At 64.6% G+C, this 57204-nt stretch carries 51 protein-coding genes and 1 pseudogene (1 of these 52 only partly in view); 21 read left to right on the top strand and 31 right to left on the bottom strand.

The window, feature by feature from the left end; genetic code table 11:
• Positions 1-153: 153 nt before the first annotated feature.
• Together K2O50_RS04725 and K2O50_RS04720 are read right to left on the bottom strand one after the other, a co-directional pair.
• Entirely contained in the window at positions 154-714 is a 561-nt protein-coding gene (locus K2O50_RS04725; protein ID WP_028689629.1) for a response regulator transcription factor, read from the bottom strand.
• Positions 711-1970: an ATP-binding protein gene (locus tag K2O50_RS04720; protein WP_050704072.1), complete on the bottom strand. Its 1260-nt coding sequence runs from the start codon at positions 1968-1970 to the stop codon at positions 711-713. Before K2O50_RS04720 ends, K2O50_RS04725 begins: the two co-directional genes overlap by 4 nt.
• Before the next feature lie 201 nt (positions 1971-2171).
• Between K2O50_RS04720 and K2O50_RS04715 the strand changes: the two genes are divergently transcribed.
• The 13 genes from K2O50_RS04715 to K2O50_RS04655 all read left to right on the top strand — a co-directional run bounded on the left by K2O50_RS04715 (position 2172) and on the right by K2O50_RS04655 (position 17968).
• Positions 2172-2894, top strand: a complete 723-nt coding sequence (locus K2O50_RS04715) for an SIMPL domain-containing protein (RefSeq protein WP_050704071.1) — start codon at positions 2172-2174, stop codon at positions 2892-2894.
• Positions 2895-3205: 311 nt separating this feature from the next.
• The gene (locus K2O50_RS04710; protein WP_050704070.1) at positions 3206-4831 is read left to right on the top strand and encodes an ABC transporter substrate-binding protein; all 1626 of its coding nucleotides are present in this window, start codon (positions 3206-3208) and stop codon (positions 4829-4831) included.
• A 212-nt stretch (positions 4832-5043) separates the two neighbouring features.
• Complete coding sequence (locus K2O50_RS04705; protein WP_050704069.1) at positions 5044-6636, top strand: ABC transporter substrate-binding protein; 1593 nt, start codon at positions 5044-5046, stop codon at positions 6634-6636.
• Between the two features lie 157 nt (positions 6637-6793).
• Entirely contained in the window at positions 6794-8173 is a 1380-nt protein-coding gene (locus K2O50_RS04700) for an OprD family porin (RefSeq protein WP_050704068.1), read from the top strand.
• A gap of 72 nt (positions 8174-8245) precedes the next feature.
• Positions 8246-9841, top strand: a complete 1596-nt coding sequence (locus K2O50_RS04695; protein WP_050704067.1) for an ABC transporter substrate-binding protein — start codon at positions 8246-8248, stop codon at positions 9839-9841.
• A 77-nt stretch (positions 9842-9918) separates the two neighbouring features.
• On the top strand, positions 9919-10929 hold the full coding sequence (locus K2O50_RS04690; RefSeq protein WP_028689623.1) for an ABC transporter permease subunit: 1011 nt from the start codon (positions 9919-9921) through the stop codon (positions 10927-10929).
• 10 nt (positions 10930-10939) lie between these two features.
• The gene (locus K2O50_RS04685) at positions 10940-11866 is read left to right on the top strand and encodes an ABC transporter permease subunit (RefSeq protein WP_046854276.1); all 927 of its coding nucleotides are present in this window, start codon (positions 10940-10942) and stop codon (positions 11864-11866) included.
• 10 nt (positions 11867-11876) lie between these two features.
• Positions 11877-12845: an ABC transporter ATP-binding protein gene (locus K2O50_RS04680; RefSeq protein WP_028689621.1), complete on the top strand. Its 969-nt coding sequence runs from the start codon at positions 11877-11879 to the stop codon at positions 12843-12845.
• Positions 12845-13813, top strand: coding sequence for a peptide ABC transporter ATP-binding protein (locus tag K2O50_RS04675; RefSeq protein WP_050704066.1), 969 nt, complete (start codon positions 12845-12847; stop codon positions 13811-13813). Before K2O50_RS04680 ends, K2O50_RS04675 begins: the two co-directional genes overlap by 1 nt.
• 366 nt (positions 13814-14179) lie before the next feature.
• Positions 14180-14989, top strand: coding sequence for a nuclear transport factor 2 family protein (locus K2O50_RS04670; protein WP_050704065.1), 810 nt, complete (start codon positions 14180-14182; stop codon positions 14987-14989).
• Positions 14990-15054: 65 nt separating this feature from the next.
• Positions 15055-16461 carry an FAD-binding oxidoreductase gene (locus K2O50_RS04665; RefSeq protein WP_050704064.1) on the top strand — a complete coding sequence of 469 codons (1407 nt, stop codon included), beginning with the start codon at positions 15055-15057 and terminating at the stop codon, positions 16459-16461.
• A gap of 33 nt (positions 16462-16494) precedes the next feature.
• Positions 16495-16836 carry a cupin domain-containing protein gene (locus K2O50_RS04660; RefSeq protein ID WP_050704063.1) on the top strand — a complete coding sequence of 114 codons (342 nt, stop codon included), beginning with the start codon at positions 16495-16497 and terminating at the stop codon, positions 16834-16836.
• 52 nt (positions 16837-16888) lie between these two features.
• A complete protein-coding gene (locus K2O50_RS04655; RefSeq protein ID WP_050704062.1) occupies positions 16889-17968 on the top strand; it encodes a polyamine ABC transporter substrate-binding protein in 1080 nt (359 codons plus the stop codon).
• Positions 17969-18127: 159 nt separating this feature from the next.
• On the opposite strand, the gene K2O50_RS04650 is transcribed toward K2O50_RS04655, so the two are convergent.
• Positions 18128-19711 (bottom strand): peptide chain release factor 3, encoded by a 1584-nt coding sequence (locus tag K2O50_RS04650; protein WP_028689614.1) that lies wholly within the window; start codon positions 19709-19711, stop codon positions 18128-18130.
• A gap of 537 nt (positions 19712-20248) precedes the next feature.
• Here K2O50_RS04650 and K2O50_RS04645 point away from each other — a divergent pair.
• Genes K2O50_RS04645 through K2O50_RS04630 form a run of 4 tightly spaced genes read left to right on the top strand, consistent with a single transcriptional unit; the run spans position 20249 to position 23691 of the window.
• Positions 20249-20962 (top strand): ABC transporter permease, encoded by a 714-nt coding sequence (locus K2O50_RS04645; RefSeq protein ID WP_028689613.1) that lies wholly within the window; start codon positions 20249-20251, stop codon positions 20960-20962.
• A gap of 13 nt (positions 20963-20975) precedes the next feature.
• The gene (locus tag K2O50_RS04640; protein WP_050704061.1) at positions 20976-21887 is read left to right on the top strand and encodes a glycine betaine ABC transporter substrate-binding protein; all 912 of its coding nucleotides are present in this window, start codon (positions 20976-20978) and stop codon (positions 21885-21887) included.
• Complete coding sequence (locus K2O50_RS04635; protein ID WP_050704060.1) at positions 21884-22537, top strand: ABC transporter permease; 654 nt, start codon at positions 21884-21886, stop codon at positions 22535-22537. The genes K2O50_RS04640 and K2O50_RS04635 overlap by 4 nt, the downstream gene beginning before the upstream one ends.
• Positions 22534-23691 carry a betaine/proline/choline family ABC transporter ATP-binding protein gene (locus tag K2O50_RS04630; protein ID WP_050704059.1) on the top strand — a complete coding sequence of 386 codons (1158 nt, stop codon included), beginning with the start codon at positions 22534-22536 and terminating at the stop codon, positions 23689-23691. Before K2O50_RS04635 ends, K2O50_RS04630 begins: the two co-directional genes overlap by 4 nt.
• Positions 23692-23806: 115 nt before the next feature.
• On the opposite strand, the gene K2O50_RS04625 is transcribed toward K2O50_RS04630, so the two are convergent.
• The 3 genes and pseudogenes from K2O50_RS04625 to K2O50_RS04615 form a co-directional block, all read right to left on the bottom strand.
• Entirely contained in the window at positions 23807-26224 is a 2418-nt protein-coding gene (locus tag K2O50_RS04625; RefSeq protein WP_050704058.1) for a TonB-dependent siderophore receptor, read from the bottom strand.
• A gap of 108 nt (positions 26225-26332) precedes the next feature.
• Complete coding sequence (locus K2O50_RS04620) at positions 26333-27316, bottom strand: FecR family protein (protein WP_050704057.1); 984 nt, start codon at positions 27314-27316, stop codon at positions 26333-26335.
• Between the two features lie 10 nt (positions 27317-27326).
• A pseudogene (locus K2O50_RS04615) lies at positions 27327-27794 on the bottom strand (sigma-70 family RNA polymerase sigma factor); the annotation flags it as partial.
• Positions 27795-28450: 656 nt separating this feature from the next.
• On the opposite strand from K2O50_RS04615, the gene K2O50_RS04610 reads away from it, so the two are divergent.
• A complete protein-coding gene (locus K2O50_RS04610; RefSeq protein ID WP_050704056.1) occupies positions 28451-29614 on the top strand; it encodes a type III PLP-dependent enzyme in 1164 nt (387 codons plus the stop codon).
• A 163-nt stretch (positions 29615-29777) separates the two neighbouring features.
• Here the strand turns inward: K2O50_RS04610 and K2O50_RS04605 are convergent, their stop codons facing one another.
• Both K2O50_RS04605 and K2O50_RS04600 read right to left on the bottom strand, forming a co-directional pair.
• Positions 29778-30536 carry a tetratricopeptide repeat protein gene (locus tag K2O50_RS04605; protein ID WP_050704055.1) on the bottom strand — a complete coding sequence of 253 codons (759 nt, stop codon included), beginning with the start codon at positions 30534-30536 and terminating at the stop codon, positions 29778-29780.
• 3 nt (positions 30537-30539) lie between these two features.
• Complete coding sequence (locus tag K2O50_RS04600; protein WP_050704054.1) at positions 30540-31220, bottom strand: Fe2+-dependent dioxygenase; 681 nt, start codon at positions 31218-31220, stop codon at positions 30540-30542.
• A gap of 223 nt (positions 31221-31443) precedes the next feature.
• On the opposite strand from K2O50_RS04600, the gene K2O50_RS04595 reads away from it, so the two are divergent.
• Both K2O50_RS04595 and K2O50_RS04590 read left to right on the top strand, forming a co-directional pair.
• The gene (locus K2O50_RS04595; protein WP_050704053.1) at positions 31444-33723 is read left to right on the top strand and encodes a TonB-dependent siderophore receptor; all 2280 of its coding nucleotides are present in this window, start codon (positions 31444-31446) and stop codon (positions 33721-33723) included.
• 216 nt (positions 33724-33939) lie between these two features.
• Positions 33940-36495 carry a sulfite reductase flavoprotein subunit alpha gene (locus tag K2O50_RS04590; RefSeq protein ID WP_050704076.1) on the top strand — a complete coding sequence of 852 codons (2556 nt, stop codon included), beginning with the start codon at positions 33940-33942 and terminating at the stop codon, positions 36493-36495.
• Between the two features lie 71 nt (positions 36496-36566).
• Here the strand turns inward: K2O50_RS04590 and K2O50_RS04585 are convergent, their stop codons facing one another.
• From K2O50_RS04585 to trmJ, 21 genes are all read right to left on the bottom strand, one after another.
• A complete protein-coding gene (locus K2O50_RS04585; protein ID WP_050704052.1) occupies positions 36567-37358 on the bottom strand; it encodes an amidohydrolase in 792 nt (263 codons plus the stop codon).
• On the bottom strand, positions 37346-38494 hold the full coding sequence (locus tag K2O50_RS04580) for a pyridoxal phosphate-dependent aminotransferase (protein ID WP_050704051.1): 1149 nt from the start codon (positions 38492-38494) through the stop codon (positions 37346-37348). The genes K2O50_RS04585 and K2O50_RS04580 overlap by 13 nt, the downstream gene beginning before the upstream one ends.
• A 272-nt stretch (positions 38495-38766) precedes the next feature.
• Complete coding sequence (gene der, locus K2O50_RS04575; RefSeq protein WP_023630727.1) at positions 38767-40230, bottom strand: ribosome biogenesis GTPase Der; 1464 nt, start codon at positions 40228-40230, stop codon at positions 38767-38769.
• A gap of 117 nt (positions 40231-40347) precedes the next feature.
• Positions 40348-41517 carry an outer membrane protein assembly factor BamB gene (gene bamB, locus K2O50_RS04570; protein WP_088852385.1) on the bottom strand — a complete coding sequence of 390 codons (1170 nt, stop codon included), beginning with the start codon at positions 41515-41517 and terminating at the stop codon, positions 40348-40350.
• Positions 41492-42133, bottom strand: coding sequence for a tetratricopeptide repeat protein (locus tag K2O50_RS04565; RefSeq protein ID WP_050704050.1), 642 nt, complete (start codon positions 42131-42133; stop codon positions 41492-41494). Before K2O50_RS04565 ends, bamB begins: the two co-directional genes overlap by 26 nt.
• Positions 42134-42171: 38 nt before the next feature.
• On the bottom strand, positions 42172-43461 hold the full coding sequence (gene hisS / locus K2O50_RS04560) for a histidine--tRNA ligase (protein WP_050704049.1): 1290 nt from the start codon (positions 43459-43461) through the stop codon (positions 42172-42174).
• A 24-nt stretch (positions 43462-43485) separates the two neighbouring features.
• The gene (gene ispG, locus K2O50_RS04555) at positions 43486-44595 is read right to left on the bottom strand and encodes a flavodoxin-dependent (E)-4-hydroxy-3-methylbut-2-enyl-diphosphate synthase (RefSeq protein WP_011532347.1); all 1110 of its coding nucleotides are present in this window, start codon (positions 44593-44595) and stop codon (positions 43486-43488) included.
• 3 nt (positions 44596-44598) lie between these two features.
• A complete protein-coding gene (locus tag K2O50_RS04550; RefSeq protein ID WP_050704048.1) occupies positions 44599-45663 on the bottom strand; it encodes a RodZ domain-containing protein in 1065 nt (354 codons plus the stop codon).
• Positions 45660-46421: a type IV pilus biogenesis/stability protein PilW gene (pilW, locus tag K2O50_RS04545; RefSeq protein ID WP_220689975.1), complete on the bottom strand. Its 762-nt coding sequence runs from the start codon at positions 46419-46421 to the stop codon at positions 45660-45662. Before pilW ends, K2O50_RS04550 begins: the two co-directional genes overlap by 4 nt.
• Before the next feature lie 14 nt (positions 46422-46435).
• Entirely contained in the window at positions 46436-47578 is a 1143-nt protein-coding gene (gene rlmN / locus K2O50_RS04540; RefSeq protein ID WP_050704361.1) for a 23S rRNA (adenine(2503)-C(2))-methyltransferase RlmN, read from the bottom strand.
• A 30-nt stretch (positions 47579-47608) separates the two neighbouring features.
• Positions 47609-48034, bottom strand: coding sequence for a nucleoside-diphosphate kinase (ndk, locus tag K2O50_RS04535; RefSeq protein ID WP_023630072.1), 426 nt, complete (start codon positions 48032-48034; stop codon positions 47609-47611).
• Positions 48035-48123: 89 nt separating this feature from the next.
• The gene (gene iscX, locus K2O50_RS04530; RefSeq protein ID WP_028689593.1) at positions 48124-48324 is read right to left on the bottom strand and encodes a Fe-S cluster assembly protein IscX; all 201 of its coding nucleotides are present in this window, start codon (positions 48322-48324) and stop codon (positions 48124-48126) included.
• A gap of 10 nt (positions 48325-48334) precedes the next feature.
• The gene (gene fdx / locus K2O50_RS04525; protein ID WP_046854253.1) at positions 48335-48676 is read right to left on the bottom strand and encodes an ISC system 2Fe-2S type ferredoxin; all 342 of its coding nucleotides are present in this window, start codon (positions 48674-48676) and stop codon (positions 48335-48337) included.
• Positions 48677-48679: 3 nt separating this feature from the next.
• Positions 48680-50542 carry a Fe-S protein assembly chaperone HscA gene (hscA, locus tag K2O50_RS04520; RefSeq protein ID WP_050704360.1) on the bottom strand — a complete coding sequence of 621 codons (1863 nt, stop codon included), beginning with the start codon at positions 50540-50542 and terminating at the stop codon, positions 48680-48682.
• A 43-nt stretch (positions 50543-50585) separates the two neighbouring features.
• The gene (gene hscB, locus K2O50_RS04515; protein WP_050704359.1) at positions 50586-51107 is read right to left on the bottom strand and encodes a co-chaperone HscB; all 522 of its coding nucleotides are present in this window, start codon (positions 51105-51107) and stop codon (positions 50586-50588) included.
• 8 nt (positions 51108-51115) lie between these two features.
• Positions 51116-51439: an iron-sulfur cluster assembly protein IscA gene (iscA, locus tag K2O50_RS04510; protein ID WP_023630636.1), complete on the bottom strand. Its 324-nt coding sequence runs from the start codon at positions 51437-51439 to the stop codon at positions 51116-51118.
• A gap of 28 nt (positions 51440-51467) precedes the next feature.
• The gene (gene iscU, locus K2O50_RS04505) at positions 51468-51854 is read right to left on the bottom strand and encodes a Fe-S cluster assembly scaffold IscU (RefSeq protein ID WP_011532337.1); all 387 of its coding nucleotides are present in this window, start codon (positions 51852-51854) and stop codon (positions 51468-51470) included.
• 46 nt (positions 51855-51900) lie between these two features.
• Positions 51901-53115, bottom strand: coding sequence for an IscS subfamily cysteine desulfurase (locus tag K2O50_RS04500; protein WP_046854251.1), 1215 nt, complete (start codon positions 53113-53115; stop codon positions 51901-51903).
• A 44-nt stretch (positions 53116-53159) separates the two neighbouring features.
• Positions 53160-53651: a Fe-S cluster assembly transcriptional regulator IscR gene (gene iscR, locus K2O50_RS04495; protein ID WP_050704358.1), complete on the bottom strand. Its 492-nt coding sequence runs from the start codon at positions 53649-53651 to the stop codon at positions 53160-53162.
• Positions 53652-53819: 168 nt separating this feature from the next.
• Positions 53820-54608, bottom strand: a complete 789-nt coding sequence (gene cysE, locus K2O50_RS04490; RefSeq protein ID WP_220689974.1) for a serine O-acetyltransferase — start codon at positions 54606-54608, stop codon at positions 53820-53822.
• 3 nt (positions 54609-54611) lie between these two features.
• Positions 54612-55367: a tRNA (cytosine(32)/uridine(32)-2'-O)-methyltransferase TrmJ gene (gene trmJ / locus K2O50_RS04485; RefSeq protein ID WP_050704357.1), complete on the bottom strand. Its 756-nt coding sequence runs from the start codon at positions 55365-55367 to the stop codon at positions 54612-54614.
• 151 nt (positions 55368-55518) lie between these two features.
• Between trmJ and suhB the strand changes: the two genes are divergently transcribed.
• Complete coding sequence (suhB, locus tag K2O50_RS04480) at positions 55519-56337, top strand: inositol-phosphate phosphatase (RefSeq protein ID WP_050704356.1); 819 nt, start codon at positions 55519-55521, stop codon at positions 56335-56337.
• Positions 56338-56440: 103 nt separating this feature from the next.
• On the opposite strand, the gene K2O50_RS04475 is transcribed toward suhB, so the two are convergent.
• Together K2O50_RS04475 and secF are read right to left on the bottom strand one after the other, a co-directional pair.
• Positions 56441-56989 carry a glycine zipper 2TM domain-containing protein gene (locus K2O50_RS04475; protein WP_050704355.1) on the bottom strand — a complete coding sequence of 183 codons (549 nt, stop codon included), beginning with the start codon at positions 56987-56989 and terminating at the stop codon, positions 56441-56443.
• A gap of 119 nt (positions 56990-57108) precedes the next feature.
• Positions 57109-57204, bottom strand: partial view of a protein translocase subunit SecF gene (gene secF / locus K2O50_RS04470; RefSeq protein ID WP_110735797.1) — the 3' portion only. Its footprint extends 813 nt past the window's final position; 96 of the gene's 909 nt are visible here — the last part of the coding sequence; its start codon lies off the right edge, out of view; the stop codon is at positions 57109-57111.

Genomic DNA, 57204 nt, shown 5'->3' with positions numbered 1-57204 from the left:
GGGCCTCTCATCGGGCCATGCGCAATCCCTGTAGGAGCGGCCTTGCGCCGCGAAAGGGCCGCAAGGCGGCCCCGGCGGTTTCAGCGTTCCACCGAGATCGGGGCTGCTGCGCAGCCCTTTCGCGGCGCAAGGCCGCTCCTACAGGAATGTGCGTCAGCGCCGCACCGGGCGCTTCTGCAACTTGCGCTGCAGCGTGCGCCGGTGCATGCCCAGCGCCCGCGCCGTGGCGGAAATGTTGCCTTCGTGCTCGCTCAGTACCCGCTGGATATGCTCCCACTGCAGGCGATCCACCGACATCGGGTTTTCCGGCACCAGGGTGTCCAGGTCGGTGTGCTCCGAGAGCAGCGCCGCCAGCACATCGTCGGCGTCCGCCGGCTTGCACAGGTAGTTGCAGGCTCCGCGCTTGACCGCCTCGACCGCCGTGGCGATGCTCGAGTAGCCGGTCAGGATCACCACCCGCATCTCCGGGTCCAGCTCCAGCAGCTTGGGCAGCAGCACCAGGCCAGAGTCGCCTTCCATCTTCAGGTCCAGCGTGGCGTAGTCCGGCAGGTCCTGCTCGGCCAGCTTCAGGCCTTCCTCGGCGGAACCCGCAGTGCTCACGCGGAACCCGCGACGGGCCATGGCTCGGGCCATCACCCGGGTAAAGGTGGCGTCGTCATCCACCAGCAGCAGGTGCGGCAGTTCTTCGCCTTCGACCTGGTTTTCTTCGCTCATCTTGCATCTCCTCGCTTGCCATGGGGCAGGCGCAATTCGGTCAGGGTGCCACCCTGCTCATGACTATAGAGTTTCACCGAACCGCCCGCACGCGTCACGCTGGCCTTGCTCAAGAACAGGCCCAGGCCGAAGCCTTTGCCCTTGGTGGTAATGAAGGGTTTGCCGATCGCCTCGGCGATGGCCGGCGGCACGCCGGGGCCATGGTCGCGGATGCTGATGACGATGTCCTGGGCGTCCCAGTCCAGGCGCACCTCCAGGTCGTCCGGGCAGGCATCGGCGGCGTTGTTCAACAGGTTCAGCAGCGCCTGGGTCAGGTCCGGCGGCGGTGTCAGCCGCGGCACCACGCCATCGCGCAGGCGCTGGAAGCGATAGCTGGCCTCCGGACGCATCAGGTGCCAGCGGTTGAGCGCCTCGTCCAGCCAGGCGGTGACATCCTGCTCGACGATCGCCAGGCGCCGGTTGGCCTCGGCGGCGCGCACCAGTTGCTGCAAGGTTTCCTTGCACAGTTTGACCTGGTCCTGAAGGATCTGCAGGTCTTCCTGCAACAGGGGGTCGGCATGATCCTGACGCATCTCGTTGAGCAGCACGCTCATGGTCGCCAGCGGCGTGCCCAGCTCATGGGCGGCGCCAGCGGCCTGGGTGGCCACGGCCAGCAGTTGCTCGTCGCGCAGGCTCTCCTCGCGCCGCTCGGCACGCAGGTTCTCCTGCCGACGCAGCTCCTCGGCCATGCGCGCGGCGAAGAAGGTGATCACCCCGGCAGCCAGGGCAATGCTCAGCCACATGCCGTAGACCTGCATGGTGTCACGCGCCAGCGGCAGCGTTTCCAACGGGTAGTACTGCACCAGCAGCAAGCTGTAGGCCACCAGGGCGATGCCCGAGAGCACCAGCGAGTAGATCCATGGCAGCGTCACTGCGGCGATCGCCAGCGGCACCAGGTAATAAGAGACGAAGGGGTTGGTCGAACCGCCCGAGTAATAAAGCAGGGCGCTGTGGATCAGCAGATCGCAGGCCAGCTGCAGGGCGTATTCGAGCTCGGTGACCGGCAGCGACAAGCGCAGGCGCAGGGCGGTGAACGCGCACAGCAGCGACGACAGCGCCAGCGTCACCGCCAGCGAGAACCACGGCAACGGCAGCAGCTCGGTCCAGTAGGCCACGCCCACGGAGCCGGCCTGGGCCGCCAGCACGAGAATGCGGATGAAGGTCAGGCGCCAGAGGTTCTGGCGTGTAGCGGACAACGGTTGTGCGACGGCGAGCATGAGCTCTCCCAATGAGTGCTCCAGGAAAATCGGCTGGAGTATACCGAAGCCGGGCGCCTCGCTGCAGCGATGCGGCAAAGCGCCACAGTTTGTCACAGACTCATGATGGCATTTTTGAACCCACTACACTGTTGCCGGTCTGATCGGCCATGCGTGGAACGGATGTCCTCATCCACGCCTTACCTTGCCAAGGAGCTCCACATGCACATTTCCCGTCGCGGCGCCGCCGCCGTTGCCCTGTCCTGCGGCATGCTCGCCAGCCTGCCGGCCCTGGCGGCCGATGAGCCTCGCTACAACCAGGTGTCGCTGCGCGCCGAAGTCAGCAAGGAAGTGGCGCGCGACCTGATGGTCGTGACGCTGTACAGCGAAGCCCAGAACAGCGACCCGGGCAAGCTCGCCAAGGAGATCACCGAGACCATGAACAAGGCCGTGCAGCAGGCCCGCCAGGTCAAGGATGTGAAGATCAGCCAGGGCAGCCGCAACAGCTACCCGATCTACGACACCAAGGGCCAGAAGATCACCGGCTGGCGCGAGCGCGCCGAGCTGCGCCTGGAAGGCGCCGACTTCCCGGCCCTGTCCAAGCTCACCGGCGAGCTGCTGCAGGATCTGAAAATGGGCGGCATGGACTTCTCCATCGCCCCGGCCACGCGCAAGTCCAATGAGGACGAGCTGCTCAAGGACGCCGTCGCCGCCTTCAAGGCCCGCGCCCAGCTGGCCACCGAGGCCCTCGGCGGCAAAGGCTACAAGGTGGTCAGCCTGAACCTCAACAGCAGCGGCTACCCACGTCCGTACCTGCGTAGCGCACCGATGGCGATGATGGCCAAGGGCGCCGCCGACGAGGCCGCACCGGCACCGGATATCGAGGCGGGCACCAGCGAAGTCAGCATGAGTGCCGATGGCCTGATCGAAGTCCAGGTCCCCTGAACCCTCCAACTGGATGTCCGAGTCGCGTAAAGCGTCTCGGACAGCAGTTTCAGACCTTTCCTACGCACCAAACGGGTGCGTCTGCTTGTCACATAAAGGGCGAAATATCTTGTAATTTTCGCCCTTTTCTCCCGCGCAAACGATCAACATTCGCCAAAGTTATATGGATGCGACATCCATGTACGTCCGTACCACTATTTTGGCGCCAACCATCCCGCTGAGTGTTGCATTGGGAACACCCCCTGCATAAGTATCCGCAGGTCGGCTCACGAGGCCGCCTCAATTCGAAAAATGACAACAATGAGGCCACCATGCTCAAACACGCAGTCATTCCGTTCCTGGTTGGCGCAGGCTTGCTAGCCGGCGCACCGTTCGCCCACGCCGCGACCAATCTGGTGTTCTGCTCCGAAGGCAGCCCGGCCGGTTTCGACCCTGGCCAGTACACCACCGGGACCGACTTTGACGCCTCCGCCGAAACCATGTTCAACCGCCTGACCCAGTTCGAGCGCGGCGGTACCAAGGTCATTCCGGGCCTGGCTACCCAATGGGAGGTTTCCGATGACGGCAAGACCTACACCTTCCACCTGCGCGAAGGCGTGAAGTTCCATACCACCGAGTACTTCAAGCCAACCCGTGCGTTCAACGCCGATGACGTGCTGTTCACCTTCAACCGCATGCTCGACAAGGACCACCCCTTCCGCAAGGCCTACCCCACCGAATTCCCGTACTTCACCGACATGGGCATGGACAAGAACATCGCCAAGCTCGAGAAGGTCGACGAGCACACCGTGAAGTTCACCCTCAACGACGTCGACGCCGCGTTCATCCAGAACCTGGCCATGAGCTTCGCCTCGATCCAGTCCGCCGAGTACGCCGATCAGTTGCTCAAGCAGGGCAAGGCCGCCGATATCAACCAGAAGCCGATCGGCACCGGCCCGTTCGTGTTCAGCAAGTACCAGAAGGACGCGCAGATCCGCTACAAGGGCAACAAGGACTACTGGAAGCCCGAAGACGTCAAGATCGACAACCTGATCTTCGCCATCAGCACCGACGCCTCGGTGCGCATGCAGAAGCTCAAGAAGAACGAATGCCAGGTCACCCTGTTCCCGCGCCCGGCCGACATCAAGCCGCTGCAGGAAGACAAGAAGCTGCAGATGCCTGAACAGGCCGGCTTCAACCTCGGCTACATCGCCTACAACGTGATGGACAAGGTCAAGGGCAGCAACGACGCCAACCCGCTGTCGCAACTCAAGGTGCGCGAAGCGCTGGACATGGCCGTCAACAAGCAGCAGATCATCGAGTCGGTGTACCAGGGCGCCGGCCAGCTGGCGGTCAACGCCATGCCGCCGACCCAGTGGTCCTACGACACCACGATCAAGGACGCCAAGTACGATCCTGAGAAAGCCAAGCAGCTGCTCAAGGAGGCCGGCGTCAAGGAAGGCACCGAGATCACCCTGTGGGCCATGCCCGTGCAGCGCCCGTACAACCCCAACGCCAAGCTGATGGCCGAAATGCTCCAGTCCGACTGGGCCAAGGTCGGCATCAAGGCCAAGATCGTCAGCTACGAATGGGGCGAGTACATCAAGCGTTCCAAGGGCGGCGAGCAAGGTGCCATGCTGATCGGCTGGAGCGGCGACAACGGTGACCCGGACAACTGGCTCGGCACCCTGTACAGCTGCGACGCCATGAGCGGCAACAACTTCTCCAAGTGGTGCTTCAAGCCCTACGACGACCTGATCAAGCAGGCCAAGGCCACCCCCGACCAGGCCAAGCGCACCGAGCTGTACAAGCAGGCGCAACACATCCTCAAGGAGCAGGTGCCGATCACCCCGATCGCCCACTCCACCGTGTATCAGCCAATGAGCACGTCCGTGAAGGACTTCAAGATCAGCCCCTTCGGCCTGAACTCCTTCTACGGGGTCAGCGTGAGCAAGTAACGGCCGTGATCGTCCCGCCGGGCTTGCCGGCGGGACGATGACACGACCGGGCGATACGTAGGGCAATTCCCTCACGCTCGCCGGAACGCTCCCGCACCCAAATCAGTAGCGAACCCTGGCTCCCACATTCTGGCGCACCTATCGTCAGGACCGGGATGTTGCAGCCGCGTTTTGCCTGTCGCGGCCCGAAAAAGACGGACAAAGGATCTGCCATGCGCCTGACCACACTGTGTTCCACCCTGCTTGCCCTCGGCCTGCTGAGCCAGGCACCGACGAGCCTCGCCAACAACCTGGTGTTCTGCTCCGAGGGCAGCCCGGCGGGCTTCGACACCGCACAGTACACCGCGGCCACCGACAACGACGCCGCCGAGCCGATCTACAACCGCCTGGTCGAGTTCGAGCGTGGCGGCACCGCCGTGCAGCCGGGCCTGGCCACCGACTGGCAGGTGTCCGAGGACGGCCTGAAGTACACCTTCCACCTGCGCCCCGGGGTGAAGTTCCATGCCAACAAGGACTTCAAGCCCACCCGCGACTTCAACGCCGACGACGTGCTGTTCACCTTCAACCGCATGCTCGACAAGAACCATCCCTTCCGCCAGGCCTACCCCACCGAGTTCCCGTACTTCATCAGCATGGGCCTGGACAAGAACATCGCCAAGGTCGAGAAGACCGACCCGCTGACCGTGGTCTTCACCCTCAACAAGGTCGACGCCGCGTTCCTGCAGAACATCGCCATGGCCTTCGCCTCGATCCTCTCCGCCGAGTATGCCGAGCACCTGCTGGCCGGCGGCAAGGCCAGCGACATCAACCAGAAGCCCATCGGCACCGGCCCGTTCGTGTTCCAGCGCTACCAGAAGGATTCGCAGATCCGCTTCAAGGGCAACAAGGACTACTGGGCGCCGGACCGGGTGAAGATCGACAACCTGGTGTTCTCCATCAACGTCGACCCGTCGGTGCGCATCCAGAAGCTGCGCCGCAACGAGTGCCAGATCACCCTGCATCCACGCCCGGCCGACCTACCAGCGCTCAAGGGCGACGGCAAGCTGCAGGTGATGACCCAGCCCGGCTTCAACCTCGGCTACATCGCCTACAACACCCAGCACCCGCCGTTCGACCGGCTGGAAGTGCGTCAGGCCATGGACATGGCGGTGAACAAGAAAGCCATCATCGAGGCGGTCTACCAGGACGCCGGCCAAGCCGCGTCGAACGCCATGCCGCCGACCCAGTGGTCCTACGACAAGTCGATCAAGGACGCGCCCTTCGATCCTGAAAAAGCCAAGCAGCTGCTCAAGCAGGCCGGGGTCAAGGAAGGCACCGAGATCACCCTGTGGGCCATGCCGGTGCAGCGCCCCTACAACCCCAATGCCAAGCTGATGGCCGAAATGCTCCAGTCCGACTGGAGCAAGCTCGGCTTCAAGGTGCGCATCGTCAGCTACGAGTGGGGTGAATACCTCAAGCGCATGAAGAACGGCGAGCACGATATCGCCCTGATCGGCTGGACCGGCGACAACGGCGACCCGGACAACTGGCTGGGCACGCTGTTCAGTTGCGACGCCATCGGCAGCAACAACTACTCGCTGTGGTGCGACACGCAGTACGACGCCCTGGTCAAGAAAGCCAAGCAGGTCACCGATCGCGACCAGCGCACCAGCCTCTACGAACAAGCCCAGCAACGCCTCAAGCAACAGGTGCCGATCACCCCGGTCGCGCACTCCACGGTCAACCAGCCGCTGAGCATCAGCGTGAAAGACTTCAAGGTCAGCCCCTTCGGACGCAACGTTTTCTCCGGCGTCAGCATCGATTGACCCTGTATCGCCCGGCCGGGGGTGCGACCCACTCCCGCGTCCGCGTGCAGCCCGGATTTGCCTGGCAACCCCAAGGCAGACACTGCAGTACCGCGTCACCGTGACAAGCCCGGCCCACGAGGTCGGGTGATAACTAAAAAAATATCAGGGAGCTTTCATGTTGATTCGTACCACCACCACCGCACTGGCCTTGTCCGTGGGCGCCTTCTGCGCCCTCGCCCAGGCCGAACCGATGAGCCAGGACTTCGTGCCGATCGCGCTCAAGTCCAGCAGTGAGCAGGCCGAGGCCAAGGGCTTCATCGATGGCCAGAGCCTGTCTGGCAGCACCCGCAACTGGTACGCCCGCGAACGCGCCACCCGCGCGCCGCTGTGGAAGTACACCAAGAGCGACGGCAGCCGCCACGACACCCACAGCCGTGACAACTGGGTCCAGGGCACCATCCTCAACTACAGTTCGGGCTTCACCGAAGGCACCGTGGGCTTCGCCGTCGAGGCCGCGGCCTACAACGCCATCGCCCTCGAGCAGGGCCGCGCCGCCGTGGCCGGCCCGAACAACCGTACGCTGACCCACAGCGACGGCGATCCGATCGGCCAGTGGAGCAAGATGGGCCTGGGCAACGTCAAGGCGCGCATCTCCAACACCACGCTGACCGTGGGCCGCCAGTCGGTGGACACGCCGATGATCGCCTATATCGGCAACCGTGCGCTGCCTTCGAGCTTCCAGGGCGCGTTCCTGCACAGCGCCGAGTTCGAGAACCTGTCGTTCGACGTGGGTACCTTCGACCGCGTCTCGCCGCGTACCGAGCAGAGCCTGAGCAAGTTCCGCAGCGAATACGGCAACGGCAGGGAAACCGACCGCGCCAGCACCGTCGGCATCAACTACCAGCCGCTCAAGAGCCTGACCACCAGCCTCTACGCCACCAAGGTCGAGGACTTCTGGAACCAGTACTACTTCGGCGCCAACCACGTGCTGGGTGACAGCGCGGTGCTGAGCCTGACCACCGGTCTGAACTACTACAAGACCGTGGACGAAGGCAGCAAGAAGATGGGCGAGATCGACAACGACACCTACAGCCTGTCGTTCGGCCTGACCCACCAGGCCCACACCCTCACCGCCTCCTGGCAGCAGGTCAACGGCAACGAGTACTTCGACTACCTGCACGAAACCAACGGCATCTACCTGGCCAACTCCCTGCTGTCGGACTTCAACGGCCCGAACGAAAAATCCCTGCAGATCAGCTATGTGCTGAACATGGCGCCGTATGGCGTGCCGGGCCTGAAGTTCAACGTCTACAACGCCCGCGGCTGGGACATCGACGGTACCCACTACAAGGGCACCGCCTATGACGTCCGTGGCCAGGACGGCGAGAACCACTACGAGTGGGGCATCGGCACCAGCTACGCGGTACAGAGCGGCATGCTGAAGGACACCACCATCCGCGCCACCTATACCGCCCACCGTGCGAGCAAGGCACAGAGCGACGGCAGCCTCGACGAGTTCCGCGTCGTCACCACCATTCCGTTCAACATCCTCTGACCGTTGGCGCCACGGCCCGACTCCCCACGGGCCGTGGCGGCTACGCTGGAACTAGCACTGCAGGGAGGTTCCATGAAAATGCTACCGCTACGTGCTGCCTTGGCAGCCGTCATCCTGGGCGCCGCATCGAATCTGGCGGCCAAGCCGCTGGTGGTGTGCACCGAAGCCAGCCCGGAAGGCTTCGACATCGTCCAGTACACCACCGCCGTCACCGCCGACGCCACGGCCGAGGCCATCTTCAACCGCCTGGTCGACTTCAAGCCCGGCACCACCGAGATCCAGCCGGCCCTGGCCACGAGCTGGGAAGTCAGCCCCGACGGGCTGGTGTATACCTTCCATCTGCGCGAAGGCGTCAAGTTCCACACCACCGACTACTTCACCCCGACCCGCGACTTCAACGCCGATGACGTGCTGTGGAGCCTGAACCGCCAGCTGAAGAAAGACCACCCGTGGCACGACAAGACCAGCGTCGGCTACCCCTATTTCGAGAGCATGGCCTTCAAGGACCTGCTCAAGTCGGTCGAGAAGACCGACGACCACACCGTGGTGATCACCCTGACCCGCCCGGAAGCGCCCTTCCTGCGCGACCTGGCCATGGCCTTCACCTCGATCTACTCCGCCGAGTACGGCGACCAGCTGCTCAAGACCGGCAAGACCTCCGACCTCAACAGCAAGCCGGTCGGCACCGGCCCGTTCGTGTTCCAGCGCTACAGCAAGGATGCCCAGGTTCGCTACAAGGCCAACCCGGACTACTTCCGCGGCAAGCCGCCGGCCGACGGGCTGATCTTCGCCATCGCCACCGACAGCAACGTGCGCCTGCAGAAACTGCGCGCCAACGAGTGCCAGATCGCCCTGTATCCCAAGCCTGACGACGTGCCGGGCATCAAGACCGATCCGAAACTCAAGGTCGCCGAGATCGAGGCGCTGGTCACCGGCTACATCTCGATGAACACCCAGCACAAGTACCTGAGCGACGTGCGCGTGCGCAAGGCGATCAACATGGCCTTCGACCGCCAGACCCACGTCGACCAGCTGTTCGGCAAGGGCAACGCGCTGCCGGGCGTCAACCCGTACCCGCCGACCATGATCGGCTACAACACCGACAACAAGAACCCGCCCCACGACCTCGACAAGGCCCGCGCCCTGCTCAAGGAAGCCGGCGTGCCGGAAGGCACGGTGATCACCCTGTTCACCCGCAACGGCGGCGGCCCGACCAACCCCAACCCCCGCCTGTCGGCCGAAATGCTCCAGTCCGACCTGGCCAAGATCGGCATCAAGCTCGACATCCGCGTGATGGAATGGGCCGAGATGCTGCGTCGCGCCAAGAAGGGCGAGGCCGACCTGGTGTCGGCGGGCTGGGCCGGCGACAACGGCGACCCGGACAACTTCCTCACGCCGATGCTCAGCTGCGATGCGGTCAAGAGCGGCGAGAACTATGCACGCTGGTGCAACCAGAAATTCCAGGACCTGATCACCCGCGCCCGCGAAGTGATCGACAACGACGAACGCGCCAAGCTCTATAACGAGGCTTTGGCGGTGTACGATGAAGACCAGCCGTGGATCAGCATGGCCCACCCGAAAATGTTCACCGCCATGCGCGAGAACGTCGAAGGCTATGTGATCAACCCACTGACCAACAACAACTTCGCCACCACCAAGGTGAAGTAGAACAACAACAGCCGCCGGACCTTGTGCAAGAGGCCCCGGCGGCACTGCCGTTACCGGCTGATGAGGTACCCCTGACAATGTTGAGTTTTATTGCCCGACGCCTGGGTCTGCTGATCCCGACGTTCTTCGGTATCACCCTGCTGACCTTCGCGCTCATACGCCTGATCCCCGGCGACCCGGTCGAAGTGATGATGGGCGAACGCCGGGTCGACCCCGAAATGCACGCCCAGGCCATGGAGCGCCTGGGCCTGAACAAGCCGCTGCCGGCCCAGTACCTGGACTATGTCGGCAAGCTCGCCCAGGGCGACCTCGGCGAATCCCTGCGCACCCGTGAAAGCGTATGGAACGAATTCCTCACCCTGTTCCCGGCAACGCTGGAGCTGGCCATGGCCGCCCTGCTGTTCGCCGGGGTCATCGGCCTGCTGGCCGGGGTGATCGCCGCGCTCAAGCGCGGCTCGCTGTTCGACCACGGGGTGATGGGCATCTCGCTGGCCGGCTACTCGATGCCGATCTTCTGGTGGGGCCTGATCCTGATCATGTTCTTCTCGGTAAGCCTGGGCTGGACGCCGGTCTCCGGGCGCATCGACCTGCTCTACGACATCGAGCCGAAAACCGGCTTCATGCTCATCGACACCCTGCTCAGCGACGAGGAAGGCGCGTTCAAGGACGCGGTGATGCACCTGATCCTGCCGGCCATCGTGCTGGGTACCATCCCGCTGGCGGTGATCGCCCGCATGACCCGTTCGTCGATGCTCGAAGTGCTGCGCGAGGACTACATCCGTACCGCCCGCGCCAAGGGCCTGTCGCCGTCGCGCGTGGTGTTCATCCACGGCCTGCGCAACGCGCTGATCCCGGTACTGACCGTGTTCGGGCTGCAGGTCGGCACGCTGCTGGCCGGCGCCGTGCTCACCGAAACCATCTTCTCCTGGCCGGGCATCGGCAAATGGCTGATCGAGGCCATCGGTGCCCGTGACTACCCCGTGGTCCAGAACGGCATCCTGTTGATCGCCTGCCTGGTGATCCTGGTCAACTTCGTCGTGGACATCCTCTACGGCCTGGCCAACCCACGCATCCGTCATCAGCGCTGAGGACTCCGCCATGACCAGCCCGATTCCGAAATCCGTCACCCCGCCCAGCGTGGTTGACCAAAGCTTGCTCTACCCCTCGCCGTACAAAGAGTTCTGGCAGGCCTTCTCGCGCAACAAGGGCGCGGTGGCCGGCCTGGCCTTCATGTGCCTAGTGGTGTTCTGCGCCCTGTTCGCCCCCTGGGTCGCGCCGCACAATCCCAGCGAGCAGTACCGCGATTTCCTGCTCACCCCGCCGGTGTGGCTCGAAGGCGGCACCTGGCAGTTCATCCTCGGCACCGACGAACTGGGCCGCGACCTGCTCTCGCGCCTGATCCAGGGCGCCCGCCTGTCGCTGCTGATCGGCCTGTCGTCGGTGGTGATGTCGCTGATACCGGGTATCCTGCTGGGCCTGCTGGCCGGCTTCTTCCCGCAGATCCTCGGCCCCTCGATCATGCGCCTGATGGACGTGATGCTGGCCCTGCCGTCGCTGCTGCTGGCCGTGGCCATCGTCGCCATCCTCGGCCCTGGCCTGATCAACACGGTGATCGCCATCGCCATCGTCTCGCTGCCCTCCTACGTGCGCCTGACCCGCGCCGCGGTGATGGGCGAGCTGAACCGCGACTACGTCACCGCCGCGCGCCTGGCCGGCGCCGGCCTGCCACGCCTGATGTTCGTCACCGTGCTGCCCAACTGCATGGCGCCGCTGATCGTCCAGGCCACCCTGAGCTTCTCCTCGGCGATCCTCGACGCCGCCGCCCTGGGCTTCCTCGGCCTCGGCGTCCAGCCACCGACCCCCGAGTGGGGCACCATGCTGGCCTCGGCCCGCGACTACATCGAGCGCGCCTGGTGGGTGGTGAGCCTGCCTGGCCTGACCATCCTGCTCAGTGTGCTGGCAATCAACCTGATGGGCGACGGCCTGCGCGACGCGCTGGACCCGAAACTCAAGAACGCCGCCTGAGGAGAACGCCATGTCACTGTTGCAGATCAACAACCTGAACGTGCGCTTCGGCGACGCCAATGCCGTGCCCGTGGTGGACGGACTCGAGCTGAGCGTGGACGCCGGCGAGATCCTCGCCATCGTCGGCGAGTCCGGCTCCGGCAAGTCGGTCACCATGATGGCCCTGATGGGCCTGATCGACGCCCCCGGGCGCATCACCGCCGACGTGCTCAATTTCGACGGCATCGACATGCTCAAGCTCAGCGGCCGTCAGCGCCGCAAGGTGGTGGGCAAGGACATCGCCATGGTCTTCCAGGACCCGATGACCGCGCTCAACCCCAGCTACACCGTGGGCTACCAGATCGAGGAAGTGCTGCGCCAGCACCTTGGCCTGAAAGGCAAGGCCGCGCGCCAGCGTGCCCTGGAACTGCTGAAGAAGGTCGAGATCCCGGCCGCCGAAAGCCGCCTGGACGCCTACCCGCACCAGCTGTCCGGCGGCATGAGCCAGCGCGTGGCAATCGCCATGGCCATCGCCGGCGAACCGAAGCTGCTGATCGCCGACGAACCGACCACGGCCCTGGACGTGACCATCCAGGCGCAGATCATGGAGCTGCTGGTCAACCTGCAGAAAGAGCGCAACATGGCGCTCATTCTCATCACCCACGACCTGGCCGTGGTCGCCGAGACCGCCAAGCGCGTGTGCGTGATGTACGCGGGCCAGGCCGTCGAAGTCGGCCAGGTGCCGGAGCTGTTCGACATCCCCGCCCACCCGTACAGCGAAGCGCTGCTGGCGGCCATCCCCGAGCACAGCATCGGCGCCGAGCGCCTGGCCACCCTGCCCGGCATCGTCCCCGGCCGCTATGACCGTCCGCAGGGCTGCCTGCTGTCGCCGCGCTGCCCCTATGTGCAGGAAAACTGCCGCCGGCAGCGCCCGGCCCTCGATCCCCAGGCCCACAGCCTGGTGCGTTGCTTCTATCCGCTGAACCAGGAGGTGGCGTGATGGCCGTCGTTCTTTCCGCTCGTGAGCTGACCCGCCACTACGAAGTCTCCCGCGGCATGTTCAAGGGCCATGCGCTGGTCCGCGCGCTCAATGGCGTGTCGTTCGAACTGGAGGCCGGCAAGACCCTGGCCGTGGTCGGTGAGTCCGGCTGCGGCAAGTCGACCCTGGCCCGGGCCCTGACCCTGATCGAGGAACCCTCCTCCGGCTCGCTGCAGATCGCCGGCCATGAGGTCAAGGGCGCCAGCAAGGACCAGCGCAAGCAACTGCGCCGCGACGTGCAGATGGTGTTCCAGAGCCCCTACGCCTCGCTCAATCCACGGCAGAAGATCGGCGACCAGCTCGCCGAGCCGCTGCTGATCAACACCTCGTTGAGCAAGACCGAGCGCCGCGAGAAAGTGCAGAAGATGATGGAGCAGGTGGGCCTGCGCCCCGAGCACTACCAGCGCTACCCGCACATGTTCTCCGGCGGCCAGCGCCAGCGTATCGCCCTGGCCCGGGCGATGATGCTGCAACCCAAGGTGCTGGTGGCCGACGAGCCGACCTCGGCCCTAGACGTGTCGATCCAGGCTCAGGTGCTGAACCTGTTCATGGACCTGCAGAAGGAGTTCAACACCGCCTACGTGTTCATCTCCCACAACCTGGCGGTGGTACGCCATGTGGCCGACCAAGTGCTGGTGATGTACCTGGGGCGGCCGGCGGAGATGGGGCCGAAGGAGGATATCTACGACAAGCCGCTGCACCCGTACACGCAGGCGCTGTTGTCGGCGACCCCGGCGATCCATCCGGATCCGCTGAAGCCGAAGATCCGCATTGCCGGTGAGCTTCCCAACCCGTTGAATCCGCCGGATGGCTGCGCGTTCCACAAACGCTGCCCGTATGCCACCGAGCGTTGCGCGAAGGAAGTGCCGGCGTTGCGGCAGGTGAGTACGCGGCAGGTGGCTTGCCACTATGCCGAGCAGTTCCTCTAGATAGCTGGGGCTGCTTCGCAGCCCTTTCGCGGCACAAGGCCGCTCCTACAGGGGAACGCAACCGCCTGTAGGAGCGGCCTTGTGCCGCGAAAGGGCCGCAAAGCGGCCCCAGTGATCTCAATGCATAAAGAACCAGATCAGGATGATCACCGGAATCGGCACCCCAATCATCCACAGCAGTATCGAGCGCATGGCCGTTCTCCTCGTTCGGTGTTGATCAAAAGAAGTGCAGCCCCCATGCCAGCCGTATCAAAAAATTACATTCATACGAATCAAGCCCTTAGCCGTTAACTGCTCCGGAAAACCGTGCAAAATGCCGGATCCGTGGCCTTGCGCCTGGGTTTTCTGCAATGCACTATCGAGCCCATGACCGCCACTCCCCTCCCCGACGGCCCCGGGCAGACCCCGCTCACCGCCGACACCGTCATGCGCTACCACCTGTGCTGGAAGCATCGCGACCTGGACGGGGTGATGGCGCTCTACCACCCGGACATCCAGTACCACGACTTCTTCCAGAACCGCGTGCTCGGCTTCGACGAGCTGCGTGACTACGTGCGCGCCTGCCTGCCCCATGAAGCCGGCGAGGACATCGTCCACAGCGACCGCATCCGCGTCGACGGCTGCACCGCGTTCATCCAGTACCAGGTCACGGTCCAGGGTGGCGAGGGGCTGGTGGCGTTCCAGTCCAGCGAAGCGATCACGGTCAGGGACGGGCTGATCTGGCGGGTCAACGAATACGCCACCCTGGTACGCCAGGGCGGCAACGCCAGGCTGCCGGGCGGCCCGCGTCCGGCCACCAGCCGCTTGGGCCTGTCACCGCGCCAGCTGTCGACCATGGCCCAGGACCTGGAGCATTACTTCCAGGCCCAACGCCCCTATCTCGACCCGGAACTCGACCTGCAGCAGGTCGCCGACGAAAGCGGCTACAGCCGCAACCAGATCTCCTACCTGCTCAACCAGGTGCTCGGCCAGAGCTTCTACCGCTACGTCAACCAGGCACGCCTGCAACACCTGATGGCCAGCCTCGGCGCCGGCAGTGCCCGCACGCCCATCGACGAACTGGCGTTCAACGCAGGCTTCAACTCGCTGTCGGCCTTCTACAAGTGCTTTCGCGAGCACACCGGCCTGTCGCCCAAGGCCTACCTCAAGCAAATTTCCCTGCGTGCACGCACGTAAGACAGCCCACCTCGCGCTTCACTAGGATCGTCCACAGACCTTGACCGGATGTGGAGCCCGACCCGATGCAACCCCTGCGCACGATCAGCCTGTGGATGGACCAGCTCGACGAGCCCCTGTGCGCGCGCCCGGCCCTGCGCCAGGACCTCGATGTCGATGTGTGCATCATCGGTGCCGGCTACACCGGCCTGTGGACCGCCTACTACCTCAAGCGCCAGGCACCGCAGCTGAACATCGCCGTGATCGAGGCCAACATCGCCGGCTTCGGTGCCTCCGGGCGCAACGGCGGCTGGCTGATGGGCAACCTGCTGGGTGAGGATCGCCTGCTAGCCACGCTCTCCCCGCAGCAGCGGCGTGAAAGCATCGACCTGCTGCACGGCATCCCCGACGAAGTCCACGACGTGCTGCTGCGCGAAGGCATCGCCTGCGACTACCGCAAGGGCGGGGTGCTGTACTGCGCCGCTCGCTACCCGGAACAGGAGCGCAGCCTGCGCGCCTGGCTCGATGACCTCTACCGCCAGGGCATGAACGAAGACGACTACCGCTGGCTGCGCCCCGAACAGCTGGATGCCCAGTTGAAGGTGAGCAACCCCTACGGCGCCCTCTACAGCCCGCATGTGGCCACGATCCAACCGGCCAGATTGGTGCGCGGCCTGGCGCGGACGGTCGAAGCCATGGGCGTGCCGATCTACGAGAACACCCCGGCCGTCGACTGGCAGACCGGCGAAGTGCGCACCCCGCTGGCACGCATCCGCAGCCACTGGGTGGTGCCGGCCGTCGAAGGCTACGCCGCCAGCCTGCCCCCCCTCGGGCGGCACCAGTTGCCGGTGCAGAGCCTGCTGGTGGCCACCGAACCGCTGCCCGAGTCGACCTGGGAACAGATCGGCCTGAGCCAGGGCCAGGCCTTCAGCGAAAACAGCCGCCAGGTCACCTATGGCCAGCGCAGCGCCGACAACCGCCTGGTGTTCGGCGCCCGCGGCGGCTACCGCTTCGGTGGTCGCTTGCGCGAGGACTTCACCCTCACCGACAACGAGATCGAGCTGCGCCGCTACCTGTTCGGCGAACTGTTCCCGCAGCTCAAGCATGTGCGCATCACCCACTCCTGGGGCGGCAACCTGGGCATGGCCCGGCGCTTCCGCCCGCACATGCTGTGCGATCGCCAACGCGGCATCGCCCTGTCCGGCGGCTACGGCGGCGAAGGCGTCGGCGCCACCAACCTGGGCGGACGCACCCTGGCGGCACTGATCCTTGGCCAGCACAACGCGCTCACCGCCCAGCCCTGGGTGCACGACAACCGCCCACTGTCGAGCCTGGCCAGCTGGCCACCGGAGCCCTGCCGCTGGCTGGGCTACAACGCGATCATCCAGAGTTTCGTCCACGAGGACCGGACCCTCGCCAACCCAGCCAGCGCCCCCTGGCGGCGGCGCCTGGCCAGCGGGTTGGCCGACTTCATGGAAGGCTTCATGCACTGACTTCCCTTCATCACCACACAGGATCCACCGGTCATGAGCATCACCCAGTTCAAGCACACCGACAGCGTCATCCTGGACAGTTCCACCCCGGTCGCCGTGCCCCTCGGCGAGCCGGTCGCGGTCACCTCGGTCACTTGCGTCGAACGCAATGACGGCGTCGAGACCGGGATCTGGGAGTGCACCCCGGGGCGCTGGCGGCGGCAGATCGTGCAACAGGAGTTCTGCCACTTCATCAAGGGCCGCTGCACCTTCACCCCAGACGGCGGCGAGCCGCTACTCATAGAAGCCGGAGACGCCCTGATGCTACCGGCCAACAGCCTCGGCACCTGGGATATCCAGGAGACCGTGCGCAAGACCTACGTCCTGATTTTCTGATCCGCTGATCGCCTGCCTTCGATAACAACAGACAAAGCAAGGTAACCCCGACATGCGCACGCTCCTTCTCGCTCCCCTGATGCTGGCCGCAAGCGTTGCCGGCGCCGCCGACTCGGTGAAGATCTACAACTGGTCGAGCTACATCGCCCCGGACACCCTGAAGAGCTTCCAGCAAACCACCGGCATCGTGCCCACCTACGATGTGTTCGACAGCAACGAGACACTCGACGGCAAGCTGATGACCGGCCACTCCGGCTACGACGTGGTGTTCCCTTCCAACCACTTCATGGCCCGGCAGATCCAGGGCAAGGCCCTGAAGAAACTGGACAAGTCGCAGCTGCCGAACTGGAAGAACCTCAACCCGGTGCTGCTCAAGGCGCTGGAGGTGAACGACCCGGGCAACCAGTACGGCTTCCCCTACCTGTGGGGCAGCACCGGCATCGGCTACAACATCGACAAGGTCAAGGCGGTGCTCGGCGACAACGCGCCCATCGATTCGTGGGACCTGTTCTTCAAGCCCGAATACCTCTCCAAGCTCAAGAGCTGCGGCGTGGCGGTGCTGGACAACGGCCCCGAGCTGCTACCGATCGCCCTGCACTACCTGGGCCTGCCGCACCACAGCCAGAACCCGGCGGACTACGACAAGGCCAAGGCGTTGCTGATGAAGGTGCGACCGTACATCAGCTACTTCCACTCCTCGAAGTACACCGGCGACCTGGCCAATGGCGACGTGTGCCTGGTGGTGGGCTTCTCGGGAGACGTGCTGCAGGCGAAGAACCGCGCCGAGGAGGCGAAGAACGGGGTGAAGGTGGGCTACTCGATCCCGAAGGAAGGCGCGCCGATGTGGTTCGACATGGTCGCCATGCCGGCCGATGCGCCCAATGAGAAAGCCGGGTACGCGTATATGAACTATCTGTTGCAGCCGGAGGTGATGGCGAACATCAGCAACTTCGTGCAGTACGCCAATGGCAACCAGCAGGCGGACGCGCTGGTGGACCCGGCGATGAAGGGCAACACGATGATCTACCCGAGCGCGGATGTGATGGGCAAGTTGTATGCGCTGGAGGCGATGCCGGCGAAGATCGATCGCATCAGGACGCGGATCTGGACCAGCATAAAAGCGGGGAATTGATTGCGGGTATTATGCGGCCCCTGTAGGAGCGGCCTTGTGCCGCGAAAGGGCTGCGTAGCGGCCCCAGGATTCAATGTTAATCAAAGATCGCTGGGGCCGCTTTGCGGCCCTTTCGCGGCACAAGGCCGCTCCTACAGGGTCAAGTGCAGGCCTTCAGAATCAGTGATGCTCGCGAGTCGCGCGGAACTTGATGTCCGGCCAGCGCTCTTCCATCAGCGACAGGTTGACCCGGGTCGGGGCCAGGTAGGTCAGGTGACCGCCGCCGTCGATGGCCAGGTTCTCCATGGCCTTGTTCTGGAATTCCTCGAGCTTCTTCTTGTCGTCGCAGCTGATCCAGCGCGCCGACCAGACGGTGATCGGCTCGTAGGCGCACTCGACCTTGTACTCTTCCTTCAGGCGGCTGGCGACCACATCGAACTGCAGCACACCGACCGCGCCAAGGATGATGTCGTTGCTGCGCTCAGGGAAGAACACCTGAGTCGCGCCCTCTTCGGCCAGCTGCTGCAGGCCCTGGCGCAGCTGCTTGGATTTCAGCGGGTCCTTCAGGCGCACGCGGCGGAACAGCTCCGGGGCGAAGTGCGGGATACCGGTGAAGCCCAGTGCCTCGCCTTCGGTGAAGGTGTCGCCGATCTGGATGGTGCCGTGGTTGTGCAGGCCGATGATGTCGCCGGCATAGGCCTCTTCCAGCTGCTCGCGCTCGGAGGAAAAGAAGGTCAGCGCATCGCCGATGCGCAGGTCCTTGTTGATCCGCACATGGCGCATCTTCATGCCCTTCTCGTACTTGCCCGAGCAGATGCGCATGAAGGCGATGCGGTCGCGGTGTTTCGGGTCCATGTTCGCCTGGATCTTGAACACGAAGCCGGTGAACTTCTCTTCCACGGGCTCCACGGTACGCTCATGGGCCACCCGGCCCAGCGGGCGCGGCGCCCAGTCGACGACCGCGTCGAGCACATGGTCGACACCGAAGTTGCCCAGGGCGGTACCGAAGAACACCGGAGTCAGCTGGCCGTTGATGAATTCGTCCTGGTTGAACTCGTGGCAGGCACCCTGCACCAGCTCCAGTTGCTCGACGAAGGAATCATACTGGTCGCCCAGGTGCGCGCGGGCCTCGTCGGAATCGAGGTTCTGGATGATCTTGGCTTCGGTGCGCTCGTGGCCGTGGCCCGGGGTGTAGACGACGATGTAGTCGCCGGTGAGGTGGTACACACCCTTGAAGTCGCGGTAGCAACCGATCGGCCAGGTGATCGGCGCGGCCTTGATTTTCAGGACCGCCTCGATCTCGTCGAGCAGTTCGATCGGGTCGCGGATGTCACGGTCGAGTTTGTTGATGAAGCTGACGATCGGCGTGTCGCGCAGGCGGCAGACGTCCATCAGGGCGATGGTGCGCGGCTCTACACCCTTACCACCGTCGAGCACCATCAGCGCCGAGTCCACCGCGGTCAGGGTGCGGTAGGTATCTTCCGAGAAGTCCTCGTGACCGGGGGTGTCGAGCAGGTTGATCATGTGCTCGCGGTAGGGGAACTGCATCACCGAGGTGGTGATGGAGATGCCGCGCTGCTTCTCCATTTCCATCCAGTCGGAGGTGGCGTGGCGGTCGGACTTGCGCGACTTCACGGTACCCGCGACGGAGATCGCCTTGCCCATCAGCAGGAGCTTCTCGGTGATGGTGGTCTTACCGGCGTCGGGGTGGGAAATGATTGCGAAAGTGCGGCGCTTCGCGACTTCGGCGGCCTGGTTGGTCATGGGAAATCGCCTGACTGGGGATTCAAAAAGGGGCGATATCATACCTGAAGTCGGGGCATGGGCCAAAATCTGCTGAAGCCAATGCACCTGTTCCGGCCTCTTCGCGGGTAAACCCGCTCCCACAGGAGTTGCACAAGACTCAAAGACTGCGGGGATCCTGTGGGAGCGGGTTTACCCGCGAAAAGGCCCGTGATCGCTCAAGCGTTAGCCTGGTCACGACAAATGGCTACAAAGCAGTTTTTTCAACGCCCAGAGCGCATGAATCCGAAATTTTCTCTCGATGCTTTTCCATCTTTCCAGTGATTAACACTGGCCAAACGCCGCCCCAGATGGGAACCTTTCCCTCCACGGAGACGTCCACTCCCCTGCAACCCGCTTCGGTTCAGGGCTGGTTTCACCTGCTTCACGAGCCCGACGGGGTTCGGCTCATGGCCTGATGCCGCGCATCGGGCTGCTGCTCGCGACCACGCTGCCCGCCGCCAGGAATGGCCGGCCGCACGGGGGTGTGATCGCCGACTATAAAAAAGGAGTCCGCCTGTGGCTGCACGCTACGGAAAAGGGCTGTTGGGATGGGCCGCCGTGCTCGTCATCCTGGCCCTGCTGGTCCACTGGATCGGCATCGACACGATCGCCCGCTACCGCGACGATCTTGGGTTCTACCTGCAAGCGCACCTGGTCCTGGTGCTGGCTTCGATGGCGGCGGCGCTGGCCGTGGGCATCCCCGCCGGCATTGCCCTGAGTCGACCGCACCGGGTCGACAAGGCCGAGCGCTTCATGCAGTTCTTCAACGTTGGCAACACCATCCCTCCCCTGGCCGTCCTGGCCATCGCCCTGAGTATCCTGGGCATCGGCGCAGGTCCCGCAATCTTCGCGCTGTTCCTCGCCTCCCTGCTGCCCATTGTGCGCAATACCTACGAGGGCCTGAAAAACGTCCCCGCCTCGCTCAAGGAAGCCGCCACAGGCATCGGCATGACCCCGCGCCAGCAGCTGTGGCAGGTGGAACTGCCCAATGCCGTGCCGATCATCGTCGGCGGCGTGCGCGTGGCCCTGGCGCTGAACGTCGGTACCGCGCCGCTGGCGTTTTTGATCGGCGCCAACAGCCTGGGCAGCCTGATCTTCCCCGGCATCGCCCTGAACAACCAGCCGCAGCTGTTGCTGGGCGCCGCGTGCACCGCGCTGCTCGCCCTGGCGCTCGATGCGCTGGTGAGTTTCTCCAGCAAGCGCTGGCTGGAACGTGGCCTGGCCCGATAACGAGAGGGAAACCATGAAGAAGACAATCGCCCTGTTGCTGGGCGCGGCCCTGCTATGCGCAGTCTTTGCCCAGGCAGCGGACAAACCGCTGATCCGCATCGGCGCCCGGGTGTTCACCGAACAGACCGTGCTCGCCGAAATCACCGCCCAGTACCTGCGCGCCAACGGCTTCGACGTGCGGGTGACCGCCGGTCTAGGCAGCAACATCGCCCGCCAGGCCCAGGAAACCGGTCAGCTCGACCTGATGTGGGAATACACCGGGGTCTCGCTGGTGTCCTACAACCATATCGACGAGCGCGTGCCCAGCGCCGAGGCCACCTATGCCCGGGTCAAGGCACTCGATGCGAAGAAAGGACTGGTCTGGCTGGCTCCGTCGAAGTTCAGCAACACCTACGCACTGGGGCTGCCCAGGCAGGTCGCCGCGGCCTACCCGCAGGTCAACACCATCAGCGATCTCAACCAGGTGCTGCGTGACGAGCCCGCCCGCAACCACCTGGTGGCCCTGGACACCGAATTCGCCAACCGCCCCGATGGCCTGGTCGGCCTGCGCGAGATGTACGGGCTGCCCTTGGACCGGCGCAACATCCGCCAGATGGATGGCGGCCTGGTCTACACGGCGATGCGCAACAACCAGGTGTTCGCCGGCCTGGTCTACACCACCGACGGGCGCCTGGACGCCTTCGACCTCAAGCTGCTGGAAGACGACAAGCACTATTTCCCCGACTACACCGCGGCGCCCGTGCTGCGCAAGGCGGTGCTCGACGCCCACCCACGACTGGCCACCCTGCTCGAGCCATTGGCCAATGAGCTCGACGATCAGACCATGCGCAAGCTCAACGCCCAGGTCGATGTCGAACACCAGAGCCCGACCGTGGTCGCCGCGACATTCCTGCGTGAGCATTCACTCGGCGAGGTACAACCATGAACCTGCTCGACACCTTTGCCCACCTCGACTGGGCGCAAGTCCTGCAACTGACCGGGCAGCACGTCACCCTGGTCGGCATCGCCGTGGGCCTGGCCATCGTCGTCGGTGTGCCGCTGGGCATCCTGATGACCCGCTTCCCGGTGTTCGCCGGCCCCCTGCAAGCCAGTGCCACGGTGCTGCTGACCATCCCCTCGATCGCCCTGTTCGGCCTGCTGCTGCCGTTCTACTCGAAGTTCGGCCAGGGCCTGGGGCCGCTGCCGGCGATCACCGCCGTGTTCCTTTATTCACTGCTGCCGATCCTGCGCAACACCTACCTGGCCCTGACCAACGTCGAGCCGGGCATTCGCGAGGCCGCCCGCGGCATCGGCATGACCTTCGGCCAGCGCCTGCGCATGGTCGAGCTGCCCATCGCCGTGCCGGTGATCCTGGCCGGCGTGCGCACCGCCGTGGTGATGAACATCGGCGTGATGACCATCGCCGCGACCATCGGCGCCGGTGGCCTGGGCGTGCTCATCCTCACCGCCATCAGCCGCAGCGACATGTCGATGCTGCTGGTCGGCGCCGTGCTGGTCAGCCTGCTGGCGATCATCGCCGACCTGCTCCTGCAAACCCTGCAACGTGCCCTGACTCCGGAAGGACTGCGCCCATGATCGAACTGAAGAACCTCAGCAAGACCTTCAACGTCGACGGCAAGGACGTCAAAGCCGTCGACGCGGTAAGCCTCACCGTCAACGAGGGCGAAATCTGCGTGTTCCTCGGCCCCTCGGGCTGCGGCAAGAGCACCACGCTGAAGATGATCAACCGCCTGATCACCCCGACCTCGGGCCAGGTGTTCATCAACGGCGAAGACACCAGCGCGCTGGACGAGGTAACCCTGCGTCGTCATATCGGCTATGTGATCCAGCAGATCGGCCTGTTCCCGAACATGACCATCGAGGAGAACATCACCGTGGTCCCGCGCCTGCTCGGCTGGGACAAGCAGAAATGCCACGACCGCGCCCGCGAGCTGATGCACATGATCAAGCTCGAGCCCAAGCAGTACCTGCAGCGCTACCCGCGCGAGCTCTCCGGCGGCCAGCAACAGCGTATCGGCGTGATCCGCGCGCTGGCCGCCGAGGCGCCGGTGCTGCTGATGGACGAGCCGTTCGGCGCGGTCGACCCGATCAACCGCGAGATGATCCAGAACGAGTTCTTCGAGATGCAGCGGGCGCTGAACAAGACGGTGATCATGGTCAGCCATGACATCGACGAGGCGATCAAGCTGGGCGACAAGATCGCCATCTTCCGCGCCGGCAAGTTGCTGCAGCTGGATCACCCGGACACCTTGCTAGCCCATCCCGTGGACGATTTCGTCAGCAACTTCGTCGGCCAGGACAGCACGCTCAAGCGCCTGCTGCTGGTGCGGGCCGAGGATGCCGCGGACAACGCGCCGTCGGTGAGCCCGCAAACGCCGGTGAACGACGCGCTGGAACTGCTGGACGAGCATGACCGACGCTACGTGGTGGTTACCGATGGGCAGAACAAGGCGCTGGGCTATGTGCGTCGGCGCGACATGCACCGCCAACAGGGGACGTGCGGGGATTTCCTGCGGCCGTTCAATGCCACCGCGGCGCATGACGAGCACCTGCGCATCCTGCTGTCGCGGATGTACGAGTTCAACCGGGCGTGGTTGCCGGTGCTGGATGCCGAAGGGATGTTTTTGGGGGAGGTGACGCAGGAGTCGATTGCGGCGTACCTGAGTTCTGGACGCTCGCGAGGTGGCAAGACCAGTATCGTGTCGCCTGCCGAAGCAGTGGCCTCCTGATAGAAAGCCGGGGGCGCTTTGCGCCCCTTTCGCGGCACAAGGCCGCTCCTACAGAGGAATGCGATCTCCTGTAGGAGCGGCCTTGTGCCGCGAAAGGACCGCAAAGCGGTCCCATTCAGAACCCTACACTGGCCTGCACATAAAACGTGCGCGGCTCACCCACATAGATCCCGGCGTTGTTGTCGCTGGAGCGGGTGAAGTACTGCTTGTCGAAGAGGTTCTTCACCCCTGCCGCCAGCTTCAGGTTCGACAGCTGCGGCCCGAAGTCATACCCGCCACGGGCATGCCAGGTCACGTACCCCGGAATATCGCCATACTGACCGTCAGCACTCGGCTCGGTGATGTAGTCACCGTTGAAACTGCCGTTGGCATTGATCCCGGTCCCCGGCGCACGCTGCTTGGATTGGGCGTAGGCATCCAGGTTCCAGGTCCAGCGGTTGACGGCGTAACGCAGCCCGGCGGTGGCCACCTGGCGCGAGTAGAACGGCAGGTCGCGGCCCTTGAAGCCGGGAATCTCCCCTTCATAGGTAGCGCGGGTATAGGTATAGCCACCATTGACCGACAGACCTTCCAGGCGCGGGTCGAGCCCGGCCAGGTCGTAGCGTACCGAGGCTTCGATACCCTGGTGCTTGGTCGCCCCCAGGTTGGTCCAGCCGACATCGTTGCTGATGTACTGCAGCTCGTCGTCGAAGTCGATGTAGAACGCGGTCAGCTCACCGGCAAAACCGCCGTTGTCGTAGCGCGTACCCACTTCGTAGGTCTTGGCTTTCTCCGGCTCAAGGCCATTGGCCGTGCTGTTGCCGGTACCGCCCTGGCCCAGCTGGAAGTACTGCAGGCTGCCGAACGAGGTCTCGTAGTTGGCGAACAGCTTCCAGGCGTCGGACATGTGGTACATCACGCTCAGCGCCGGCAGCGGCTCGTTGCTGGTGATGCTGCGGTTCTTCTCCGGCACCGGGCGATAGTTGGCGTCCATCACCGGGCGATCGCGCCAGTCGGTGTTGATGTGCTCGAAGCGGATGCCCGGGGTGATGGTCCAGTTGCCGACGTCGATCTTGTCATCGATGTAGTAGGCGCTGGCCTCGGTACCGCCGCTGCGGTCCTGGAACACATGGCCGTCGGAGGTCGGGGTGACGGTGGGCACGTTGTCGACCAGGGCCAGGCGCGTGGACTGCTCGCGCATGGCTTCCTTGAGGTAGCGATAGCCGACGCTGACTTCCTGGGTGGTCGGGCCGACGAAGAAGATCCGCGACAGGCGTGGTTCGATGGCGAAGGTGTGGTAATTGCGCGGGTACGACGACAGGGTCTTCATGTCGCGCGCGGCGATGGCGCTGCCACGGAAACTGTCGGTGTAGTAGGTCAGCACCTCGAACTGGGTGGCGTCGTCGATCTGCCGCAACCACTTGAACGACACGTCCTTGCGCCGGCCACTGAAGTAGTCGTAGTCACGCACCGACTGGTAGGGATCGTGGTCGTACTGGGCCTGGGTCAGGCCGCCGGGCATGTCGGCACGGCCGTCGTAGTAGTGGAAGTTGAGCCAGAACTCGTCGACATCGGTCGGCGCCCAGTGGGTCTTGAGCATCACGTCGTCGATATCGTTGTCGTTGTTGCTGCTGCGATAGCCGTCACCGTTCACGCCGGTGTACAGCAGCGCCACGCCCATGCCGTTGTCGGCGGTGCCGCCGACGAAGGCCGACTCGGTGTGCTTCCAGCCGCCATGGCGGGAAGTCTCCAGGGTGGTGGACAACTCGCCGGTGGCCTTCTCGGGAATCGCCCGGGTCACGAAGTTGATCACCCCGCCGACGTTCTGCGGGCCATAGCGCACGGAACCGGCGCCGCGCACCACGTCGATGCTGTCGAGGTTGCCCGAGGAGATCGGCGCCATCGACAGCTGCGGCTGGCCGTAAGGGGCGAAGGCCGCCGGGATGCCGTCGATCAGCACGGTCGAGCGCGGCGACAGGCGCGAGGTAAGGCCGCGCACGCCGACGTTCAGCGACAGGTCGCTGCCGCCGGTGCCGTTGGAGTCCTGCACCTGCACGCCGGGGATGCCGCGCAAGGCGTCGCGCACGTTCATCGTGCCCTTCTCCACCATCGCTTCGCGGCGCACCACGGTGCGGGCGCCGGGGTGGTTCTGCACCACGCTCTGCTGGGCGTCGCCCAGCCAGTCCCCGACCACTTTCACATCGGTGGGCGCCAGCTCCAGGCTGCCGCTGGTCAGGCTGCCGGCGGCCTGGACCGGCTTGACCACCACGGTGTCCGCAGACTGCTCGAAGGTCAGCCCGCTGCCTTGCAGCAGTTGCTGCAGGGCCTGCTCCGGCGCCAGGTTGCCGGACACCGCCGGGGCCTGCTTGCCGTCCACCAGTTCGGGGCTGAAGAACAGCTGCAGGTGGGTCTGCTGGCCCAGTTGCTTGAGTGCGCCCGCCAATGGCTGGGCCTGGATCTGGATGCTGTCGGCGTAGCTGTTGCCGGCGGCGGCGCTGACCGCCAGGGCCAGCGCCAGGCGGCGCAGCTGGAGAAGGGGCTTATTGTTGTTCACGTCTTCGAGGGGTCCTGAGAGTCGGAATAAACGCCAACTGCATGCAAATGGAAATGCTTGGCAGTTGCAGCTGGCGGGGAAGACGAACGAACGGAAAAAAACCTGAATTTATTTCAGAACAATTTCGCTGGAGCCATCCGGACGGGTCTTCACCTGCACCGGCAGGATGCTCGGCAGCGCCCGCAGCAGCGCGTCCGGGTCGTCAGTGCTGAAGGTGCTCGACAGGCGCAGCGCGGCGGCCTTGCCGGGTGCCACATGCAGCGGCTGGGCGCGGTAGCGGGAGACTTCCGCCACCACCTCGCTCAACGGCGCGTTGTCGAACACCAGCTTGCCCTGGCGCCAGGCGGTCACGGCGTTGGCATCGATGGCATAGGGTGCGGCGACCTTGCCCTGGGCGTCGATATGCGAACCCTGCCCGGCACCGAGCAGCGCCAGCGACTCGGCTGCGCCCTGCACCTTCACCGAACCCTGCTCCACCGCCACGCGAGTGCTGGTCGGCTCTTGGCGCACATCGAAGCGGGTGCCGGTGACGGTGACTTCACCCTGTGCGGTGCTCACCACGAAAGGCCGGCCACTGTCGTGGGCAACGATGAACATCGCCTCGCCCGCCCCCAGGCGTACATGGCGTTGCCCCGAAGAGAACATCACCTGCACCTGGGTGGCACTGTTGAGTTCCAGTCGTGATCCGTCCGGCAGTTCGACCTGACGCCGCTCGCCCAGGGCCGTGCTCAACGTGTCCTGATGGTTGAGCTGCTGGTACTGCCAACCTGTCCAGCCCAGCCCCAGCGCGGCCACCGCCACACCGGCCGCCAAGGCCTGGCGCAGCAGACGGCGGCGTGGAAGCTGGCGCACCGGCTCGGGCTGGCACAGCGCTTCGAGGCGTTGTCGAGGGATGAAATCGGCGGCGCGCCACAACTGTACCAGCCGCTGGTATTCCTCACGATGGCGATCGTGCTGCGCCAGCCAGGCCTGCAAGGCCTGCTGCACGGCGCTGTCATGCGGCGCCTCCTGGGCCCGGGCGAACCAGCTGGCCGCCTGCTCGCCCACGGGGTCGGGCGCGTGCTGTCTGAACAATGGGGTCTCCTGACTCATCTGGCCGACAGTGCTCACGCAGATGTCGGAGCGTGCGGATCATATACTTTTCGACCATGTTCTTGGTCAAACCCATGCGCTCGGCGATCTCGGCCTGGGTCAGGCCCTCGAGCTTCTGCCAGATGAACACCCGGCGGCAGTTGAGCGGCAGCTCGGCCAGCGCCCGCTCGACGCTGTCGGCCAGTTCCAGGGCATGCACATAGGCCTCCGGATCGCTGCCATTGGCGGCGCCGTCGGCGAACGCCTCAAGTTCCAGTGCCTGGCGACGGTCCTCGCGGCGAAAGCCATCGACGGCGATGTTGCGGGCGGTCTGGTGCAGGTAGGCACGCGGCTGCTCGACCTGCTCGTTCGGGTTTTCCAGAACCCGGACAAAAGCGTCGTGAGTGAGGTCCTCGGCCTGCTGACGACTGCGCAACTTGCGCGTCCAGGTGCCGATCAGCTCATGGTAGTGGTCGAGGAAGCCTTTGTGTCCGGACACGTTCGGGGTCGTCAGGGAGGCAGATGAGGTCGCGAATAGTAATGTTTCTCATCAAGGACGGCAATCGGCCCAGTCTTGAGCCGACCAAGGGTGGCTTCCGGTGTCGGTAACAAAAAATTTATGGCGATTTCGAAAAAAATGACGGGCGTCACGCCGTGGCCATAAATATGAACACTCTCCGGAAAAACCCCGTTCACCCCACAACCCCGACAAACGGTCTTCTGCCGATTCTTCGGCTCTTTCGCGGCGAAAGCCAGCCAACATGCAAAGAACCCAGCTATCAGCCGTTCGCGACCAGATCGCCACCTATTCCACAATTTTTAACGCTTGTGGCCTTTTCCGGAACATCCGCGCCACGCATCGGTCGGTTATTGCAGCGGTGGGGCATCGATCCACGACGAACACCCCGGACCTGCCTGTTGATCTTGCGGTTTTCACGTCCTAAAGTGCGCGCCGAACGTCCATGCTGGAAACGATCCATCCGGCTCAAGTACTGACGACGAGACAGCAAGGTCACCCGCCGCCCTTTCCCGGCACGGTTGACCTTTTTGCTTTCGGCGACATGCCTTGGGAAGTAGGCGAACCAAAGTGGGGATACGGAGGGCGTTCAGTTTGCTGCCACTTATCTTTTCAGTTTGCCCATGGAGCCCTTGAGCATGTCGATCCAGGTCGAAGACTACTTTGCGCGTGACACCTTCCAGAAGATGAAGGCGTTCGCCGACAAGCAGGAAACCCCGTTCGTACTCATCGATACCCAGATGATCAGCCAGGCCTATGACGACCTGCGCGCCGGTTTCGAGTTCGCCAAGGTCTACTACGCGGTCAAGGCCAACCCTGCGGTCGAGATCATCGACCTGCTCAAGGAGAAAGGCTCGAGCTTCGACATCGCCTCGATCTACGAGCTGGACAAGGTGCTGGGCCGTGGCGTCAGCCCCGACTGCATCAGCTACGGCAACACCATCAAGAAGTCCAAGGACATCCGCTACTTCTTCGAGAAAGGCGTACGCCTGTACGCCACCGACTCCGAAGCCGACCTGCGCAACATCGCCAAGGCCGCGCCGGGCTCGAAGGTCTACGTGCGTATCCTCACCGAAGGCTCCACCACCGCCGACTGGCCGCTGTCGCGCAAGTTCGGCTGCCAGACCGACATGGCCATGGACCTGCTGATCCTCGCCCGCGACCTGGGCCTGGTGCCCTACGGCATCTCCTTCCACGTCGGCTCCCAGCAGCGCGACATCAGCGTGTGGGACGCGGCCATCGCCAAGGTCAAGGTGATCTTCGAGCGCCTGAAGGAAGAAGACGGCATCGAACTGAAGCTGATCAACATGGGTGGCGGCTTCCCGGCCAACTACATCACCCGCACCAACAGCCTGGAAACCTACGCCGAAGAGATCATCCGCTTCCTCAAGGAAGACTTCGGCGACGACCTGCCGGAAATCATCCTCGAGCCAGGCCGTTCGCTGATCGCCAACGCCGGCATCCTGGTCAGTGAAGTGGTGCTGGTGGCGCGCAAGTCGCGTACCGCAGTCGAGCGCTGGATCTACACCGACGTGGGCAAGTTCTCCGGCCTGATCGAAACCATGGACGAGGCGATCAAGTTCCCGATCTGGACCGAGAAGAAAGGCGAGACCGAGGAAGTGGTGATCGCCGGCCCGACCTGCGACAGCGCCGACATCATGTACGAGAACTACAAGTACGGCCTGCCGCTGAACCTGGCGATCGGCGACCGCCTGTACTGGCTGTCCACCGGTGCCTACACCACCAGCTACAGCGCGGTGGAGTTCAACGGCTTCCCGCCGCTGAAGGCCTACTACCTGTAATGCACAACGGGGCCGCAAGGCCCCGTTTTCATATGCCGCCCTGCCCCACTCTGTAGGAGCGGCCTTGTGCCGCGAAAGGGCCGCATGGCGGCCCCAGGCTTTCAGCGTTAACGCATCAATCGCCGGGGCCGCTGAGCGGCCCTTTCGCGGCACAAGGCCGCTCCTACAGGCGTTGCGCCGGCCTTCGTTCAATCTCCTCGGCATAGCGCGCCGCATGGGCCATCAGCGCCGGCCCCGCCCCCTGCAACGTCACCAGCGCACTGCGCAGGAAATTCAGGTTGCCCTCCACCCTGGCCCGTTCCAGCCAAGGCCCGGCCTCCCCGATCTCCCCCCGTTCGACCAGCACCAGCGCCAGGCTGAACATCCCGCGAAAATCCCCCGCCTCGGCCGAACGCCGATACCAGCGCACCGCCCGGGCAGGGCTTGGCGCAGTGGCAATCCCCTGCTCCAGGTAGCGCCCATACAGGTTCATCGACTTGGCATGCCCCAGCTGCGCGGCCTTCTCGTAGCACATCAACGCCTGGGCCTGGTCGGCCGGCACCCCGCGCCCGGTGGCCAGCAGGTTGGCCAGGTTGTACATGCCCCAGTCCAGGCCGGCGTCGGCCGCACGGGCATAGTGAATGGCCGCCTGCGCGAGATCCACCTCGCCACCCCAGCCGTGCTCCAGGCACCGGCCGAGCATGTTGTGGGCCATGGCGCTGCCGCCCTGGGCGGCGATGGCGAACCAACGACAGGCCACGCCGGCATCTTCTTCGATACCGCGCCCATCGAGCAGGATCTGCCCGAGCAGCAACTGTGCCTCGACCACCCCCTGCCCCGCCGCCGCCAGGATCGCCTGGGCGGCCTGGCCCGGGCTGTGCTCGAGCATCGCCTGCAACCCGGCCACATCCACCACATCCTCACGACGCAACTGATAGGACACGGCTCAGACCTCGGCCCAGCGGCGCAGCAGGTTGTGATAGGTGCCGGTCAGTTGCAGCAGCGACGGATGCCCGGGCACATCGGCGGTGAGCTGGCGGATCGCGTTGTCCATTTCGAACAGCAGGGTGCGCTGGCTGTCCTCGCGCACCAGGCTCTGGGTCCAGAAGAACGCCGCATAGCGCGCCCCGCGGGTGACCGGGTTGACCTTGTGCAGGCTGGTGCCGGGGTACAGCACCATATCGCCGGCGGCCAGCTTGACCTCGCGCACGCCATAGGTGTCCTGGATCACCAGCTCGCCGCCGTCGTAGCTGTCCGGGTCGCTGAGGAACAGCGTCGAGGACAGGTCGGTGCGCACTCGTTCCGGGCTGCCCTTGGGCTGGCGCAGGGCGTTGTCGATGTGGAAATCGAAGTTGCCCCCTTCGCGGTAGCAGTTGATCAGCGGCGGGAACACCTTGTGTGGCAGCGCCGCCGACATGAACAACGGGTTGCGCCACAGCCGCTCGATCAGCGCACTGCCGATCTCCTTGGCCAGCGCATGGCCTTCGGGCAACTGCAGGTTGTGCTTGGCCTTGGCCGACTGGTACCCCGCGGTGATCTTGCCATCGGCCCAGTCGGCCTGCTCCAGGGCCTGGCGAATGCGCGAGATCTCGTCGGCGTCGAACAGCCCGGGAATATGAAGCAGCATGGCGGGGGCACCAGGTATGACTGAAGGGACGCCAATGATATTGATTCCCTTTTACCTACCACAAGCCCCTTTCTCCATGGCACGACGGATGAGACCGTAAAAACCGTAAGGCAAAATTGTAAAGAATGTAAATTTATGGCGAATGGAAACGCTTCTCAATTGTTCGTTACAATCACTTACATTATGCTCCGCGGCCTTCATACCTTGGGGAAGGTCTACAACAATGCGTCACGTGCCATCTGCTGTGAGTTCACCACGTCTGCTCGCCTCCGCCATCGGCATGGCGATCACCGCCACCTCGGCCTATGCCGCCGACCCGGCCGCCAATAACGCCATCACTCTCGACGCCACCAGCGTCAATGGCAAGGCCGAACAGGCAAGCACCGAGTACAAGGTCGACAAGGCCTCGTCGCAGAAGTACACCGCGCCGCTGGTGGACACCCCACGGTCGGTCACCGTGATCCCACAACAGGTGATCAAGGACACCAACGCCATGTCCCTGCAGGATGCCCTGCGCACCGTGCCAGGTATCACCTTCGGTGCTGGTGAAGGCGGCAACCCGCAAGGCGACCGCCCCTTCATCCGTGGCTTCGACGCCCAGGGCGACACCTACCTGGACGACGTGCGCGACACCGGTGCCCAGACCCGCGAAATCTTCGCCATCGAGTCTGTCGAAGTGGCCAAGGGGCCGAACTCGGCAGTCGGTGGCCGTGGCGCCGCAGGCGGCACCATCAACCTGGTGAGCAAGCGCGCGCACCTGGGTAACTCGCTGGATGGCGCCTGGACCTGGGGCAGCGACCAGACCCAACGCTACACCTTCGACGGCAACTACCAGTTCAGCGAAAGCGTCGCCGGGCGCCTGAACCTGATGACCCACGAAAGCAATGTCGCCGGCCGCGACAAGGTCAACTACGACCGCTGGGGCATCGCCCCCTCGCTGGCCTTCGGCCTGGGTACGCCGACCCGCGTCAACCTCGACTACTACCACCTCGAAAGCGATGACCTGCCGGACTCCGGCATCCCCTACAGCGTGCCGCGTGCAGGCAGCACCGCACGGACTTCGGCGCATCCGGACAAACCAGTCGACGGTGGCGACAGCGACAACTTCTACGGCCTGACCGGACGCGACTTCCGCAAGACCCGCGTCGATATCGCGACCTTCGCCATCGAGCACGACCTGACCGATACGCTGACCATCAAGAACACCCTGCGCCACGGCAACAGCATGCAGGACTACGTGCTGACCCAGCCTGACGACAGCGCCGGCAACGTCAACAACAACGGCGTCTGGCGTCGCGCCAACACCCGTGTGGGCAACACCGCCACCACCACCAACCAGACCGACCTGTTCGGCGAGTTCTACCTGGGCGGCCTGAAGAACAGCTTCTCCACCGGCGTCGAGTTCACCAAGGAAGAGTCCGACCGCCAGAGCTACACCGTCACCCCCAACAGCAAGCTCACCTGTACCGGCCCGGGCAGTGGCGGTAGCTGCACCTCGCTGGACAACCCGAACCCGGACGACAACTGGGTCGGCACCGTCGCGCGCAACTACGCCGGCACCAGGACCAGCAGCAAGACCCGCGCGCTCTACGTGTTCGACACCCTGGAGCTGACGCCGCAGTGGCTGCTGAACATGGGCCTGCGCTATGACCACTTCGACACCGACTACCGTGGCTACAACGCCGACGGCAGCACCGCGGTGAGCAGCAAGGGCGTCCCCGCCAAGGGCTCGGACACCAGCGAGTTCATCACCGGCCAGCTGGGCCTGGTGTGGAAACCGGCGGACAACGGCAGCATCTATGTGTCCTACGCCACCTCCGCCACGCCGCCTGGCGCCATGCTCGGCGAGGGTACCGAAGGCAACCCGCTGGGCAACACCACCGACCGTTCCGGCAACCTGCTGGGCAGTGACATGGAGCCGGAAGAGACCACCAACTACGAGCTCGGCACCAAGTGGGACCTGCTCGACCAGCGCCTGTCCCTGGCCGCCGCGCTGTTCCGCACCGAGAAGGAAAACGCACGGGTCCAGGTCAACACCAACACCTACGAGAACGTCGGTGAAACCCGCGTGCAAGGCATCGAGCTGTCGGCCAGCGGCAAGCTGACCGACAAGTGGCAGGTGTTCGCCGGCTACACCTACATGCAGGCCCGCCAGATCGACGGCGGCCCGCTGGGCAAGGCGAACGACGGCAACCAGTTGCCCAACACGCCGAACAACAGCGCCAGCCTGTGGACCACCTACCAGCTGACGCCGAAGCTGACCGTCGGTGGCGGCGCCTTCTATGTCGATGACGTCTACGGCAGCGTGGCCAACACCACCATGGTCGACAGCTACGTACGCTACGACGCCATGGCCGCCTACAAGCTGACCAAGAACATCGACCTGCAGCTGAACGTGCAGAACCTCACCAACGAGGTCTACTACGACAAGGCCTACTCCACCCACTTCGCCAACCAGGCGGCGGGGCGCACGGCGTTGCTGACCACCAGCGTGCACTTCTGATGTAAGCGGCGCCTGCTTCGGCCTCTTCGCGGGTAAACCCGCTCCCACAGGTTCGCCACTGCTCTGAAGGTCAGTGCTGTACCTGTGGGAGCGGGTTTACCCGCGAAGAGGCCGGCACAGGACACCCCGCCCCGTTCATTCCCGTGAACGGGGCTTTTGCGTATCAAGGCATAATGCACGCCGCGCAGTTCCTGGCGGCAATACAAGGTGATCGATGTGGTGAAGAAGACGCTGTTCCAATTGCACTGGTTCTTTGGCATCACCGCCGGCCTGGTGCTGGCGCTGATGGGCGTGACCGGCGCGATCTGGTCGTTCCAGGAAGAACTGCTGCGCGCGTTCAACGCCGAGGTGCTCAAGGTCGAGATCCGCCAGGAAGGTGTGCTGCCACCGGCCGAGCTGGTCCGCCGGGTCGAGGCCGCGCAAGGCGACAAGGTCTCCATGCTCTGGGTCGATACCCGCGAGGGCAATGCCGCGCGGATCTTCTTCACCCCCGCCCCCGGCGAGCGCCGTGGCGCGCTGCGCTACGCCGACCCGTACACCGGAGAACTCAAGGGTGACGTGGCCGGCCTGGGCTTCTTCAACCTCATGCTCAACCTGCACCGGTTCCTGGCCATGGGTGACACAGGCCGGCAGATCACCGGTGCCTGCACCCTGATGCTGATCTTCTTCTGCCTGTCCGGGCTGTACCTGCGCTGGCCGCGCAAGGCACTGAACTGGCGGACCTGGCTGACGCTGGACTGGGCGAAGAAAGGCCGCGCCTTCAACTGGGACCTGCACGCGGTGTTCGGCACATGGTGCCTGCTGTTCTACCTGCTGTTCGCCCTGACCGGGCTGTTCTGGTCCTACGAGTGGTACCGCGAAGGCCTCAATCGCCTGCTGGCCGACCAGCCCGCAGCCGGCGAGCAGAAGCGTGGCGAAGGCCGCAGTGGTCGCCATGGCCCGCCCAAGGTGGACAAGAACGCCCCGCCTCTTGTTGTCGATTACGATGCCATCTGGACCAACCTCAAGGCCGCCGCAGGCCCCGACCTGTCCACCTACAACCTGCGCCTGCCACCGGCCGGCGGGCAACCGGCGACCCTGTTCTACCTGCTGCAGGGCGCCGACCATGAGCGCGCCCTCAACACCCTCACCCTCGACCCGGCCACCGGCCAGGTCAAGCGTCACGAGCGCTACACCGACAAGTCGTTCAAGGCCCAGTTGCTGCAGAGCGTCTACGCCCTGCACGTGGGCAGCTACTTCGGCCTGCCGGGGCGGATCATCGTCACCCTCGCCAGTCTGACCATGCCGCTGTTCTTCGTCACCGGCTGGCTGCTGTACCTCGACCGTCGACGCAAGAAGCGCCAGGTTCGCGCCGCCCGTGGTGCGATGGCCCCGCAGTCGAATGACGGCGACCGCTGGCTGATCGGTTTCGCCAGCCAGAGCGGCTTCGCCGAACAGCTCGCCTGGCAGAGCGCCGGCCAACTGCAAGCCGCCGGCTTGCCGGTGCAGGTACGCCCGCTGGCCGAACTGGGCGAGACCGAATTGCGCCAGGCCAACCGCGCGCTGTTCGTGGTCAGCACCTTCGGCGACGGCGAGGCCCCGGACAGCGCCCGTGGCTTCGAGCGCAAGGTACTAGGCCAAGCCTGGCCACTGGATCACCTGGACTATGCCTTGCTGGCCCTGGGCGACCGCCAGTACCCGCACTTCTGCGGCTTCGCCCGCCGGCTCCAGGCCTGGCTCGGCGAACGTGGCGCCAGTTGCGCCTTCAGCCCGGTGGAGGTGGACAACGCCGACCCTGTCGCCCTGCAACTGTGGCAACAGGAACTGACGCAACTGACCGGCGCCCGCCCGGTTGCCGCCTGGCAGCCGCCAAGCTTCGGCAACTGGCGCCTGTCGCGCCGCGAACGGATCAACCCCGGCAGCCAGGGGGCGCCGGTGTACCTGCTGGGCCTGCAGGCAGAAGCGCCCGTGACCTGGGAAGCCGGTGACCTGATCGAGATCCTGCCGCGCAACGGCCTGCCCCGCGTCGATGCCTTCCTGGCCGGCCTGGGCCTCAATCCACGCAGCCCGGTGCAGCTCGACGGCCTGCAGGAAACCTTGGCGCAGGGCCTGGCCAGCCGCCAGTTGCCGGTCAGCCGCGAACACCTGATCGGCCTGCATGCCCAGGCACTGGTCGATGCCCTGATCCCGCTGACTGCACGTGAATACTCGATTGCCTCCATCGCCAGCGATGGCGTGCTGGAGCTGATCGTGCGCCAGGAACGCCACGCCGATGGCAACCTGGGCCTGGGTTCCGGCTGGCTGACCGAATACCTGCCGCTGGAAGGCAGCGTCAGCGCACGCCTGCGTCGCAACAGCGGTTTCCACCTGCCCGCCGAGTCGGCGCCCATGGTGCTGATCGGCAATGGTACCGGACTGGCCGGTCTGCGCAGCCTGCTCAAGGCCCGTATTGCCGAGGGCGAACAACGCAACTGGCTACTGTTCGGTGAACGCAACCGTGCACACGACCTGCTGTGTGGCAAAGAGCTGCGGGGCTGGGTGGAAAGCGGCGATCTGCAACGGCTGGACCTGGCGTTTTCGCGGGACCAGGCGGAAAAGATCTATGTGCAGGACGTGCTGTTGCAGCAGGCCGCCGAGTTCAAGCGCTGGGTCGAGGATGGCGCTTGCGTGTATGTCTGCGGCAGCCTGCACGGCATGGCGGCCGGGGTGGATGCGGCGTTGCAGGGAATGCTGGGTGAAGCGGCAGTGCAGCAACTGATCGAGGATGGGCGGTACCGGCGAGATGTGTACTGAAGCCTGAAAGCATCGCGGGGCAAGCCCTCTCCCACGATACCGTGGGAGCGGGCTTGCCCCGCGATTGGCCCTCAATGCAGATCGAAGGTATCGGCATCCAGGTTCGCCGGGAACCGCGCCCGGTACGCCGCCAGCTCCGCCGCCCGCAGCACCACGGTGAACACCCCGTCGGCCTCGCCCGCGCTCAGCAGGCTCTCGCCCTGGAAGTCCAGCACCTGGCTGTCACCGGAATAGGCGAAGCCCTTGCCATCGGTGCCCACCCGGTTCACCGCCGCGACGAAGCACAGGTTCTCGATGCCCCGCGCCGGCAGCAGGCGGTTCCAGTGCAGGCGCCGCGCCGCCGGCCAGTTGGCGGTGTACAGCAGCAGGTCGGTGTCCTGGGCATCGCGGCTCCACACCGGGAAGCGCAGGTCGTAGCAGATCAGCGGGCGGATCCGCCAACCCTTGAGCTCGAACTGCACCTGGCGCTCGCCCGGGGTGTAGTGCTTGTGCTCGCCGGCCATGCGGAACAGGTGACGCTTGTCGTAGTGCAGGATCTCACCGTCGGGCCGCGCCCACAGCAGGCGGTTGCGGTGGCTGCCGTCGGCGGCCTGGATGATCACGCTGCCGGTGATCACCGCGTTGGCTTTCTTCGCCTGGGCCTTGAGCCACTTGTAGGTCGGGCCGTTTTCAGGCTCCGCCAGGCTTTCGGACTCCATCGAGAAACCGGTGGTGAACATTTCCGGCAGGACCACCAGGTCCACCTCGCCGGCCTGGCCGATCAGCTCCTCGAAATGCGCGTAATTGGCCTCGCGGTCGTGCCAGGCCAGGGTGGTCTGCACCAGGGCGATTTTCAGGTTCGGCAGTTGGCTCAGATCGCGCATAGTTTCTCCGCTGCCTGGCGCAGCGTCTCCTCGCGTTTGGCAAAGCACAGGCGCACCAGGCGTTGCTCGGGGATGGGTTGCTGGTAGAACACCGACACCGGGATGCTGGCCACGCCATGCTCACGGGTCAGCCACAAGGCCATGTCGACATCGTTCAGGTCGGGCCGGATCTGCGAATAGTCCACCAGTTGGAAATAGGTGCCCGGCGTGCGGGTGAAGGTGAAACGCGAGGCCTGCAGCAGGTCGCAGAACAGGTCGCGCTTGGCCTGGTAGAAGGCCGGTAGCTCGTCGATATGCTCGGGGTGCTCGGCCATGAAGTCGGCCAGCGCGCACTGCAAGGGCGTCACGCCACAGAAATTGACGTACTGGTGCACCTTGCGCAGTTCCGCGCTGAGGGCCGGCGGGGCGACCACGTAGCCGGTCTTCCAGCCGGTGACGTGGTAGGTCTTGCCGAACGAGCTGACGACGAACGCCCGCGAATAGAGCTGCGGGTGTGCCAGCACGCTGGCATGGCGCACACCGTCGTAGATCAGGTGTTCGTAGACCTCGTCGCTGACCAGGTAGATATCGCGGTCACCGATCAGCCTGGCCAGCTGGTCCAGATCGTCACGGCTGATCAGCGCGCCGCTGGGATTGTGCGGCGAGTTGAGGATGACCATGCGCGTGCGTGGGCTGAGCGCGTCGCTTAACTTTTGCCAGTCGATGTTGAAATTGCCGCCGCTGAGCGGCACATGCACGCAGCGCCCGCCGGCCAGTTCCACGGAGGGCTCGTAGCTATCGTAGCTGGGGTCGAAGACGATCACCTCGTCGCCGGCATGGATCACCGCCTGGATGGCGCAGAAGATCGCCTCGGTGGCACCGGGGGTGATGGTCACTTCCTGGTCGGCATCGACGTTCGCGCCGTACAAGCGGGCGATCTTCGCCGCCACCTGCTGGCGCAGTGCCGGCAGGCCGGTCATGGGCGAATACTGGTTATGCCCGGCGGCCACATGGCGACCGACGGCATCGAGCAAGGCCTGGGGACCGTTGAAGTCAGGGAAGCCCTGGGAGAGGTTGAGCGCACCGGTCTGCATGGCCAGTTGCGACATGGTGGTGAAGATGGTCGTGCCGACGTTCGGCAGTTTGCTGCGGATCATGGAGCCCTCTTTCCTGGGGTTTGTCCGGCACGGGGTTGGGTCCGAGCATAGCGGATCAAGCAGTCAGGAAAAAGGTTGAAACAATAGGGGGATTGCGGTGGGTCAACCGTTGCAACCCAACAGCAGAATGAAGCGTGGGAGCGGCGGTGCGCCGATGCGACTTGCCCCGCGATGAGGTCAGATCAGGCAATCAATTGACCTGAACAATCTCATCGCGGGGCAAGCCCGCTCCCACGAGGCCCTTCCCAACGAGACTTCTGCAAGCGCTGTTACTAACGCTTGTCGCGACGCTTCTTCTCAGCCTTCTTGTGGTGCGACATCAGGCGGCGCTTCTTGTTGACCTGGCGATCGGTGAGGGTGTTTTTCTTGCCCTCGAACGGGTTGTCACCGCCCTTGTACTCGATGCGGATCGGCGTGCCGACCAGTTTGAGCACCCGGCGGTAGGTGTTCTCCAGGTAACGCGAGTAGGAGTTGGGGATCTTGTCGGTCTGGTTGCCGTGGATCACGATCAGCGGCGGGTTGGCGCCACCGAGGTGGGCATAGCGCAGCTTGATGCGGCGACCGTTGACCAGCGGCGGCTGGTGCACGCTGATGGCGTCTTCGAGGATCTGCGTCAGGCGGCTGGTCGGCCAGCGAGTGACCGCCGACTTGAACGCGGCCTGCACCGACTTGTACAGGTGGCCCACGCCGGTGCCGTGCAGCGCCGAGATGAAGTGGATGTCGGCGAAGTCGACGAAGAACAGCCGGCGTTCCAGCTCGGTCTTCACGTAGTCGCGCTCGCCCGGCTCCATGCCGTCCCACTTGTTCAGGGCGATGACCACGGCGCGGCCGGCGTCCAGGGCGAAGCCCAGCAGGTTGAGGTCGTGGTCGACCACGCCTTCGCGGGCGTCCATGACGAAGATCACCACGTTGGCGTCCTTGATCGCCTGCAGGGTCTTCACCACCGAGAACTTCTCGACTTCCTCGTGGATCTTGCCGCGCTTGCGCACGCCGGCGGTGTCGATGAAGGTGTACTTCTCGCCATCACGCTCGAACGGAATGTAGATACTGTCACGGGTAGTGCCCGGCTGGTCGTACACCACCACGCGCTCTTCGCCGAGCATGCGGTTGACCAGGGTCGACTTGCCCACGTTGGGGCGGCCGATGATGGCGATCTTGATGCCGTCCTTTTCGCTCGGGCCGGGGATGCGCGTGGCTTCCTCGCCTTCGGCGACATCTTCGTCGAGGGCTTCTTCCTCGGGATCACGGGGAATATGGCCGAGCAGCGATTCCATCAGGGCGTTGATACCGCGGCCCTGGGAGCCCGCCACCGGAATGGCGTTGCCCATGCCCAGCGGCGAGAACTCGGCGCGGGCGATATCGGGATCGATGTTGTCGATCTTGTTGGCGACCAGGATCGCTTCCTTGTTCCGCTTGCGCAGGTGATCGGCGATCATCTGGTCGGCGGCGGTCATGCCGGCACGGGCATCGACCAGGAACAGCACGTAGTCGGCTTCCTCGATGGCCATCAGCGACTGCTCGGCCATCTTCTCGTCCATGCCCACTTCGTCACCGGTGATACCGCCAGTGTCGATCAGGATGTAGGAGCGACCCTGCCAGCTGGCATCGCCGTACTGGCGGTCACGGGTCAGGCCCGACAGGTCGCCGACGATGGCGTCGCGGGTCTTGGTCAGGCGGTTGAACATGGTGGATTTACCGACGTTCGGCCGGCCCACCAGGGCGATTACGGGAACCATGCGGCTCTCCACTCTTGAATTCTTGAAAATGCAAAGGCCGCTGCAAGGCAGCGGCCGGAGTTCGGGCGGCGCGTCATGCGCCGCGGCCTGAGCCCGCGAGCGAGCTCAAGCATAGCTTCAGCGGATGGTCAGTGCCTCGAGCTTGCCGCTGTTGCCGAAGACGTAGATGGTGTCGCCGACCACCAGGGGTCGGGCGCGCAGGCCATCGCTGTCGATACGCTCACGGCCGACGAAGCGGCCATCGACCTGGCTGAGCAGGTGCAGGTAACCCTCGAAGTCGCCCACCGCCACATAGCTGGAGAACACTTCCGGCGCCGACAGCTGACGGCGAGCCATCGAGTCGTTGCTCCACAGCGAGCTGGAAGAACGCTCGTCGACGCTCTGCACGGTACCCGACGCTTCGCTCACGTAGACGTTGCCGAAGCCCTGGGCGACACCCACATAGCTGGAAGCATCGCGCTGCCACAGCACGCGGCCGCTTTCCAGGTCCAGGCCGGCGACGCGGCCCTGGTAGGTGCTGACGTAGAGGGTGCCACCGGACAGCAGCAGGCCGCCGTCGATGTCCACCACACGGTCCAGCTCGGAACGGCCCTGCGGAATCGCCACGCGGCTCTCCCACACCGGCACGCCGTTGCTGATATCGACCGCCACCACCTTGCCGGTGGACAGGCCGGCCACGGCCAGGCGGTTGGTCACCACCGGCGCGCCGGTGCCACGCAGGGTCAGCACGGCCGGGCTGTTCTCGTAGATCCAGCGGCGGTCGCCGGTGGCGGCGTCGAAGCCGACCAGACGGTCGTCCTGGGTCTGCACCACCACCACGTCACCGTTGTTGGCGGGCGGCGCCAGCACTTCGCTGCTGACGCGCGAGCGCCAGCGCTCCTCGCCGGTGCTGGAATCCAGGGCAATGACCTCGCCCTTGAGGGTACCCAGCATGACCAGGCCGTAGCCCACGCCCACGGCGCCGGATACCGGCAGCTCGAGGTCCTTCTTCCACACCACGTCGCCGGTGATGCGGTTCAGCGCGAAGACCTCGCCGTTGACGTCGGAGGCGTAGATACGGTCGTTCTCGATGGCCGGCACCAGGGTGTTGTAGGTCTCGCCCTGGCCGTCACCGATCGAACGGCTCCACTGCTTCTTCAGCACCACTTCCTCGGTGAACTTGGTCAGCTCGGCCGGGGGCAGTTCCTTCTTGCTGTTGCTGCTGCAACCCGCCGCCAGTACGGCGAGGGTGAGCACTGCTGCTTGTTTCCAACCCTTCACTTCAGGCGTCCCCTTTGGCCAGGTCATCCAGCTTCAGTTGCAGGCCACCGATCGCGGCGTCGTCGGACAGCGCGGCCTTGGCTTTTTCGTAGGCGCTGTGCGCGTCGTCGGCGCGGCCCAGCTGTACCAGCAGGTCGCCCTTGAGCTCTTCGCGGCTGGCCAGGAAGGCCTTGTCGGTGTCGCCCTCGAGCAGCTTGAGCGCGTCCTCGGCCTTGTCCTGTGCCGCAAGCACGCGGGCCAGGCGCTGGCGCGAGATCTCGCCGAGGGTGGCGTCGGCCGGCTTGTCCAGCACGCTCTTCAGCTCGCTGGCCGCGTCGTCCAGCTTGCCGCTCTCGACCGCGACCTTGGCCACGAACAGGCTGCCGTACTGGGCGTAGGCGGTGCCGCCGAACTCGCTCTTGAGCTTGCCGGACAGCTCGGCGACCTTGCTCGCATCGGGCTTGCCGTCAGGCGTCAACGAGGTTTCCAGCAGCGCCTGGTACAGCACCGAGGCGCCCTGGGACTGGTTGGCCTGGTACTTGTGCCAGGTCTGCCAGCCCAACACCACCACGCCGGCCAGCAGGGCGCCGGTCAGCAGCGGCTTGCCGTTGCGGTTCCACCAGTCCTTGGCTGCTGCCAGGCTCTCATCATCGGTACTCGACACCCCAATACTCCTATTCGCCTATTCGTTGTCAGACCGCGTCACGCCTGAGTGATCGCGGTTTCCAGGTGCGCGGCAAGCGCATCCCAGGCAATGTTCTGTTGTTCTCCCTGGCCACGCAGGGGCTTCAGGCCGATCTGCTGCTTCTCGAGCTCGTCGTCGCCCAGAATCAGCGCGAACAGCGCGCCGCTCTTGTCGGCTTTCTTGAACTGATTCTTGAAGTTGCCGCCACCGGCATTGACTGCCAGACGCAGACCCGGCAGGCGATCGCGGAGGCTTTCGCTCAGGCGCAGGCCGGCCAGTTCTGCCGGCTCGCCGAAGGCGCACAGGTAGACGTCGATGGTGCGGCTGATCGACTCGGGCACCTTGCCCAGGGTCTCCAGCAGCAGGATCAGGCGCTCGATGCCCATGGCGAAACCCACGCCCGGGGTCGGCTTGCCGCCCATCTGCTCGACCAGGCCGTCATAGCGGCCACCGGCGCAGACGGTGCCCTGGGCGCCGAGCTTGTCGGTGACCCACTCGAACACGGTCTTGCTGTAGTAGTCCAGGCCGCGCACCAGCTTGGTATTGATCACGAACGGAATGCCGGCGGCGTCGAGGCGGGCCTTCAGGCCCTCGAAGTGCACACGGGATTCTTCGTCCAGGTAGTCTTCCAGCTTCGGCGCGCCGACCAGCACCGCCTGGGTGTTCGCATCCTTGCTGTCGAGAATGCGCAGCGGGTTGCTTTTCAGGCGGCGCTGGCTGTCCTCGTCCAGTTGCTCGAGGCGAGCCGAGAGGAACTCGACCAGCGCGTCGCGATAGCGGGCGCGGGCTTCGCTGGTGCCCAGGCTGTTGAGCTGCAGCTCGACCGCGTCCTGGATGCCCAGCAGGCCCCACAGGCGCCAGGTCAGCATGATCAGTTCGGCGTCGACGTCCGGACCATCGAGGTTGAACACCTCAACGCCGATCTGGTGGAACTGGCGGTAGCGGCCCTTCTGCGGACGCTCGTGACGGAACATCTGGCCGATGTACCAGAGCTTTTGCACCTGGCCATTGCCGGTGATGCCGTGCTCGAGCACGGCACGCACGCAGGCCGCGGTGCCTTCGGGGCGCAGGGTGAGCGAGTCGCCGTTGCGGTCCTCGAAGGTGTACATCTCCTTCTCGACGATATCGGTGACTTCACCGATCGAGCGCTTGAACAGCTCGGTGAACTCGACGATCGGCGTGCGGATCTGGCTGTAGCCGTAGCTGTCCAGCAAGCCAGCCACGGTGCCCTCGAAATAGCGCCACAGCGGCGACTGGTCGGGCAGGATGTCGTTCATGCCACGAATGGCTTGCAGCGATTTGCTCACGAGTAGTCCTTACGAATCTGTTTCTCAGCCGCGGGCGATCAGCGCCGCGTCGGCCTCGGCCTTCTCGGCCGCTTTCTGGCGGATGAGCTTTTCCAGCTCGTCGACCAGGTTGTCGTTGTTCAGTTTCTGCGATGGCTTGCCATCGATGTAGACCAGGTTCGGCGTGCCGCCGGTCAGGCCCACGTGCGACTCCTTGGCCTCGCCCGGGCCGTTGACCACGCAACCGATCACCGCCACGTCCAGCGGTACCAGCAGGTCTTCCAGGCGCCCTTCCAGTTCGTTCATGGTCTTGACCACATCGAAGTTCTGCCGCGAGCAGCTCGGGCAGGCGATGAAGTTGATGCCACGCGAACGCAGGTGCAGCGACTTGAGGATGTCGTAGCCGACCTTCACTTCCTCGACCGGATCGGCGGCCAGGGAGATGCGGATGGTGTCACCGATGCCTTCGGCCAGCAGCATACCTAGGCCGACGGCGGATTTCACCGTCCCCGAGCGCAGGCCGCCGGCTTCGGTGATCCCGAGGTGCAGCGGCTGGATGATCTGCTTGGCCAGCAGGCGGTAGGCCTCGACGGCCATGAACACGTCGGAGGCCTTGACGCTGACCTTGAAGTCCTGGAAGTCCAGGCGATCGAGGTGCTCGACATGGCGCAGCGCCGACTCGACCAGCGCCGCCGGGGTGGGCTCGCCGTACTTCTTCTGCAGGTCCTTTTCCAGGGAACCGGCGTTGACACCGATGCGGATCGGGATGCCACGGTCGCGGGCCGCGTCGACCACGGCGCGCACACGGTCTTCACGACCGATGTTGCCCGGGTTGATGCGCAGGCAGTCGACGCCCAGCTCAGCCACGCGCAGGGCGATCTTGTAGTCGAAGTGGATGTCGGCGACCAGCGGCACGCTGACCAGCTTCTTGATCTTGCCGAACGCCTCGGCGGCGTCCATGTCCGGCACCGAGACCCGCACGATGTCCACGCCGGCATCGACCAGGCGCTGTATCTGCGCCACGGTGGCGGCGACATCGTTGGTGTCGGTGTTGGTCATGCTCTGCACCGCGATGGGCGCATCACCACCCACCGGCACATTGCCGACCCAGATTTTGCGGGATTCGCGACGTTTGATCGGAGATTCGCCGTGCATGACTTACTGTCCCAACTTCAGGCGAGCGGTTTCGCCACTGGTGAACGGGGCGACATCGACCGCCTGGCCGTTGTAGCTCACCTGGGCGCCGCGGGCGAAGCCCAGGCGCACCGCGAACGGTGGCTTGCCGGTCAGTTCCAGGTTGTCGCCCTTGCGCTTGATGGCGCTGAACAGCACCTTGCCGTTGCCGTCGGTGACCTGGGTCCAGCAATCGGCGGTGAATTGGATATGGACCTTGGCGCTGCCGGCCGGGGCCGGTGCGGCGTCAGCGGGCGCAGGCGCTGCGACCGGCGCGGTCGACGCGACCGGCGCGACTGGCGCGGCTGGCGCTGCGGCAACAGGCGCGGCGGGCGTGACCACGGCAGGGGCGGTTGGCGCGACAGCCGGTGCCACAGGTGCGGCGGCGGCCGGTGCCGGCGCGGTGCTGGTGGCTGGCGCGGCGGGTGCCACAGCCGCAACTGGCGCCTGGGTCTCGGCGACCGGCGCCTGCTCGGTAGCGTTCGGCTCCAGTGGCAGGGCCTGGCTCTCGGGCTGCTGGCCTTCGCTCACGGCCTGGTCTTCCGGCTCGTCCAGCGGATGAATCTGGGTGGTGCCGTCGGCACTCTCGACCTCGACGTGCTCCAGGGCGATCTTGGCCAGGTCCTTGCCACGCAGGCTGCTCTGGTCCTGCCACCAGAAGAAGCCACCGCCGACCACCGCGACCAGCAGCAACAGGCTGACCACCCGCAGGATATTGTGCGACAGGCGCACCGGTTCTTCGATGCGGCCAAGGGCGTGCACTTCGCTGCCCTGGGCGTGAGTACCGGTGATCTGGTCGAAGGCCTCGACCAGGGGCGCCTGGTCCATGTCCATCAGCTTGGCGTAGGCACGGATGTAGCCACGGGCGAAGGTGTGCCCGGGCAGCTTGTCGAAGGCGCCGTTTTCCAGGTTGTTCAGCGAAGATACCGTGAGGTTGAGCTTGCGAGCGACCTCGGCCTGGCTCCATTCGCGTTTTTCGCGGGCCTGGCGCAAGACATCACCGGGGTTCTGGCGAGTCGCTGCTGCTACTTCAGTGTGCGCGGCTTTCATCGTTGCTCCGACAGGTATTGCTGATATTCCGGCGTACCGGGATAAAGTCGTTGTAATTGCTGGCCCAAACGGGTCGCGGTGCCCTGTTCGTCGAGGGCGATTGCCAGGCGATGGCCCAGCAGCAGGCTGCGGGCATCCTGGTCGCTCAGCTGGCTGAATCGATCGTAGTAATCCCGGGCCGGCACATAATGCCTGTTTTCGTAGGACAACTCAGCCATTTCGAGCAATGCCTTCGGTTGCCGCTGATTGAGCCGAAGGGCTTTTTCCAGGTAGACGCGCGCCTGTTCACCCTGCCCCAGCTTCAGGGCGGTGAGCCCCAGGTTCTCGTACACGCGGGAACGCTCAGGATACAAGGTATCGGCGGCAGCCTGGAGGAACATCGCCCGGGCTTCGTCGAAACGGCCCTGAGCATATAGGAAACTGCCGTAATTGTTGCGGATTCGTGTGTCATCCGGGCGGATGGCCAAGGCCTTGGCGAAGTGCTCGCCGGCCAGTGCGGGCTCATCCTCGGCCTGGAACACCAGGGCCAGTGCCGCATGAGCCTCGCCGTCACGGGCGTCCAGGGCCAGGGCCTTGCCCAGCGGCGCCTTGGCGCGCTCAGTTAAACCTTGTTGCAAATACCCCAGCCCCAACTGCACGTAGGCCCGCCCCGCCGCCTCACGCCCCTGGCGGCTGGCCAGGGGGTCGCCCGCGCCGCCGGACACGCAGCCGGCCAGCAGCGAAAGCGTCAGGATCGACAGCGCGGCGCGCAGGCTCATGGGGCAGGTGCTCGTCAGGGGCGCGCGGCGCTGTCTTGCGGCTCGTCGGCAGCCAGCTGGCGCACGGCGATGTAGCGCTCGCTGCGGCGGGTACGGTCGTTGACCTGACCTACCAGCTGACCGCAGGCGGCGTCGATGTCGTCACCGCGGGTGGTGCGCGTGGTCACGTTGAAGCCGCCGTGGTGCAGCAGGTCCTGGAAGCGACGGATGGCATTGTTGCTCGGTCGCTCGTAGCCCGAGTGCGGGAACGGGTTGAACGGGATCAGGTTGATCTTGCACGGCACATCACGCAGCAGTTCGATCATCTGCGCGGCGTGCTCGGGCTGGTCGTTGACGTCCTTGAGCAGGGTGTACTCGATGGTCAGCACGCGCTTGCCGCCGAGGGTGGACATGTAGCCCATGCACGACTCCAGCAGCATCTTCAGCGGGTACTTCTTGTTGATCGGCACCAGCTTGTTGCGCAGCTCGTCGTTCGGCGCGTGCAACGACAGGGCCAGCGACACGTCGATATGCTTGGCCAGCTCGTCGATCATCGGCACCACGCCCGAGGTGGACAGGGTGACGCGACGCTTGGAAATGCCATAGCCCAGATCTTCCATCATGATCTTCATGGCGGCGATGACATTGTCGAAATTCAGCAGGGGTTCGCCCATGCCCATCATGACCACGTTGGTGATGGCGCGGTCGATCTTGGCCGGAACGGTTCCGAAGGATTTGTTGGCAAGCCACACCTGGCCGATCACTTCGGCGGCGGTGAGGTTGCTGTTGAAGCCTTGCTTGCCGGTGGAGCAGAAGCTGCAGTCCAGGGCACAGCCGGCTTGCGACGACACGCACAGGGTGCCGCGATCGTCGGTGGGGATGTAGACGGTCTCGACGCAGCTGCCGGAGGCAACGCGGACCACCCACTTGCGGGTACCGTCGGCGGAAATGTCTTCGCTGACCACTTCCGGGCCCCGAATCTCGGCAACAGCCTCGAGCTTCTCGCGCAAGACCTTGCCGACATTGGTCATGGCGGCGAAATCATCGACGCCAAAATGGTGAATCCATTTCATCACCTGCCCGGCGCGGAAGCGCTTCTCCCCGATTGAGTCGAAGAACTGTTCCATTTCCGCCAGGGTCAGCCCCAGCAGGTTGATCTTGCCAGTCGATGTCGTCATGGATTCACCCTCACACCCGTAAGCTTTCGCTTAGCGAGTGGTTACCTCGGTAGCTGCGAAGAAGTAAGCGATTTCGCGAGCGGCAGCGGCTTCGGAGTCCGAACCGTGAACGGCGTTGGCGTCGATCGACTCGGCGAAGTCGGCGCGGATGGTGCCAGCAGCAGCTTCTTTAGGATTGGTGGCGCCCATCAGCTCACGGTTGGCCAGAATGGCGTTTTCGCCTTCCAGAACCTGTACAACGACTGGGCCGGAAGTCATGAAGGCAACCAGGTCACCAAAGAAGCCACGCTCTTTGTGCTCGGCGTAGAAGCCTTCGGCTTCGGCTTTGGACAGCTGCTTCATTTTCGAAGCGACGACGCGCAGGCCGGCTTTCTCGAAGCGAGTGGTGATCTCGCCGATGACGTTCTTGGCAACGGCGTCAGGCTTGATGATGGAGAAAGTACGTTGAACAGCCATGGAAAACTCCAGAATATTGAGTGTTGCGAAAAATTAAACCCGCGAATTATACGCGGGTTCCAGGGGATTGCCTAACCTGCGGCGTGCGCTCAGTCGGCTTCTTCGATCCAGGCCGCCTGGATGGCCTCGAGAACCTTCTCGCCGCAACGCGACGGATCGTCATCGAAGTCCGGCAGGGCCATGACCCATGCGCGCAGATCGACGAAATTCACGTAATGAGGATCGACCTCGGGCTTGCTTTCCGCAAGCTGGATGGCGATCTCAAGTACATCAACCCATTTCAGACTCATGTACAGGCCCTCAGTGCGGCGCTTCGGCGGCGTGGTTGAGCGAATACTTGGGGATCTCGATGGTGAGGTCCTCATCGCCGACGACCACCTGGCAACCCAGGCGCGACTGCGCCTCCAGGCCCCAGGCCTTGTCCAGCATGTCCTCTTCGAGCTCGTCCGCTTCTTCAAGGGAGTCGAAGCCCTTGCGGATGATGCAATGGCAGGTGGTGCAGGCCTTGACGCCGCCGCAGGCGCTTTCCATCTCGATGTGATGGTCGTGGGCCAGTTCCAGGATGTTGGTCCCGGACGGCACTTCCACGGTCAAGCCCTCGGGGCAGAACTTCTCATGCGGCAGGAATGTCACCAGCGGCATCGGTTACTCCTCGATCTCATTCAGGTTGCGCCCGGCCAGTGCGGCTTTGACCGTCGAATCAAGGCGACGGGCGGCAAATGCATCGGTCACCTGCGACAGACGCTTGGTCTGTTGCTCGATGGCGGCGCCATCGGTGCCGGTCAGCAAATCACGTAGTTCTTGCATCTGGAATTCGATCGCGTCGCGCTCGTCACTGCTGAGCAGGCGCTCGCCATCGGCGTCCAGGGCGCCCTGCACCGCCTCGAGCAGGCGCTCGGCGTCGACCTGGTGCTCGCGCAGCTGGCGCGCATGCTTGTCGGAGCCGGCGTGCTCGAAGGAGTCCTTGAGCATGCGGGCGATCTCGCCGTCGGTCAGGCCGTAGGACGGCTTGACCTGGATGCTCGATTCCACGCCCGAACCCAGTTCGCGGGCCGCGACGCTGAGCAGGCCGTCGGCGTCGACCTGGAAGGTCACGCGGATCTTCGCCGCACCCGCGACCATGGCCGGGATCCCGCGCAGCTCGAAGCGGGCCAGGGAACGGCAGTCGCTGATCAGCTCGCGCTCGCCCTGCAGCACGTGGATCATCATGGCCGACTGGCCATCTTTGTACGTGGTGAATTCCTGGGCGCGAGCCACCGGAATGGTGGTGTTGCGCGGGATCACCTTCTCCATCAGCCCGCCCATGGTCTCAAGACCCAGGGACAGCGGGATGACGTCGAGCAGCAGCAGCTCACCGCCTTCGCGGCGGTTGCCGGCGAGGGTGTCGGCCTGGATGGCAGCACCGATGGCCACCACCTGGTCCGGGTCGATCGAGGTCAGCGGGGTACGGCCGAACAGCGCGCCGACCGCCTCGCGCACACGCGGCACGCGGGTCGAACCACCGACCATGACCACCGCGCCGACCTCTTCCAGCTCGATACCGCTGTCGCGCACGGCGCGGCGGCAGGCCTTGAGACTGCGGGCGATCATCGGTTCGATCATGGCTTCGAAGGCGGCACGGGTCAGCTCGCCCTGCCAGGCACCATGCTGGACGCTGACCGCTTCACTGTCGGTCAAGGCTTCCTTGGCCGCGCAAGCGGTCTGCAGCAGCAGGCGCTGAGTGGCCGGATCGAGGTCGGCGGACAAGCCGGCCTGCTCGATGATCCAGCCAGCGATCGCATGGTCGAAGTCATCACCACCCAGGGCGGTGTCGCCACCGGTAGCCAGCACTTCGAAGACACCGGCGGTCAGGCGCAGGATGGAGATATCGAAGGTGCCGCCGCCCAGGTCGAAAATCGCCACGACGCCTTCGGCATCCTGGTCCAGGCCATAGGCCACGGCAGCCGCGGTCGGCTCGTTGAGCAAGCGCAGGACATTGAGGCCGGCCAGTTTGGCTGCATCCTTCGTGGCTTGGCGCTGGGCATCGTCGAAATAGGCCGGGACGGTGATCACCGCGCCAACCAGCTCACCACCGAGGGTTTCCTCGGCACGCTGACGCAGCACCTTGAGAATATCGGCCGACACTTCCACCGGACTTTTCGGGCCCTGGACCGTGTCGATGAACGGCATGTGCGATTCACCGCCGACAAAGCGGTACGGCAGTTGCTCGCCCAGCTGCTTGACGTCCGCCAGGCCACGCCCCATCAGGCGCTTGACCGACAGGATGCTGTTGAGCGGGTCGCTGGGGGCCGCCTCGCGCGCGGCCAGGCCGACTTCGACAGCGTTGTCGAGATAACGCACGGCGGATGGCAGGATGACACTGCCCCGGGCATCGGGCAGCGGTTCGCTGCGCCCGCTGCGCACGGCGGCGACGAGAGAATTGGTGGTGCCCAGGTCGATGCCCACCGCCAGGCGGCGCTGGTGCGGCTGGGGGCTCTGACCGGGTTCGGCGATCTGCAGTAGGGCCATGCTTATCTGAGTACCTTAGGCGTCATCACGGGCAACGCCGGGGTTAATCGTCGAGGCGCTCTTCGAGTTGGCGCACTTCTTGGGCGAGCTTGTCGAGGAACTGCATGCGGCGCATCAGGCGCTCGGCCTGCTCACGCTCTGCAGCAACATCCCAGCAGGCGGCGAAATCCTCGTTCAGCGTGTCCTGGGCGACCTTGAGGCGCTTCTTGAACACGGCGACACCGTCGAGGTCGGCTTCGTCCTGCAGGTCTTCGAGCTCTTCGCGCCACTGCATCTGCTGCAGCAGGAAGTCCGGGTCGTGCACCGTGACTTCCTGGGGCACCTCGTGGCCGCCGATGGCCAGCAGGTAGCGGGCCCGGCGCGGGGCGCTGCGCAAGGTCTGGTAGGCGTCGTTGAGGGCCGCCGACTTTTCCAGGGCTACGCGCTGCTCGCGCTCGGAAGCGTCGGCGAAACGGTCCGGATGGACCTCGCGGGCCAGCTCGCGGTAGCGAACGGCCAGCTTGTCGAGGTCCAGGCGAAAACCGGGTTGCAGCTCAAACAGGGCGAAATGACAAGGAGTACCCACGGCCAGCCTCAGACGTTGAAGCTTTCGCCGCAGCCACACTCACCGCGCACGTTGGGGTTGTTGAACTTGAAGCCTTCGTTCAACCCTTCCTTGACGAAGTCCAGCTCGGTGCCATCGAGGTAGACCAGGCTTTTCGGGTCAATGATGACCTTCACGCCATGGTTCTCGAACACCTGGTCTTCGGCGGCGAGCTCGTCGACGAACTCCAGCACGTAGGCCAGGCCCGAGCAGCCGGTGGTGCGCACGCCCAGGCGAATGCCCTCACCCTTGCCGCGCCCGTCGAGGGAACGGCGAATGTGGTTGGCGGCGGCTTCTGTCATGCTGATAGCCATCGGAACTCCTTACCTCGCGACAGTCGACTTAGATCAAGCCTTTCTTCTGCTTGTAATCGCGAACAGCGGCCTTGATGGCATCTTCGGCGAGCACGGAGCAGTGGATCTTGACCGGCGGCAGTGCCAGCTCTTCAGCCAGCTGGGTGTTCTTGATGGTCTCGGCCTCATCCAGGGTCTTGCCCTTCATCCACTCGGTGGCGAGGGAGCTGGAGGCGATGGCCGAACCGCAGCCGTAGGTCTTGAACTTGGCGTCTTCGATGACGCCCTGCTCGTTGACCTTGATCTGCAGGCGCATCACGTCGCCGCAAGCCGGGGCGCCGACCATGCCGGTGCCGACATCCGGATCGTCGGCGTTCATCTTGCCGACGTTGCGCGGGTTTTCGTAGTGGTCGATGACCTTTTCACTGTATGCCATGGTGCAATTCCTTCCTCATCAGGGAGCCGCTCTTGCCGGCGACTGCTTAGTGGGCGGCCCACTCGATCTTGGAGATGTCGACGCCGTCTTTGTACATGTCCCACAGCGGCGACAATTCACGCAGCTTGTTCACGGCTTCGCAGACTTTCTGCGCGGCGTAGTCGACTTCTTCTTCGGTGGTGAAGCGGCCGAAGGAGAAGCGGATCGAGCTGTGCGCCAGTTCGTCGTTGCGGCCCAGGGCGCGCAGGACGTAGGACGGCTCGAGCGAAGCGGAGGTGCAGGCCGAACCGGACGAAACGGCGATGTCCTTCAGCGACATCAGCAGCGACTCGCCCTCGACGTAGTTGAAGCTCAGGTTCAGGTTGTGCGGCACGCGCTGGGTCTGGCTGCCGTTGACGTACAGCTCTTCGAGGTCCGAGACCTGCTTGAAGAAGCGGTCGCTCAGGGCCTTGATGCGCACGTTTTCAGCGGCCATTTCCTGCTTGGCGATGGCGAAGGCCTCGCCCATGCCGACGATCTGGTGGGTCGGCAGGGTGCCCGAACGCATGCCGCGCTCATGGCCGCCGCCGTGAATGATGGCTTCCAGGCGCACGCGCGGCTTGCGGCTGACGTACAGCGCGCCGATGCCTTTCGGGCCGTAGACCTTGTGCGCGGAGAACGACATCAGGTCGACCTTGAGTTTCTGCAGGTCGATCTCGACGCGGCCGGCCGACTGGGCGGCATCGACATGGAACAAGACGCCGCGCGAGCGGGTCAGTTCACCGATGGCGGCGATGTCGTTGATCGAGCCGACTTCGTTGTTCACGTGCATCAGCGAGACCAGGATGGTGTCGTCGCGCAGCACGGCCTCGACCATGGCCGGGGTGACGATGCCGTCTTCGCCGGGCTCGAGGTAAGTGACTTCGAAACCTTCACGCTCGAGCTGGCGAGCGGTGTCCAGGACCGCCTTGTGCTCGATCTTGGAGGTGATGATGTGCTTGCCCTTGGTCTGATAGAAGTGCGCCACGCCCTTCAGAGCGAGGTTGTCGGACTCAGTGGCACCGCTGGTCCAGACGATCTCGCGCGGGTCGGCGTTGATCAGTTCGGCGACCTGGCGGCGGCCGTTCTCGACTGCTTCCTCGGCCTTCCAGCCGAACACGTGGGAGCGCGAGGCCGGGTTGCCGAAGTTCCCGTCAACCAGCAGGCACTCGGCCATCTTCTGGGCGACACGGGGATCGACCGGCGTGGTCGCGGAGTAATCGAGGTAGATCGGCAACTTCATTGAGTATCTCCTATCAGGCGGTGGCGTCGCTCGTCGCTGCGGTTTCAGTCGACGGCGGACGTCTCAATCTTGTCCAACTGGGCAACTCGGCCTGCGACACGGCGCAGGTCCTGGCGCTGGGCGACTTCCTGCACCTCGCGGCGCATGACGAGGTCGGCCAGGCTGATGCCACTGAGGAATTCATGGATCTGCTGGCTCAGGTCGCACCACAGGTGGTGAGTCAGGCAGGTATCACCGGCGTGGCAGTCCCCCAGGCCCTGGCAACGGGTGGCATCGACCGATTCGTTGACCGCGTCGATGACCTGGGCCACCTGGATGGTTTCCATGCCCCGCGACAGCTGGTAGCCGCCACCCGGACCGCGAACGCTGGATACCAGGCTGCTGCGGCGCAGCTTGGCGAACAGCTGTTCCAGATAAGAGAGGGAAATGCCCTGGCGCTCGGAAATGTCGGCCAAAGACACCGGCCCATGCTGCGCGTGCAACGCCAGGTCGAGCATGGCGGTCACGGCGTATCGGCCTTTGGTAGTCAGTCGCATGGCGTATGGGTACCACGGGAGTTACAGGATGTGTGCGAGTATGCGATTCCCGAGCATTTAAGTCAACTATTAGACCTAGTGCTTTAGTCGGGTATGCATGCGGGAGGCGGGCGCGAGTGTAGCAGACAAGGGGCGCAAGCACACGCCCCTTGTGTCGGGCCGGCGCAATCAATGCGACTGAGTGTCGCCCTGCTTCAGCTCGGCACAGGCCGCGGCAAAGTCATCATCGGGCAGCGCCGGCAGTTCCTTGGCACAGTAGTCACTGCCCATCCGGGTCAGCGCGCCGCACATGCCCTCCAGGCGCTCGTCGACGGCCTGCAGGTGGTCGAGCATCTGGCCGATGGCGCGGGCCACCGGGTCTGGCATGTCGCCGCTGACGCCGTAGGCATCGAAGCCGATCTTCTCGGCCATGGCCTTGCGCTTGGCCTCGACGGCGTCATCCTCGGTCTTGACGATGATCCGCCCCGGGATGCCCACCGCCGTGGCGCCGGGCGGCACCGCCTTGGTGACCACGGCGTTGGAGCCGATCTTGGCCCCGGCGCCAACGGTGAACGGACCCAGCACCTTGGCCCCGGCACCGACCACCACGCCGTTTTCCAGGGTCGGGTGACGCTTGCCCTTGTTCCAGCTGGTGCCACCGAGGGTGACGCCCTGGTACAGGGTCACGTCGTCGCCGATCTCGGCAGTCTCGCCGATGACGATGCCCATGCCGTGGTCGATGAAGAAGCGCCGGCCGATGGTCGCCCCCGGGTGGATCTCGATGCCGGTCATCCAGCGACCGAAGTTCGACACCAGCCGCGCCAGCCACTTGAAGTCGCGCCGCCACAGGGCATTGCCCAGGCGGTGCAGCCAGATGGCATGCATCCCCGGGTAGCAGGTCAGGACCTCGAAGGCGTTGCGCGCCGCCGGGTCACGATGGAAAACGCTCTGGATATCTTCACGCAGACGCTCGAACATCTGTCAGTCCTTCCTTTTATGCGGCTCGCCCCGTGCGACCTTCTGGGTCTCAGTAAGGATGCCGCGCAAAATGCTCATTTCCGGACGCTCGACCGAGCTTCGCCCATACAGCCGGCGCAGGCGCGCCATCAGGTGCTTGGGTTTCTCGGGATCGAGGAAGCCGATGTCCACCAGGGTCTTTTCCAGGTGATCGTAGAACAGCTCCATTTCGTCCATGGTCGCCAGCTCGCTGGCGTCGACCTTCTCGACCTTCACCGCACTGCCCTGCCCTGCCAGCCAGGCCATGCGCACCTCATAGGAGAGCACCTGGACGGCGGCGGCCAGATTCAGCGAGCTGAAGTCGGGGTTCGAGGGAATGTGCACGTGGAAGTGACATCGCTGCAGTTCTTCGTTGGTCAAGCCGGCGTGCTCGCGCCCGAACACCAGGGCGATCTCTTCGCCGCCCATGGCCTGGGCCACGGCCCTGGCCCCGCACTCGCGCGGGTCGATCAGCGGCCAGGGGATGCTGCGCTCACGGGCGCTGGTACCCATGACCAGGCTGCAGCCGACCAGCGCCTGCTCGAGGCTGTCGACCACCTGGGCGTTGTCCAGCACGTCGTCGGCGCCCGAGGCGCGGGCGCTGGCGTCCGCGGCCGGAAACTCTTTTGGCTGCACCAGCACCAGACGCGACAAGCCCATGTTTTTCATGGCACGCGCAGCGCCGCCGATGTTGCCGGGGTGGCTGGTATTGACCAGAACAACACGAATATTTTGCAGCAAGGTGTCGTGCTCTCGGATGCGGAAACAGGAGGGTTCGATCTTACAGAACCGACCAGCGTAACGCCATGAAAGCAAATGTGACACTTCTGTCGTCAAAGATTTCTGCTAGAATGATCGGCTTTCCTCTTTAACATCTCCAGGTGACCTTCCCATGCAGCCTATGCTGAATATCGCCCTGCGCGCCGCTCGCAGCGCCAGTGAACTGATTTTCCGCTCCATCGAACGCCTGGATAGCATCAAAGTCGACGAAAAGCAGGCCAAGGACTATGTGTCCGAGGTTGACCGCGCCGCCGAGAAGGTCATCGTCGAGGCCCTGCGCAAGGCCTACCCGAACCACTCGATCCAGGGTGAAGAGACCGGCCTGCACGCGGGCAGCGGTGAAGAAGGCAAGGATTACCTGTGGATCATCGATCCGCTGGACGGCACCACCAACTTCCTGCGTGGCGTTCCGCACTTCGCTGTCAGCATCGCCTGCAAATACCGTGGCCGCCTCGAACACGCCGTGATCGTCGACCCGGTTCGCCAGGAAGAATTCACCGCCAGCCGTGGCCGTGGCGCCCAGCTCAATGGCCGCCGCCTGCGCGTCAGCTCGCGCACCAGCCTGGAAGGCGCGCTGCTGGGCACCGGCTTCCCGTTCCGTGACAGCCAGATGGCCGACCTGGACAACTACCTGGGCATGTTCCGCGCCCTGACCGGCCAGACCGCCGGCATCCGTCGCGCAGGCTCCGCCAGCCTGGACCTGGCTTATGTAGCCGCCGGCCGCTTCGACGCCTTCTGGGAGTCGGGCCTGTCCGAGTGGGACATGGCCGCGGGCGTGCTGCTGATCCAGGAAGCCGGTGGCCTGGTGAGCGACTTCAACGGTGGCCACGACTTCCTTGAGAAGGGCCACATCGTTGCAGGCAACATCAAGTGCTTCAAGGCCGTGCTGACTGCCATCCAGCCGCACCTGCCAGAGCACATGAAGCGCTAAGCGCGGATTGCACGGGCACAAAAAAGCACCCCTCGGGGTGCTTTTTTTGTGCCTGAATTCAGCCTGGCATCGCCTTCCCATGTAGGAGCGGCCTGCAAACGGCTCACTGCCCCGGCTGGTTCTGCCCCAGGACCAACTTGCCATTCTTGTCCAACGGAATGGTCGAGCCCGGCTCGTGATCCATCTTCACCTTGCCCACCTGGTCACCGATGGAATAGGTCACGTTGTAACCCACCACCTTGTCGCTGATGTCATTGACCGTGTTGCAGCGGGTTTGCGTGGTGGTGTAGGTATCACGCTCCTGCATGCCTTCCTGCACCTTGTTGCCGGCATAGCCGCCACCGACCGCACCGGCCACGGTGGCAATCTTCTTGCCGGTACCGCCACCGATCTGGTTGCCCAGCAGGCCACCGGCGATGGCACCAACCACCGTACCGGCAATCTGATGCTGGTCCTTGACCGGCGCCTGGCGCGTCACGGTGACATCCTTGCAGACCTCACGCGGCGTTTTCACTTGCTGCTTGATCGGCTGCACGTCGGTGACCTGGGCGTACTCAGGCCCTTTGTTCACCAAGCTGTAGGTCGCCACAGCACCTCCGGCAGTCACACCGACAGCACCCAGAACCGCACCCACCAGCATTGATTTGTTCACGTGAACCTCCTGATCGTACCCGCGGGCTCCGGCCCGCCTTCTCCCTGCCTTGGAGCAAAAAAAAAGGCGCGAGTTCAACACTCGCGCCTCTCTTTGCGCCAAACGGCGCGAGACAAGCCTTACGGACGCTCGTCCACACCCTCGGTCTTGACCGGCGGGATCAGGTCTTCGCTGCTCAGGTTCAGCCAGATCAGCACCACGTTGGCGATATAGAT

This window comes from Pseudomonas sp. 2hn (assembly GCF_019646095.1).
GTDB lineage: Bacteria > Pseudomonadota > Gammaproteobacteria > Pseudomonadales > Pseudomonadaceae > Aquipseudomonas > Aquipseudomonas peradeniyensis.
Note: the sequence above shows the minus strand (reverse complement) of the source record. Positions and strands in the feature narration are given on the sequence as shown.

What these genes read in the sequence shown, in the direction of transcription:
- bamB (WP_088852385.1), bottom strand. Translation starts at nt 41,517, where the DNA reads ATGACCTGGCCAAAGGGGACGCCTGAAGTGAAGGGTTGGAAACAAGCA.
- K2O50_RS04620 (WP_050704057.1), bottom strand. Translation starts at nt 27,316, where the DNA reads ATGAGTCAGGAGACCCCATTGTTCAGACAGCACGCGCCCGACCCCGTG.
- K2O50_RS04630 (WP_050704059.1), top strand. Translation starts at nt 22,534, where the DNA reads ATGATCGAACTGAAGAACCTCAGCAAGACCTTCAACGTCGACGGCAAG.
- iscU (WP_011532337.1), bottom strand. Translation starts at nt 51,854, where the DNA reads ATGGCATACAGTGAAAAGGTCATCGACCACTACGAAAACCCGCGCAAC.
- K2O50_RS04660 (WP_050704063.1), top strand. Translation starts at nt 16,495, where the DNA reads ATGAGCATCACCCAGTTCAAGCACACCGACAGCGTCATCCTGGACAGT.
- K2O50_RS04680 (WP_028689621.1), top strand. Translation starts at nt 11,877, where the DNA reads ATGTCACTGTTGCAGATCAACAACCTGAACGTGCGCTTCGGCGACGCC.
- rlmN (WP_050704361.1), bottom strand. Translation starts at nt 47,578, where the DNA reads ATGACGACATCGACTGGCAAGATCAACCTGCTGGGGCTGACCCTGGCG.
- K2O50_RS04670 (WP_050704065.1), top strand. Translation starts at nt 14,180, where the DNA reads ATGACCGCCACTCCCCTCCCCGACGGCCCCGGGCAGACCCCGCTCACC.
- K2O50_RS04675 (WP_050704066.1), top strand. Translation starts at nt 12,845, where the DNA reads ATGGCCGTCGTTCTTTCCGCTCGTGAGCTGACCCGCCACTACGAAGTC.
- K2O50_RS04585 (WP_050704052.1), bottom strand. Translation starts at nt 37,358, where the DNA reads ATGCGCGATCTGAGCCAACTGCCGAACCTGAAAATCGCCCTGGTGCAG.
- iscX (WP_028689593.1), bottom strand. Translation starts at nt 48,324, where the DNA reads ATGAGTCTGAAATGGGTTGATGTACTTGAGATCGCCATCCAGCTTGCG.
- K2O50_RS04635 (WP_050704060.1), top strand. Translation starts at nt 21,884, where the DNA reads ATGAACCTGCTCGACACCTTTGCCCACCTCGACTGGGCGCAAGTCCTG.
- K2O50_RS04595 (WP_050704053.1), top strand. Translation starts at nt 31,444, where the DNA reads ATGCGTCACGTGCCATCTGCTGTGAGTTCACCACGTCTGCTCGCCTCC.
- iscR (WP_050704358.1), bottom strand. Translation starts at nt 53,651, where the DNA reads ATGCGACTGACTACCAAAGGCCGATACGCCGTGACCGCCATGCTCGAC.
- K2O50_RS04690 (WP_028689623.1), top strand. Translation starts at nt 9,919, where the DNA reads ATGTTGAGTTTTATTGCCCGACGCCTGGGTCTGCTGATCCCGACGTTC.
- K2O50_RS04550 (WP_050704048.1), bottom strand. Translation starts at nt 45,663, where the DNA reads ATGAAAGCCGCGCACACTGAAGTAGCAGCAGCGACTCGCCAGAACCCC.
- K2O50_RS04600 (WP_050704054.1), bottom strand. Translation starts at nt 31,220, where the DNA reads ATGCTGCTTCATATTCCCGGGCTGTTCGACGCCGACGAGATCTCGCGC.
- der (WP_023630727.1), bottom strand. Translation starts at nt 40,230, where the DNA reads ATGGTTCCCGTAATCGCCCTGGTGGGCCGGCCGAACGTCGGTAAATCC.
- K2O50_RS04710 (WP_050704070.1), top strand. Translation starts at nt 3,206, where the DNA reads ATGCTCAAACACGCAGTCATTCCGTTCCTGGTTGGCGCAGGCTTGCTA.
- K2O50_RS04650 (WP_028689614.1), bottom strand. Translation starts at nt 19,711, where the DNA reads ATGACCAACCAGGCCGCCGAAGTCGCGAAGCGCCGCACTTTCGCAATC.
- K2O50_RS04685 (WP_046854276.1), top strand. Translation starts at nt 10,940, where the DNA reads ATGACCAGCCCGATTCCGAAATCCGTCACCCCGCCCAGCGTGGTTGAC.
- cysE (WP_220689974.1), bottom strand. Translation starts at nt 54,608, where the DNA reads ATGTTCGAGCGTCTGCGTGAAGATATCCAGAGCGTTTTCCATCGTGAC.
- ndk (WP_023630072.1), bottom strand. Translation starts at nt 48,034, where the DNA reads ATGGCTGTTCAACGTACTTTCTCCATCATCAAGCCTGACGCCGTTGCC.
- pilW (WP_220689975.1), bottom strand. Translation starts at nt 46,421, where the DNA reads ATGAGCCTGCGCGCCGCGCTGTCGATCCTGACGCTTTCGCTGCTGGCC.
- K2O50_RS04610 (WP_050704056.1), top strand. Translation starts at nt 28,451, where the DNA reads ATGTCGATCCAGGTCGAAGACTACTTTGCGCGTGACACCTTCCAGAAG.
- K2O50_RS04580 (WP_050704051.1), bottom strand. Translation starts at nt 38,494, where the DNA reads ATGATCCGCAGCAAACTGCCGAACGTCGGCACGACCATCTTCACCACC.
- K2O50_RS04700 (WP_050704068.1), top strand. Translation starts at nt 6,794, where the DNA reads ATGTTGATTCGTACCACCACCACCGCACTGGCCTTGTCCGTGGGCGCC.
- K2O50_RS04655 (WP_050704062.1), top strand. Translation starts at nt 16,889, where the DNA reads ATGCGCACGCTCCTTCTCGCTCCCCTGATGCTGGCCGCAAGCGTTGCC.
- K2O50_RS04720 (WP_050704072.1), bottom strand. Translation starts at nt 1,970, where the DNA reads ATGCTCGCCGTCGCACAACCGTTGTCCGCTACACGCCAGAACCTCTGG.
- fdx (WP_046854253.1), bottom strand. Translation starts at nt 48,676, where the DNA reads ATGCCGCTGGTGACATTCCTGCCGCATGAGAAGTTCTGCCCCGAGGGC.
- K2O50_RS04665 (WP_050704064.1), top strand. Translation starts at nt 15,055, where the DNA reads ATGCAACCCCTGCGCACGATCAGCCTGTGGATGGACCAGCTCGACGAG.
- suhB (WP_050704356.1), top strand. Translation starts at nt 55,519, where the DNA reads ATGCAGCCTATGCTGAATATCGCCCTGCGCGCCGCTCGCAGCGCCAGT.
- K2O50_RS04640 (WP_050704061.1), top strand. Translation starts at nt 20,976, where the DNA reads ATGAAGAAGACAATCGCCCTGTTGCTGGGCGCGGCCCTGCTATGCGCA.
- K2O50_RS04715 (WP_050704071.1), top strand. Translation starts at nt 2,172, where the DNA reads ATGCACATTTCCCGTCGCGGCGCCGCCGCCGTTGCCCTGTCCTGCGGC.
- ispG (WP_011532347.1), bottom strand. Translation starts at nt 44,595, where the DNA reads ATGCACGGCGAATCTCCGATCAAACGTCGCGAATCCCGCAAAATCTGG.
- iscA (WP_023630636.1), bottom strand. Translation starts at nt 51,439, where the DNA reads ATGGCTATCAGCATGACAGAAGCCGCCGCCAACCACATTCGCCGTTCC.
- hscA (WP_050704360.1), bottom strand. Translation starts at nt 50,542, where the DNA reads ATGGCCCTACTGCAGATCGCCGAACCCGGTCAGAGCCCCCAGCCGCAC.
- K2O50_RS04725 (WP_028689629.1), bottom strand. Translation starts at nt 714, where the DNA reads ATGAGCGAAGAAAACCAGGTCGAAGGCGAAGAACTGCCGCACCTGCTG.
- K2O50_RS04695 (WP_050704067.1), top strand. Translation starts at nt 8,246, where the DNA reads ATGAAAATGCTACCGCTACGTGCTGCCTTGGCAGCCGTCATCCTGGGC.
- K2O50_RS04705 (WP_050704069.1), top strand. Translation starts at nt 5,044, where the DNA reads ATGCGCCTGACCACACTGTGTTCCACCCTGCTTGCCCTCGGCCTGCTG.
- K2O50_RS04500 (WP_046854251.1), bottom strand. Translation starts at nt 53,115, where the DNA reads ATGAAGTTGCCGATCTACCTCGATTACTCCGCGACCACGCCGGTCGAT.